The 57671-nt window shown below is 41.1% G+C and carries 60 protein-coding genes, 3 tRNA genes and 1 other RNA gene (2 of these 64 running past the window's edge); 62 read left to right on the top strand and 2 right to left on the bottom strand.

The window, feature by feature from the left end; genetic code table 11:
• From P9L93_07250 to P9L93_07465, 44 genes are all read left to right on the top strand, one after another.
• A protein-coding gene (locus P9L93_07250; GenBank protein ID MDP8230880.1) for an argininosuccinate synthase crosses the window boundary here: on the top strand, positions 1–985 show its 3' portion. Its footprint begins 194 nt before the window's first position; only the last 985 of its 1179 coding nucleotides appear in the window; its start codon lies beyond the left edge, outside the window; its stop codon occupies positions 983–985.
• Positions 986–1062: 77 nt separating this feature from the next.
• The gene (gene argH, locus P9L93_07255) at positions 1063–2370 is read left to right on the top strand and encodes an argininosuccinate lyase (protein MDP8230881.1); all 1308 of its coding nucleotides are present in this window, start codon (positions 1063–1065) and stop codon (positions 2368–2370) included.
• Between the two features lie 3 nt (positions 2371–2373).
• Complete coding sequence (lysA, locus tag P9L93_07260; GenBank protein MDP8230882.1) at positions 2374–3606, top strand: diaminopimelate decarboxylase; 1233 nt, start codon at positions 2374–2376, stop codon at positions 3604–3606.
• Positions 3603–4394, top strand: coding sequence for a diaminopimelate epimerase (gene dapF / locus P9L93_07265; GenBank protein MDP8230883.1), 792 nt, complete (start codon positions 3603–3605; stop codon positions 4392–4394). The genes lysA and dapF overlap by 4 nt, the downstream gene beginning before the upstream one ends.
• Entirely contained in the window at positions 4387–5262 is an 876-nt protein-coding gene (gene dapA, locus P9L93_07270; protein ID MDP8230884.1) for a 4-hydroxy-tetrahydrodipicolinate synthase, read from the top strand. The genes dapF and dapA overlap by 8 nt, the downstream gene beginning before the upstream one ends.
• An 8-nt stretch (positions 5263–5270) precedes the next feature.
• The gene (gene dapB, locus P9L93_07275; protein ID MDP8230885.1) at positions 5271–5975 is read left to right on the top strand and encodes a 4-hydroxy-tetrahydrodipicolinate reductase; all 705 of its coding nucleotides are present in this window, start codon (positions 5271–5273) and stop codon (positions 5973–5975) included.
• A gap of 12 nt (positions 5976–5987) precedes the next feature.
• Positions 5988–7139, top strand: coding sequence for an LL-diaminopimelate aminotransferase (locus P9L93_07280; GenBank protein ID MDP8230886.1), 1152 nt, complete (start codon positions 5988–5990; stop codon positions 7137–7139).
• An 80-nt stretch (positions 7140–7219) separates the two neighbouring features.
• On the top strand, positions 7220–7663 hold the full coding sequence (gene folK / locus P9L93_07285) for a 2-amino-4-hydroxy-6-hydroxymethyldihydropteridine diphosphokinase (protein ID MDP8230887.1): 444 nt from the start codon (positions 7220–7222) through the stop codon (positions 7661–7663).
• 34 nt (positions 7664–7697) lie between these two features.
• A complete protein-coding gene (gene panC, locus P9L93_07290; protein MDP8230888.1) occupies positions 7698–8528 on the top strand; it encodes a pantoate--beta-alanine ligase in 831 nt (276 codons plus the stop codon).
• Between the two features lie 14 nt (positions 8529–8542).
• Entirely contained in the window at positions 8543–8899 is a 357-nt protein-coding gene (locus P9L93_07295; GenBank protein MDP8230889.1) for an aspartate 1-decarboxylase, read from the top strand.
• Positions 8896–9858: a quinolinate synthase NadA gene (nadA, locus tag P9L93_07300; GenBank protein ID MDP8230890.1), complete on the top strand. Its 963-nt coding sequence runs from the start codon at positions 8896–8898 to the stop codon at positions 9856–9858. The genes P9L93_07295 and nadA overlap by 4 nt, the downstream gene beginning before the upstream one ends.
• Position 9859: 1 nt before the next feature.
• Entirely contained in the window at positions 9860–10624 is a 765-nt protein-coding gene (locus P9L93_07305) for an aspartate dehydrogenase (protein MDP8230891.1), read from the top strand.
• The gene (locus P9L93_07310) at positions 10621–10764 is read left to right on the top strand and encodes a hypothetical protein (GenBank protein MDP8230892.1); all 144 of its coding nucleotides are present in this window, start codon (positions 10621–10623) and stop codon (positions 10762–10764) included. The genes P9L93_07305 and P9L93_07310 overlap by 4 nt, the downstream gene beginning before the upstream one ends.
• Before the next feature lie 31 nt (positions 10765–10795).
• Positions 10796–10924, top strand: a complete 129-nt coding sequence (locus P9L93_07315) for a hypothetical protein (GenBank protein ID MDP8230893.1) — start codon at positions 10796–10798, stop codon at positions 10922–10924.
• 215 nt (positions 10925–11139) lie between these two features.
• The gene (uvrA, locus tag P9L93_07320) at positions 11140–13926 is read left to right on the top strand and encodes an excinuclease ABC subunit UvrA (protein ID MDP8230894.1); all 2787 of its coding nucleotides are present in this window, start codon (positions 11140–11142) and stop codon (positions 13924–13926) included.
• Between the two features lie 493 nt (positions 13927–14419).
• The gene (locus P9L93_07325; protein MDP8230895.1) at positions 14420–15187 is read left to right on the top strand and encodes a hypothetical protein; all 768 of its coding nucleotides are present in this window, start codon (positions 14420–14422) and stop codon (positions 15185–15187) included.
• A gap of 305 nt (positions 15188–15492) precedes the next feature.
• Positions 15493–17961, top strand: a complete 2469-nt coding sequence (locus P9L93_07330) for a tetratricopeptide repeat protein (protein MDP8230896.1) — start codon at positions 15493–15495, stop codon at positions 17959–17961.
• 16 nt (positions 17962–17977) lie between these two features.
• Positions 17978–18595: a MotA/TolQ/ExbB proton channel family protein gene (locus P9L93_07335; protein ID MDP8230897.1), complete on the top strand. Its 618-nt coding sequence runs from the start codon at positions 17978–17980 to the stop codon at positions 18593–18595.
• Positions 18596–18610: 15 nt separating this feature from the next.
• The gene (locus P9L93_07340; GenBank protein MDP8230898.1) at positions 18611–19012 is read left to right on the top strand and encodes a biopolymer transporter ExbD; all 402 of its coding nucleotides are present in this window, start codon (positions 18611–18613) and stop codon (positions 19010–19012) included.
• A gap of 138 nt (positions 19013–19150) precedes the next feature.
• Positions 19151–19807, top strand: coding sequence for an energy transducer TonB (locus tag P9L93_07345; protein ID MDP8230899.1), 657 nt, complete (start codon positions 19151–19153; stop codon positions 19805–19807).
• 6 nt (positions 19808–19813) lie between these two features.
• Entirely contained in the window at positions 19814–20047 is a 234-nt protein-coding gene (locus P9L93_07350) for a hypothetical protein (protein MDP8230900.1), read from the top strand.
• A 34-nt stretch (positions 20048–20081) separates the two neighbouring features.
• Positions 20082–20348 (top strand): hypothetical protein, encoded by a 267-nt coding sequence (locus P9L93_07355; GenBank protein MDP8230901.1) that lies wholly within the window; start codon positions 20082–20084, stop codon positions 20346–20348.
• 27 nt (positions 20349–20375) lie between these two features.
• Positions 20376–20783 (top strand): hypothetical protein, encoded by a 408-nt coding sequence (locus tag P9L93_07360; protein MDP8230902.1) that lies wholly within the window; start codon positions 20376–20378, stop codon positions 20781–20783.
• 134 nt (positions 20784–20917) lie between these two features.
• The gene (locus P9L93_07365) at positions 20918–21106 is read left to right on the top strand and encodes a helix-turn-helix domain-containing protein (GenBank protein ID MDP8230903.1); all 189 of its coding nucleotides are present in this window, start codon (positions 20918–20920) and stop codon (positions 21104–21106) included.
• A gap of 13 nt (positions 21107–21119) precedes the next feature.
• Positions 21120–22733, top strand: coding sequence for a pilus assembly protein PilM (gene pilM / locus P9L93_07370; protein ID MDP8230904.1), 1614 nt, complete (start codon positions 21120–21122; stop codon positions 22731–22733).
• A gap of 4 nt (positions 22734–22737) precedes the next feature.
• A complete protein-coding gene (gene pilO / locus P9L93_07375) occupies positions 22738–23286 on the top strand; it encodes a type 4a pilus biogenesis protein PilO (protein ID MDP8230905.1) in 549 nt (182 codons plus the stop codon).
• Position 23287: 1 nt separating this feature from the next.
• A complete protein-coding gene (locus P9L93_07380; protein ID MDP8230906.1) occupies positions 23288–23773 on the top strand; it encodes a hypothetical protein in 486 nt (161 codons plus the stop codon).
• A 14-nt stretch (positions 23774–23787) separates the two neighbouring features.
• The gene (locus P9L93_07385; GenBank protein MDP8230907.1) at positions 23788–25176 is read left to right on the top strand and encodes a secretin N-terminal domain-containing protein; all 1389 of its coding nucleotides are present in this window, start codon (positions 23788–23790) and stop codon (positions 25174–25176) included.
• A gap of 1 nt (position 25177) precedes the next feature.
• Positions 25178–26893: a type II secretion system ATPase GspE gene (gspE, locus tag P9L93_07390; protein MDP8230908.1), complete on the top strand. Its 1716-nt coding sequence runs from the start codon at positions 25178–25180 to the stop codon at positions 26891–26893.
• Positions 26894–26905: 12 nt separating this feature from the next.
• Positions 26906–28129, top strand: a complete 1224-nt coding sequence (locus tag P9L93_07395; protein MDP8230909.1) for a type II secretion system F family protein — start codon at positions 26906–26908, stop codon at positions 28127–28129.
• Between the two features lie 75 nt (positions 28130–28204).
• Positions 28205–28627 carry a type IV pilin protein gene (locus P9L93_07400; protein ID MDP8230910.1) on the top strand — a complete coding sequence of 141 codons (423 nt, stop codon included), beginning with the start codon at positions 28205–28207 and terminating at the stop codon, positions 28625–28627.
• Between the two features lie 64 nt (positions 28628–28691).
• Positions 28692–29105 carry a prepilin-type N-terminal cleavage/methylation domain-containing protein gene (locus P9L93_07405; protein MDP8230911.1) on the top strand — a complete coding sequence of 138 codons (414 nt, stop codon included), beginning with the start codon at positions 28692–28694 and terminating at the stop codon, positions 29103–29105.
• A gap of 18 nt (positions 29106–29123) precedes the next feature.
• Positions 29124–29531 (top strand): type II secretion system protein, encoded by a 408-nt coding sequence (locus tag P9L93_07410; GenBank protein ID MDP8230912.1) that lies wholly within the window; start codon positions 29124–29126, stop codon positions 29529–29531.
• Between the two features lie 10 nt (positions 29532–29541).
• Entirely contained in the window at positions 29542–29910 is a 369-nt protein-coding gene (locus P9L93_07415) for a prepilin-type N-terminal cleavage/methylation domain-containing protein (GenBank protein ID MDP8230913.1), read from the top strand.
• A complete protein-coding gene (locus tag P9L93_07420; GenBank protein ID MDP8230914.1) occupies positions 29903–30463 on the top strand; it encodes a prepilin-type N-terminal cleavage/methylation domain-containing protein in 561 nt (186 codons plus the stop codon). The genes P9L93_07415 and P9L93_07420 overlap by 8 nt, the downstream gene beginning before the upstream one ends.
• A gap of 254 nt (positions 30464–30717) precedes the next feature.
• Positions 30718–30793 (top strand) — tRNA-Ala (locus P9L93_07425).
• A 19-nt stretch (positions 30794–30812) separates the two neighbouring features.
• Positions 30813–31535 carry an RsmE family RNA methyltransferase gene (locus P9L93_07430; GenBank protein MDP8230915.1) on the top strand — a complete coding sequence of 241 codons (723 nt, stop codon included), beginning with the start codon at positions 30813–30815 and terminating at the stop codon, positions 31533–31535.
• A 10-nt stretch (positions 31536–31545) separates the two neighbouring features.
• Complete coding sequence (locus P9L93_07435) at positions 31546–31923, top strand: hypothetical protein (GenBank protein ID MDP8230916.1); 378 nt, start codon at positions 31546–31548, stop codon at positions 31921–31923.
• Between the two features lie 169 nt (positions 31924–32092).
• Complete coding sequence (gene mtaB / locus P9L93_07440) at positions 32093–33328, top strand: tRNA (N(6)-L-threonylcarbamoyladenosine(37)-C(2))-methylthiotransferase MtaB (protein ID MDP8230917.1); 1236 nt, start codon at positions 32093–32095, stop codon at positions 33326–33328.
• Positions 33329–33903: 575 nt separating this feature from the next.
• Entirely contained in the window at positions 33904–34446 is a 543-nt protein-coding gene (locus P9L93_07445; GenBank protein ID MDP8230918.1) for a CvpA family protein, read from the top strand.
• Positions 34447–34459: 13 nt separating this feature from the next.
• On the top strand, positions 34460–35419 hold the full coding sequence (locus tag P9L93_07450) for an NGG1p interacting factor NIF3 (GenBank protein MDP8230919.1): 960 nt from the start codon (positions 34460–34462) through the stop codon (positions 35417–35419).
• Positions 35420–35422: 3 nt separating this feature from the next.
• Complete coding sequence (dnaG, locus tag P9L93_07455) at positions 35423–37204, top strand: DNA primase (protein ID MDP8230920.1); 1782 nt, start codon at positions 35423–35425, stop codon at positions 37202–37204.
• A 4-nt stretch (positions 37205–37208) separates the two neighbouring features.
• Positions 37209–38801, top strand: a complete 1593-nt coding sequence (rpoD, locus tag P9L93_07460) for an RNA polymerase sigma factor RpoD (GenBank protein MDP8230921.1) — start codon at positions 37209–37211, stop codon at positions 38799–38801.
• Positions 38802–38814: 13 nt separating this feature from the next.
• Entirely contained in the window at positions 38815–39636 is an 822-nt protein-coding gene (locus P9L93_07465; GenBank protein MDP8230922.1) for a metallophosphoesterase, read from the top strand.
• 8 nt (positions 39637–39644) lie between these two features.
• Here the strand turns inward: P9L93_07465 and P9L93_07470 are convergent, their stop codons facing one another.
• Positions 39645–40835, bottom strand: a complete 1191-nt coding sequence (locus tag P9L93_07470; GenBank protein MDP8230923.1) for an SGNH/GDSL hydrolase family protein — start codon at positions 40833–40835, stop codon at positions 39645–39647.
• Positions 40836–41212: 377 nt separating this feature from the next.
• On the opposite strand from P9L93_07470, the gene P9L93_07475 reads away from it, so the two are divergent.
• The 16 genes from P9L93_07475 (at position 41213) to P9L93_07550 (ending at position 55127) form a co-directional block, all read left to right on the top strand.
• A tRNA-Ile gene (locus tag P9L93_07475) sits at positions 41213–41286 on the top strand.
• A 179-nt stretch (positions 41287–41465) separates the two neighbouring features.
• On the top strand, positions 41466–41705 hold the full coding sequence (locus tag P9L93_07480; GenBank protein MDP8230924.1) for a GIY-YIG nuclease family protein: 240 nt from the start codon (positions 41466–41468) through the stop codon (positions 41703–41705).
• Positions 41706–41799: 94 nt separating this feature from the next.
• Positions 41800–41876 (top strand) — tRNA-Val (locus P9L93_07485).
• Positions 41877–42054: 178 nt separating this feature from the next.
• Entirely contained in the window at positions 42055–42795 is a 741-nt protein-coding gene (locus tag P9L93_07490; protein MDP8230925.1) for a C4-type zinc ribbon domain-containing protein, read from the top strand.
• Positions 42779–43207 carry a ribonuclease HI family protein gene (locus P9L93_07495; GenBank protein ID MDP8230926.1) on the top strand — a complete coding sequence of 143 codons (429 nt, stop codon included), beginning with the start codon at positions 42779–42781 and terminating at the stop codon, positions 43205–43207. Before P9L93_07490 ends, P9L93_07495 begins: the two co-directional genes overlap by 17 nt.
• Positions 43208–43555, top strand: an RNA gene (rnpB, locus tag P9L93_07500) — RNase P RNA component class A. It abuts the gene before it with no gap.
• Positions 43556–43713: 158 nt separating this feature from the next.
• Positions 43714–44679, top strand: a complete 966-nt coding sequence (locus P9L93_07505) for a hypothetical protein (protein MDP8230927.1) — start codon at positions 43714–43716, stop codon at positions 44677–44679.
• Between the two features lie 186 nt (positions 44680–44865).
• A complete protein-coding gene (locus P9L93_07510) occupies positions 44866–45462 on the top strand; it encodes a methyl-accepting chemotaxis protein (protein ID MDP8230928.1) in 597 nt (198 codons plus the stop codon).
• A 310-nt stretch (positions 45463–45772) separates the two neighbouring features.
• On the top strand, positions 45773–46906 hold the full coding sequence (locus tag P9L93_07515; GenBank protein MDP8230929.1) for a glycosyltransferase family 4 protein: 1134 nt from the start codon (positions 45773–45775) through the stop codon (positions 46904–46906).
• Complete coding sequence (locus P9L93_07520; GenBank protein ID MDP8230930.1) at positions 46903–47865, top strand: MraY family glycosyltransferase; 963 nt, start codon at positions 46903–46905, stop codon at positions 47863–47865. Before P9L93_07515 ends, P9L93_07520 begins: the two co-directional genes overlap by 4 nt.
• 3 nt (positions 47866–47868) lie before the next feature.
• The gene (locus tag P9L93_07525; protein MDP8230931.1) at positions 47869–49233 is read left to right on the top strand and encodes an FAD-dependent oxidoreductase; all 1365 of its coding nucleotides are present in this window, start codon (positions 47869–47871) and stop codon (positions 49231–49233) included.
• A gap of 6 nt (positions 49234–49239) precedes the next feature.
• On the top strand, positions 49240–51045 hold the full coding sequence (locus P9L93_07530) for a carbamoyltransferase (protein MDP8230932.1): 1806 nt from the start codon (positions 49240–49242) through the stop codon (positions 51043–51045).
• Between the two features lie 2 nt (positions 51046–51047).
• On the top strand, positions 51048–52130 hold the full coding sequence (locus tag P9L93_07535) for an SxtJ family membrane protein (protein MDP8230933.1): 1083 nt from the start codon (positions 51048–51050) through the stop codon (positions 52128–52130).
• A 292-nt stretch (positions 52131–52422) separates the two neighbouring features.
• Positions 52423–52605 carry a hypothetical protein gene (locus P9L93_07540; protein MDP8230934.1) on the top strand — a complete coding sequence of 61 codons (183 nt, stop codon included), beginning with the start codon at positions 52423–52425 and terminating at the stop codon, positions 52603–52605.
• Between the two features lie 28 nt (positions 52606–52633).
• On the top strand, positions 52634–53416 hold the full coding sequence (locus P9L93_07545; GenBank protein MDP8230935.1) for a glycerophosphodiester phosphodiesterase family protein: 783 nt from the start codon (positions 52634–52636) through the stop codon (positions 53414–53416).
• Between the two features lie 10 nt (positions 53417–53426).
• Complete coding sequence (locus P9L93_07550) at positions 53427–55127, top strand: LTA synthase family protein (GenBank protein MDP8230936.1); 1701 nt, start codon at positions 53427–53429, stop codon at positions 55125–55127.
• 220 nt (positions 55128–55347) lie between these two features.
• On the opposite strand, the gene P9L93_07555 is transcribed toward P9L93_07550, so the two are convergent.
• Entirely contained in the window at positions 55348–55593 is a 246-nt protein-coding gene (locus P9L93_07555) for a hypothetical protein (protein MDP8230937.1), read from the bottom strand.
• 342 nt (positions 55594–55935) lie between these two features.
• Here P9L93_07555 and P9L93_07560 point away from each other — a divergent pair, with 342 nt between their 5' ends.
• Positions 55936–57651, top strand: a complete 1716-nt coding sequence (locus tag P9L93_07560) for an ABC transporter ATP-binding protein (GenBank protein ID MDP8230938.1) — start codon at positions 55936–55938, stop codon at positions 57649–57651.
• Between the two features lies 1 nt (position 57652).
• Positions 57653–57671, top strand: part of the annotated coding region (locus P9L93_07565) for a glycosyltransferase (protein ID MDP8230939.1) (this coding region is incomplete at its 3' end). Its footprint extends 1367 nt past the window's final position; 19 of its 1386 annotated nt are in view.

Consider the following 57671-nt stretch of genomic DNA (forward strand, 5'->3'; position numbering starts at 1 on the left):
CGAATTTGCAAAAGACTTTGCCTTTCAGTCGTTAAAGGCAGGCGCAGTCTATGAATCAAAGTATCTATTGGCAACCGCGCTTTCAAGGCCGATCATCGCAAAGGGCCTGGTGCAGACCGCGAAAAAGGAAAAGGCTAGTTTTATCGCGCATGGCTGTACAGGAAAAGGCAATGACCAGGTAAGGTTCGAGGTCACTGCAATGGCGCTTGCGCCTGAGCTCGGCATACTGGCGCCGCTCAGGGAATGGAATATGTATTCCAGAGACGAAGAAATAGAGTATGCAAAGGAAAAAGGCATAGACATAGATGTTACGAAAAAAAGCCCTTATAGTTTAGATCAGAATATTTGGGGAATAAGCATTGAGTGTGGCGTGCTAGAAGATCCATGGAATGAGCCGCCAGAAGACGCGTATAAAATGAGTATTGATCCAAAAATGGCGCCAAATAAATCAACATATGTAGAGATCGAGTTTAAAAATGGCATACCAGTAAAGATCAATGGAAAAAAATACGCGGCAGTGGATCTGGTAATGAAGCTCAATAAGATCGGCGGCAAAAATGGCATAGGCAGGACTGATCTTGTTGAGAATAGACTCGTTGGCATTAAATCAAGGGAGATATATGAGGCGCCAGGGGCGTGGATCTTACATAAGGCGCATAAGGATTTAGAGGCGCTTGTGCTCGACAGGGAGCTGTTGCATTTTAAGGAAGTTATTTCCTTAAAATACGCGGAGCTTATATATTACGGCTTATGGTTTACACCTTTAAAAAAGGCGCTGGACGGATTTATAAACCAGACGCAGAAGAATGTAACAGGCAGTGTGAAGATGAAGCTGTTAAAGGGTCTTGCGAGTGTAGTAGGGAGAAAATCAGCGCACTCACTTTATAAAAAAGAAATGGCAACATATGACCCAGGCGATAAGTTCGACAGGACCATTGCGGAAGGATTTATTAAAGTGTGGGGAATGCCGTATAAAAAGGTGTAAGGTGTCAAGTGTCAGGTGTCAGGGAAGGTGCCTTGACACCTGACACCTTTAACCTGACACTAACAAGGAGTCCAAATATGTCAAAGATGTGGGGTGGGAGATTTAACAAGAAAACAGATCCTTTGGTCGAGGAATTTACAAAGTCGATTCAGTTTGATAAAAAATTGGCTGAATATGATTGTGTGGGATCCCTTGCGCATATTGGAGTGCTTAAAAATGCGAAGCTCTTGACTGGTAAGGAGCATAAAGAATTGCAGACGGGCCTGAATGCTATTTTGTCATCGATCAAAAAAGGCACCCTTAAGGTAGATGAGTCTTTCGAAGACATTCATAGCTATATGCAGCATCTTCTGGAGAAAAAACTCGGCAAGGTAGCTTTGAAGCTGCATACCTGTAGATCCAGAAATGACCAGGTAGCGCTAGACACAAAACTTTATTGTTTAAAAAATATTTCGATTGCACTGGAGCTTGTTTCGCAGACAATAAAGAAATTGGCAAAGCTATCCAAGGACAATGCAAAGCAGATCATACCTGCTTATACGCACCTGCAGCATGCTATGCCAGTGAGCTTATCTCATTATCTTGATGCATATATTCAGATGTTTTCAAGGGACGCCAAGAGATTAGGCGCTATCTTTGATGATATGGAGCCGACCATGGGCGCTGGTGCTGTTGCTGGAACATGTATTGATTCATCAAAGTATAAGATTGATTCAAAACCTTGCAGTCCTGTTAATTCCATAGACAGCGTGAGTGACAGGGATTTTGTTGTAGAGATATTGAGTGCCCTGGCAATATCAGGGATGCATCTATCAAGACTGGCAGAGGATCTGATCCTGTGGTCGACAAAGGAGTTTGATTTTATTGACATAGATGACGCGTTTTGCACTGGAAGTTCTCTTATGCCGCAGAAGAAAAATCCTGATGTACTGGAGCTCATAAGAGGCAATGCAGGAAAATTGTATGGCAATTTGATGAGCGTATTAGTAATGATGAAGGGACTACCTTTATCATACAATAGAGACATGCAGCTTGATAAAGAGCCGCTTTTTAGTTCATTTGAGATCATTCAGGATGAGTTTAGTATTTTGGCAAAACTTTTGCCAAAAATAAAATTCAAGAAAGAAAATATCGCAGAGCAGCTCAAGGATGAAAGCCTGTACGCTACTGACATGGCTGATTATCTGGTGCAAAAAGGAGTTGCTTTTAAGGACGCGCATACTGTCATCGGCAAACTTGTTAAAAATGGCAAAGAGATAAAAGAGATGAAAAACGAGGAACTTCAGAAATTTCATCCTTTGCTGACTCATAAGGCAGTAAAAAAGATCATAGATCCAAAGAGATCAGTAGCATCTAAAAAATCTATCAGAAGAAAGAAAAGGTAAGCTATGCATGACTTCAAATACAAACGTAATGAACTTTATTGTGAATCTGTGAGCATAGAAAAGCTTGCCAGAAGGTATGGCACGCCTCTATATGTTTACAGCAAAAAGACATTTCTGGATCATTACAGAAAATTACGGGATGCGTTTAGGAGAGTAAAACCACTTATCTGTTATTCAGTAAAGGCGAATTCGAATCATTCAATATTAAAGACGCTTATTGCTTCAGGCGCGGGCCTGGATATAGTATCTGGCGGCGAGCTTTACAGGGCGCTTAAGGCAGGGGCTTCGCCAAGGAAGATCGTGTATGCAGGTGTTGGCAAAACAGAAAAAGAGATAGAGTTTGCCATCAAGAGCAATATCCTGCTTTTTAATGTTGAGTCTTTGCCTGAACTCGAGATGATCAATAAAGTTGCTGGTAGGTTGCGCAAGAAGCAAGCTGTTGCGATCCGCGTAAATCCGGATGTAAAGGCGCGTACGCATAAATATATCACCACAGGACACAAACAGAATAAATTTGGCATTGATATTGAGGCTGCGAGAGGTATTTTCCTGTGTCATCGAGAATTTAGAAATCTGGATATTACGGGCGTGCATCTACATATTGGTTCGCAGATAGTTGACGCAAGGCCGTTTGTGAAAGCCATTGAGAAACTGGTAAGTTTTGTCCGGAACCTTGAAAAAGCTGGTATAAGGATAAAATGGTTTAATGTCGGCGGGGGCCTTGGAATAATCTATTCCGGCGAGAGGCCGCAGACTGCCCAGGAATACGCAAAGGCAGTTTTGCCGCTGCTCAAAAAGCTAAATGCCAGGATAATACTTGAGCCAGGCAGGTTTATCGCAGGGAACGCAGGCATACTCGCTGCAAAGACCATATATATAAAGGAGACACCCAGCAAAAATTTTGCCATAGTGGACAGCGCCATGAATGATCTGGTGAGGCCGAGCCTTTACCATGCCTATCATGAGATATTGCCTGTTAGATCCAAATCCTACAAAGGTGATATACGCAGATACGATGTTGTAGGCCCTATTTGTGAAAGCGGAGACTTTCTGGGCAAAGACAGGAAATTTATTGACTTAAAACAAGGGGATTTGCTGGCTATCATGAGCGCAGGCGCATATGGCTACAGCATGGCCAGCACCTATAATTCCAGGCCAAGGCCAGCAGAGGTCCTGGTAGACAGAACTCGCGCCAAACTAGTAACACAGCGCGAAACCTACAAAGATTTAAGATGAATAAGCTAAAATTTACGAAAATGGTTGGGGCTGGGAATGATTTTGTCTTGATTGATATTAGGGACAAGAGACAAGGAACAAGGGACAAGGGCTGGTCTAGGGTTGCGCAGGATTTATGTCAGAGGAAGACTGGGGTTGGTGCGGATGGGTTGCTTGTACTGGAGAAGTCTAAAAGAGCAGATTTTAGGATGCGCATATTCAATGCTGATGGCAGTGAAGCAGAGATGTGTGGCAATGGCCTAAGGTGCGCTGCACTATACGTAGGCAAAAAAGGCAAGGCAAAGGTTGAGACAAAAGCAGGTCTTTATGAAGCGACCATTACAGGTAAAAATAGAGTTAAGATAAAGATGGAAGAACCCAAGGATTTGAAATCAGGTTTTCCGATCAGAGTAAATGATAGGCGCATAAGAGTGAGTTATGTTGATACTGGTGTGCCGCATACAGTGGTTTTTGTGCAGGGCATTGAAAAGATAGACGTTGATTCTATTGGCAGAAGTATAAGATATCATAAAGAATTCAAGCCGCGTGGCACAAATGTTGATTTTGTCGAAATTATAGACGATAAAAATATAAAGATGCGGACGTATGAGCGCGGAGTAGAAGGGGAGACGCTTGCCTGTGGCACGGGAGCAGTGGCGGCGGCGATTATAAGTAGTGTCAGGTGTCAGGTGTCAGGTGTCAATGTGCACACAAAAGGTGGGATTTTAAAGGTTTATATTGGTCATAAAGGAGTATATTTAGAAGGAGAAGCGCGAAAGGTTTACCAGGGAGAGGTGAATTATGTTTGAAGGTTCAATGACGGCATTGATAACACCGTTTAAAAAAGGTAAAGTGGATGAAAAAAAGCTCGCGGAGCTTGTGGAATTCCAGATAAAGAATGGCACGAGCGCTATAGTACCGTGCGGTACAACAGGCGAATCAACAACGCTTTCTTATGAAGAGCACGAGCATGTTATAGAAGTCGTGGTAGAGGCCGCGAATAAAAAAGTACCTGTTATTGCTGGTACTGGCGCTAACAATACTAGCGAGGCCCTTGTGCTGACCAAATACGCGAAAGAGGTCGGTGCTGAGGCGTCGCTGCAGATCACGCCTTATTACAACAAGCCCACGCAGGAAGGCATCTACCGGCATTTCAAGAAAATCGCTGAAGAGTGCAAGATACCTCTTATTGTCTATAACATCATGTCTCGTACGGGCGTGAATATAACTCCAGAGACAATGCAGCGCTTGAGCAAAGTAAAGAATATAGTGGGCGTAAAAGAGGCAAGCGGGAACCTGGAGCAGATGGCGCAGATACATGCTTTATGCGGAGATGAGTTTGATCTGATTTCAGGAGATGATGTCCTGACTCTGCCTCTTTTAGCAATAGGCGGCACAGGTGTTATTTCAGTGGTAAGCAATATTGCGCCAAAAGATGTATCAGATATGGTCTCTAAGTTTAGAAAAGGAGACATTGCTGGAGCAAGAAAGCTGCACTACAAGCTTTTACCTTTAGTAAAGGCAATGTTTATAGAGACAAATCCGATCCCAGTAAAAACTGCTATGGCCCTTATGGGCATGATAGATGAGCCAGGTTTGCGTCTTCCGATGTGTGACATCTCTGAAGAGAATCTGGTAAAACTTAAAAAGGCATTAAAGGATTACGGGCTTTTGTAAGGAGTAACATGGTAAAACTTGTTATAAGCGGAATTGCAGGAAGAATGGGAAAGCGTATTGCTTTCTTGGCTTCAAAGGATAAGGAAATTGAAATTACAGGCGGCATAGAATCAGCTGATAATCCTGCTGTTGGACAGGGCGGAGTCGCGTCTGACTTTGCAAAGATAGCCAGCGCGTGCAGCGTATTGATTGAATTTACTTTTCCAGACGTGACAATGAAACATCTGGAGATCGCTCGCAAGAATAAAGTCGGGATGGTAATAGGTACAACAGCTTTATCTAAGGAGCAGATAAGCCAGATAAAAAAGGCGTCCAAGGAAATCCCGATTGTATTTTCTCCTAATATGAGCGTTGGCGCAAATCTATTGTTCAAGCTTACAGAGATCGCATCAAAGGCGCTTGATGCGAGTTATAAAATTGAAATAGTAGAGGCGCACCATGCCAAGAAAAAGGACGCGCCAAGCGGTACTGCCGCTAATATTTCTCTGGTAGTCTCAAAGGTTCGTGGCGAAACACCGCCCATAGAGTCTATAAGAGAAGGCGACATAGTAGGCGATCATAGCGTTATGTTCACAGGACAAAACGAAAAAATAGAACTTAAACACAGCGCTTTTTCCAGAGACGTATTTGCTCAGGGCGCGCTTGACGCAGCAAAGTTTATCGCAGCTAAAAAATCAGGACTTTACACCATGCAGGATGTAATCACGACTTAGAAAGGGTAGGATATGGGATTTGAATTAAGTGAGAGAGTAAAAAGGCTTCCGCCTTATTTGTTTGTGGAGATCGATAAGGCGAAACGAAAAGCCAGGGCTGAAGGAAGAGACATAATAGATCTTGGGATCGGGGATCCTGATGAGGCCTCGCCAAAAGAGGTGGTGGATGTTTTCTGTAAAGCAGCAGGAGATCCAAAAAATCAACGCTATCCTTTGGATGAAGGGATACCAGCCCTAAGGAATAAAATAGCAGAGTGGTACAAGACCAGATTCAGCGTTACGCTGGATCCTGATAAAGAGGTGCTTGTTCTTATAGGCTCAAAAGAGGGAATAGCACATATGCCTTTGGCATTTATTAATCCAGGAGATGTCTCGCTTGTGCCTGATCCTTGCTACCCTCCGTATAAAAGCGGGACTATTCTTGCCGGAGGAAAAGTGCATACAATGCCTCTTTTAGAGGAGAATAATTTTTTACCGGATTTAAAGCCTGTAAAAAAAGCAAAACTGCTCTATATAAATTATCCGAATAATCCTACGAGTGCTGTGTGTGACAAAAGATTTTTTGAAGACGCAGTGCTTTTCGCAAGAAAAAACAATGTTATTGTTGCGCATGACGCGGCATATTCTGAAATAGCATTTGATGGATATAGACCTGAGAGCTTCTTAAAAGTAGCTGGCGCAAAAGAACTGGGCGTTGAATTTCATTCTCTGTCCAAGACCTGTAATATGACTGGATGGCGCATTGGCTTTGTGTGCGGTAATGAGAAAATTATATCAGCCATAGCCAAAGTAAAATCCAACATCGACTCGGGCGCGTTCAATGCTATTCAAGTCGCTGGTATAACTGCTCTGGATATAGCAGAGAAACATACGCAGAGGATGAATAAGATCTATCAAGAGCGGCGTGACGTGCTTGTAGACGGCCTGAATAAAATTGGCTGGGCAACAAGAAAGCCAAAAGCAACTTTTTATGTCTGGACTCGGATCCCAAAGCAGTATAAATCATCTATTGAATTTGCCGAAATGGTACTTGAAAAAGCAAATATAGTTATTACTCCAGGCATAGGCATGGGAGAAAGCGGCGAAGGATACGTGCGTATGGCGCTCACTGTTTCAAAGGAGCGGATGTTGGAGGCGGTGGAGAGGCTGAGGAAGATACTTTAAAGTGACAAGGGACAAGAGACAAGAGACAAGGGAGTTAGATACTCCTTGTCCCATGTCCCTTGTTGCTTGTCCCTGATATTATGCATTGCTACATAGGCATTGGCTCAAATCTAGGCAATAGACGCAAGAACATTGATGCTGCGATAGAGAGATTGCAGCAGGCAAAAGAGATCGAGGTCAAAAAAATCTCGAGTGTATACGAGACAGAGCCAGTGGGCGGGCCAAAACAGTCTGATTATCTGAACGCTGCCATAGAAATCAACACAACATTTGGACCAAGAGAGCTTCTTGCAGCTTTACGCGAGATAGAAGATCATCTTGACAGAGAAAGATCAGTCAAGGATGGACCGCGTACCATTGATCTAGACATATTGACTTACGGTGATGAAAAAATAGATGAACCAGATCTAAAGATCCCACATCCAAGAATGAATGAACGAGAGTTTGTGCAGAAGCCTTTGAGGGATATCCAGGGAGGGACAAGAAGTGACAAGGGACAAGAGACAAGGGACAAGGGGGTTTAGATGCTCCTTGTCCCATGTCCCTTGTTGCTAAAGTATGAAAATATACAGAAGCATCAAGCCATTGATTAATCTGAAAGGGAAAAAGGGAACCATTGGCCTTGTTCCTACCATGGGTTTTCTGCACGGGGGCCATTTGAGCCTGATAAGAAGGGCGAGAAAAGATACAGATCGTGTTGTCGTGAGTATTTTTGTAAATCCTACTCAATTCGGTCCAAAAGAGGACCTTAAGAAGTACCCAAGAGACTTGAATCGTGATCTAAGACTTTGCAGAAAAGAAGGCGTTGACATTGTATTTATCCCTACAGCCAGGACCATTTATGCAAATGGATTTTCAACATATGTAAATGTCGGAAATATTGCAGGAACTCTTTGTGGCGCCTCAAGACCAGGCCATTTTAAGGGCGTTGCAACAGTTGTGGCTAAACTTTTTAATATTGTACAGCCAGACATAGCATACTTTGGCCAAAAAGACGCGCAGCAGGCCATTGTGATAAAGAAAATGGTAGAAGATCTAAATATACCGATAAAGATAAAGGTCATGCCTATAGTGCGAGAGAAAGACGGCCTTGCAATGAGCTCGCGAAATCTCTATTTATCTCCCCAGGAACGCCGAGAAGCCCTCTCATTATATAAATCCTTAAAATTAGCAAAGACTCTTTACAGAAAAGGCGAAAGGGATTCGAGAAACATAATCAAAATGATACAGAAGGAAATCCTTAAAGAGTCTAATGCGAAGATAGACTATGTCTCTATAGTAGATACAAAGAATCTTAAACCATTGGATAGAATTTCTAATAAGGCCTTAGTTGCTGTTGCAGCTAAAATTGGCAAGACAAGACTGATCGACAATGCCATTTTAAATTAAAGGGGGCAGGGATAATGTTTCGTACAATATTAAAATCAAAGATACATGGCGCAAGGGTCACAGAGGCAAATGTTGACTATGCGGGCAGCATTACGATAGACACAGGGCTTTTAGAGGCCGTTGATGTTATAGCCAATGAAAAGGTACAGATCGTCAATCTAAACAACGGCATGAGAATGGAGACCTATGTCATACCAGGAGAAAAAGGTTCGGGTATAATCGGGATGAATGGCGGAGTTGCCATGCACGCCAAAATAGGAGACAAGCTTCTTATAATGTCATATATACAGATCGAGACAAAGGACGCGATTTCCTATAGACCAAAGATCATTTTCACCGATGATAAAAACAAAATAACAGGTAAAAAATGATGGACGAGATCAAATACAAGGAAAATCTAAAGAAAAAGATACGTAAGCTTAAGAAAGAGAAGCATGCTGTAATAATCGTGCATAATTACCAGCGGGACGAGATCCAGGATATCGCAGACATAAGCGGTGATTCGCTTGGCTTGAGCCAGGCAGCAGTACGGGCAGATGCCAAGGTGATCGTATTTTGCGGCGTGGATTTTATGGCAGAAAGCGCATCAATACTGAATCCTGACAAGATCGTACTTTTGCCAGTAAAAGAGGCAGGCTGTCCAATGGCAGATATGGTCACTGTAGAGAGGCTCAGGGAAAAGAAAAAGGAATATCCTAACGCTGCTACTGTATGCTATGTAAATACCTCTGCGGAAATCAAGGCAGAGAGTGATATATGCTGTACATCCTCAAATGCCATTCAAGTCGTAAATTCCCTTAAAGATCATAAAGAGATCATATTTATCCCTGATAAGAATTTAGGCAGATATGTTCAGGCCAATGTGCCTGATAAAAAGATCATTCTGTGGGAGGGTTTTTGCCCTACTCATATACGCGTTTCAAAGGAAGAGGTCTTAAGGTCAAAGAAAGAGCATCCAGAGGCAGTGGTGCTGGCCCATCCAGAATGCAATCCAGATGTACTTTCTGTCAGCGACCATATCTGCTCGACAGGCGGTATGTTTAAATTTGTGGAAAAGTCCAAGGATAAATCTTTTATTATAGTTACAGAGACAGGTATGCTCTATGGACTAAATAAGAAAAACCCTGACAAGAATTTTTACGTGCCTACAGAGAGGCTCGTATGCCCGACAATGAAACTTACGACATTGGGATGGGTTGCGCATTCTCTCGAGACAATGGAACACCAGATCAAGATCACAGGAGAGATAAGAGAAAAGTCATACAAATCTTTGATGCGCATGCTTAAAGTCTCTGGCGAGAAATCAGGGGCAGCAATATCAGGTGTCTAGTATGAAAAAAATAGGAATAATCGGCTGTGGCGCAATAGGAACAGGCATTGCAGAGTTTATCCAGCAAAACCTTAGAAAAAAGGCAAAGATCGTGGCGCTTTGCGATCTAGACATCAAGAAAGCGCGATCCCTCTCCAAAAAGATAAAACCTTGTCCACAAGTCATCAATATCGATCGTCTAATAAAAAAATGTGATCTGATAATAGAAGCAGCCAGCCCCAAGATATCAGGAAAGATAGCGCAAAAGGCAGTCTTACACAAAAAAGAGGTCCTTATAATGAGTACAGGGGGGCTTTTGAAATTCAAAGACATAAAGTCAGTGCATATCCCCAGTGGCGCTGTTTGTGGCATAGATGGAATCCGGGCTGCAGCTATTGGAAAGATCAAAAGAGTAACATTGACCACTAGAAAACCTCCAAGAGGACTAAGAGGCGCGCCGTATTTGGAAAAAAGAAAGATAGATATAGATAAGATCAAGAAAGAGACTGTAATATATGATGGGACTGCAACAGATGCTGTAAAACATTTCCCAAAGAACATCAATGTGGCAGCGACGCTGAGCCTTTCAGGAATAGGGCCTGATCGCACAAAGGTACGAATAGTTACATCCCCAAAATATAAGACAAATTCGCACGAGGTCGAAGTCGAGGGTGAGTTTGGGAGACTTTTTACAAAGACCGAGAATGTGCCCTCTAAACAAAACCCAAAAACGAGTCAACTTGCCATATTTTCAGCGCTTGCGAAGTTAAAAGAGGTAATATCATGAAGGATAAGTGCAAGAATTTCGATAAAAACATGAAGGATTGTCCGTGTACGTATGAGCCGTGCTCGAGAAAAGGTTTTTGCTGCGAATGCCTGCAGTATCATCTGAAGAACGGCGGGCTACCGGCATGCATTAATAAATAACAAAAATAAAATAGAGGGGAGGTGAGACAGAATGGCAGAAAAAGTCCTGAAATGCGGCGTAAAGAAGGCAAAGGGATATCTTTATTTCATCGATAAGAAGGGAGATATTTCCAGAGCAAAGATGGCACGCGGTGGAAAGAAAAAGAAGAAGAGAAGATAAGAAAGCAACAATCCCCTCGGGGGAGGGGACAGCGACCATTTTTTCTAGATAAAAAATGGTCGCTGTCCCCCTTTCCCCGAGGGGCATCTTTAATATGCGAGCAATAGTAATAATCCTGGCATTTGTACTCCTTTTTATATTCCAGATAAATACTGTAGTAAGCGTAGATTTATGGCGGATCCTAAGGTCTTGCTTTAAATGTAAAGTTAAGGGTTATGGGCGAGAAGTGTATTCGGATAGTTGGGGCAAAGGAACATAATCTTAAGAATATTAGTCTGGATATTCCGCGGAACAGGCTTACTGTGATTACTGGCTTGAGCGGTTCAGGTAAGTCCTCGCTTGCATTTGATACGATATATGCAGAAGGTCAGCGCAGGTATGTGGAGAGTCTTTCTGCTTACGCGCGTCAGTTTTTAGAGCAGCTCGAGAAGCCTGATGTAGAGCATATCGAGGGCATGTCTCCTGCGATCTCGATCGAGCAGCGCAGCGCTGGCAGCAATCCCCGCTCTACAGTAGGCACCACGACTGAGCTTTATGATTATCTGCGCCTGCTTTTCAGCCGCATTGGCACGCCTTACTGTTATAAATGTGGTAAAAAAATAATCCAGCAGAGTCAGGACGAGATAATAGACAGGATATTGAAATATCCTAAAGGTACGGCGCTTTTGATATTGGCGCCTGTAATAAGAGGCAGAAAAGGTGAATATTATAATCTCTTTAAGGAATTAAAAAAGCAGGGGTTTGTCAGAGTGAGGGTAGATGGAGATATAAAATCCCTGGATGATAAAATAAAATTAGATAAGAAGAAAAAACATAATATAGAGGTCGTGATCGATAGGCTCGTGATGGATAAGGATATCAGAAACAGACTTTCTGATTCTGTAGAGATCGCATTAAAGGCTGGTAAGGGGCTTTTATTGGTCTCAAAGGTCGAGACTAAAGAAGAAATTTTATTCAGCGCGCTGTACTCCTGTCCTAATTGTGGTATAAGCTATGAGGAGATCGAACCAAGGATATTTTCTTTTAATAGTCCTTATGGCGCGTGCAAGGCATGCGCTGGGCTTGGCACAAAGATGGAGATAGACGCGGATTTAGTAATACCTGATAAGTCAAAGTCATTAAGAGAGGCAATAAAACCATGGCGCGTGGGCGGTAAAAGAATAGTCCTTCACTATAGAAGGTTATTAAGAAGAATGGGCGCTGAGTATGGTTTTGATATAGACACGCCTTTTAACAAGATCCCCGGAGAAGTCAGGGATATTATCCTCCATGGTACAAAAGGAAGTAACTGGGGGAGATTCGAGGGTGTGATACCAAATCTCTTGAGGCGTCTCAAGGTGACAGACAGTGAATTCATGCGGCAGGAGATCAATAAGTATACCAATGAAAGCGAATGCCCGGACTGCAAAGGAAAACGGCTAAGACATGAGAGTCTCTCAATAAAGATAAATGAAAAATCCATAAGCGATATAACAAAACTTTCAATAAAAGACGCGAAAGAATTTTTCTTAGAATTAAGGCTTTCAACAAAACAAGAAAAGATAGCGCATCAGATCTTAAAAGAGATAAGGGAGCGCCTGGGGTTTATGGCCAATGTAGGCCTGGAGTACCTTACAGTAGACAGGCGTAGCTCTACGCTTTCAGGTGGAGAGGCGCAGAGGATAAGGCTTGCCACGCAGATAGGCGCAGGCCTTGTTGGTGTGGTCTATATCCTGGATGAACCAAGCATTGGACTACATCAGAAGGACAATTCGAAATTACTTGATACCTTAAAGGCGTTAAGGGATTTAGGAAATACTTTAATAGTTGTTGAGCATGATGAGGCTACGATAAGGAATGCCGATCATATTATTGATCTTGGGCCAGGCGCAGGAAGGCATGGGGGCCATATTGTAGCGCAGGGCAAGATCGAAGATATTTTAAACTCTAAAGAATCTCTTACAGGAAAGTATCTGCGCGGTAAATTAAAGATAAAGGCGCCAAAGAAAAGAAGAAAAGAGAATAAAGATAAGCAGCTTATCATACGAGGCGCAAGAGAGCATAATCTGAAAAACATAGATGTAAAGATTCCGCTTGGCCTTTTTGTCTGTGTCACAGGTGTTTCAGGTTCAGGTAAGAGTACGCTCGTTGACGATATACTTTACAGGGCCTTGGCAAAACATGTTTATGGATCCAGACAGAAACCTGGTTTGCATGAAAAGATAGAGGGCTTGAAGAATATAGACAAGGTCGTGGTTGTGGATCAGAGTCCTATCGGCAGAACTCCACGTTCTAATCCTGCTACGTACACAGGTGTTTTTTCTTTTATCAGGAATCTTTATTCAAGGCTGCCAGAGTCTCGCATGAGAGGCTATGGTCCTGGTAGATTTAGTTTTAATGTAAAAGGCGGTCGCTGCGAGGCGTGCCAGGGCGATGGCATTAAGAAGATAGAGATGCATTTTTTGCCAGATGTCTATGTCAAGTGTGAGATCTGTGATGGCAGACGGTATAATCACGAGACACTGCAGGTTTTATATAAGGGAAAATCCATAGCAGATGTTTTAGAGATGACAGTAGAGGAGGCACTTGAACTTTTTAAGAATATCCCCCATGTCTACCAGAAGTTGAAAATACTCAATGAAGTCGGACTTGGCTACATTGAACTCGGCCAATTCGCAACTACGCTTTCAGGTGGCGAGGCGCAGCGCGTGAAACTCACAACAGAGCTTTCAAAGATCGGCACAGGCAAGACACTCTATATTCTTGACGAACCTACAACAGGCCTTCACTTTGCTGACATTGACAAGCTCCTAAATGTCCTCCATGCATTAGTAGAAGCAAAGAACACCGTCCTTGTCATAGAACACAACTTAGACGTAATAAAATCCGCAGACCACATAATAGATCTAGGCCCAGGCGGCGGCGACTCCGGCGGCCAAATAGTAGCCACTGGCCCCCCAGAAAAAATAGCCAAAACCCCATCCTCATACACAGGCGAATACTTAAAAACCCGTCTCTCGTAAAAATGTAACCCAAAAGCAGGCCTGCCTGCCCCGTACCAAATCGACCTGCCCCGTATCTTGCCGAAGGCAATGGTATGGGGAGATTTTGGTATGGGGGTCGCTCAGGGGAAAATTTCCCCATCCAGTATTGTGTGGCACGGGGTGTCCTGTGAGTGGGCCCCTCCGCCCGGTGTGGATCCTCCCACTCACAGGACACCCCGCGCCACACTTATCCCATAAAAGGCTAAATTTTCAATTCGCCTGCCCCGTTCCAAATTCTTAAATATCAGCAAACAATCTATTAGAATTGTACGCGATTAGTTACAAATAATAAATAGCTTATCTATCAGAATTTGGAACGGGGCTCCCAGGCCTCCTTTTGGGTTACACTGTCATAGAAATATCTTCAAATATCAGCTCTTTTATGGTATAATAAAAACAAATTGAGGAGAGGTTGTTTCTGCGAAGCCAAGCATGAAAATAGCTTGGCGAAGCAGAATTTTTTGGGTGGATTATGAGGAAGATTGGAAAAGGGTATAAACTCATTCTAATATCTATACTAATGGGGGGGGCGTTTTTATCGTCGACTCTTGCCTACCCAGTGTATGGCTTTAACCTAAGACCAGCACTTAAGTTTCAAGGTCAAAACTCTCTTGGTGAAAATTTACAAAAACTTCGTGATACAGCGGGAAAAATTGACGATGAAATTAGTAAAATTTTTATCTGCGCAGAAACGCTTTCCGAGGGCATTTCTGCGCCAAATTACTTTCATGATAAATGCATTAAAAACGAGATGTTAATCCTTGAGAAAGGTAAAAAACGTATTTATTTAACGCGACAATTAGCTCATCTACTAGGACATTTGTTAAATGAAGTTTCTTTGTTAATTAATCATACAGTGACCAAAGATATAGCAATGCGTTATACAATCAGTATATGCAGAAAATTAGATGTTCTTGCAAGACTAAAAGAAAAAGATTTAATGTTAAGGTTGTTGCAAGGTAACGAAGTATTCAATATATTAGGTTATCCACCAAATAAAGGACGTATACCAAAAATAGAAAATCGTGATGCCGTTATTTCAAAAGCTCGTGAGTTAATAACTGTGTTTAAAAATGAAGTCATAAAGGACGAGCTGTTTGAGCTAGTAAGACTCTGTGACAGAGATCCAAATTTAGTTTTGAAGAAATGGTACGGAAACGAAAATGAGGTAGCTTCAAATTCCAATATTTCTTATAAGGTAAACTTTGGTTCGGATGAAATTCATAGAACAGGATTGTGATTGGTAAGTTAGTATGGTGGAATCGAATGCCTGTCTTCTGCACCACTCAGACCAAGGGGGCATGGGGCTTCTTTTACGCGAGCGGGCACGGTGCTAAAGTAGACAAAACAGTCACTGACTGTTTTGTCTACTTTAGTGAGCGAGCGTAAAAAAAGAGCAAAATTTTCACGCTGGGAAAATTTTGCGTCCCCAGGACCCCTTGGTCTGGGTGGTGCAAGAGGTGTTATGCGATATTTAGAGTATTGCATGTCTACAGCTTTTTTCTCTTGCCTTAATTTCTGCTCAGTGGTATATTCATAGACAAGATGAAGACTATAGCTGCTATATATATTATTATAGGTGCTATACTTGTTGCGCCTTTGACACCTTTATTGGCGCAGGCAGTTGATAGCAATGACTTTATCCTTGCCAAGAAATCCTTCCAGGATGGGTTCTATGAGATCGCTGCGCGGTCGTTCGAGAAATTCATATCAAATAATCCAAGCAATGAAGGTATCATAGAGGCGCGGCTTCTCTTGGGCGAGTCGCTTGTGCACCTTGAACGATTTAATGACGCGATAAAAGAACTCGAAGTGGTTTTGGATTCCGGGGTATCGGGTCTCATCAAGGCCGAGGCGATTTACTGGAAGGCTGAGATATATTTCAGGACCCGGGACTTTGAAAAGGCAAGAGAGCTTTACGCTAAGCTACTAAATGATCACCCTTCATCCAAATACACGCCTCACGCAGAATATTCCACAGCCTGGTCCTTATATGAAGAGAAAAAATATGACCAGGCCCTTGATAAATTTTCCGCATTTCTGTCAAACTATCCTTCAGACAAACTAAAGGACGAGGTAGAGCTGAAGATAGCAGAGACACTTCACAAGCTCAAAGAGTATAAAAAGTCCAAAGAAAAACTTACAGCCTTTATTTCAAGGCAGGATGATCCTGAAAAATTATCAAGGGCGTATTTCTTGATGGCAGAAAACTCCTACTATTTAGGCCATTACAAAGACGCGCTCCAGTCTTACGAAAAATCCTTAAGCTCAAGCTCTGATCTGGACAGAGACGTACATGCGATATATGGAAGGGCGTGGAGCTACATCAAGATGCGCAAATACGAAGACGGTCTAATGGAATTTGAAAGATTGCGGGCCTTAAATAGAGAAGTCCCTATCATGGATTCTGTCTTGTTTGGGGAAGCAGAATCATTCATAAAGATGCAGAGATTTGAAGAAGCCATAAAGGGCTTTAATGGTATTATAGAGAATTTTCCCAGAAGCAGGTGGGCGGCTAATGCCTATCTTGGCAAGGGCGAGGCATTGCACAGGTTAGGACTGTACGAAGATGCCGTCAAGGTCTTGCAGCAGGGGCTAAAGCTCTTCCCTTCGAGTGAATATTCAGATGATATGCGACATAATCTGGCATGGACATATTTTAAAATGGATAGGTTTGATGATGTAGTTAGAGAGTTTACCAGGGTAATAAAGGAGTCGGACAGTGATTTCTACCGCATATCCGCGTATTGCAGATTGGGTGATGTCTACGTCCAGAGAGACGAACCCAAAAAGGCCTTAGATGTGTATGACATGGTCATTAAAGAGGCCAATGTCAATCCTGACGCAGTATTTGGTTATGTGGATTACGCGCAGTATCAAATAGGACGCATCCTTTTTAAATTAGAAAGATTTGAAGGCGCTATCCTGACATTTCAGAGCCTATTAAAGAATTATCCTGATTCAAGCAACACAGAAGATGCTATGTTTGGTCTGGCTGTAGCGCATTTTAAAAAAGGGGCTTTTGAATCTTCGATCCGCGAGATAGAAAATTTATTGGACAAGTTTAAAAGCAGTAAATACGAACGAGAGGCCAATTTTTATCTGGCAAAAGCGCATTATAATATTGCGAACTACAGAGAGGCGTTACGTATATTTAAGGCTATATCATCGACAGGGACTGCTTCAGAATCTTCGACCAGGGCATTTTATGAGATGGGGTGGTGCTATTATAAGACAGGGGATACCCATAAGGCCTTGGCGCACTTTGAGAATTTTATTAATATCTACCCTGAAGATGCCTTGTCTGAGGACGCGCGTTTCTGGCTCGCAGAGCAATATGCAAATAAAAAGGCAATTGAGAAGGCTGAAAAATACTTCCGTGATGTGATCAAGAACTATCCTGGAGGGGTATTGGCTGACGATGCAGAATACAGGCTTGCTATCATGGCTTATGAGAATGGAGACAAAAATAAAAGCATCAGGATGTTAAATCGATTAAAGGAAAATTATCCGGAAAGCGAACTCCTTCCTGTGGCTGAGCTTAAGGTAATCGAGATATCGATCAAGAAAAAGAATTTTGTAAGGGCAAAGGAGCTCCTGGAGAAATTCATGAAGGATTATAAAGAGACATCATATATAAAGGTTGCCTCCAGGTATTTCGCAGACATATTAAGGACAGAGGGAGATATGGAAAAGGCTATAGATTATTACAAGAAGGCCCTGGATAATAGACGCGGAGATTTTAACGCGAATATACAATATCTGGTAGCAGAGCTTTACGAGGGCTTAGGCGGTCTTGATGATGCAGTCGCAGAATATATGAAGGTCGGGTATATATATCCTGATTCTACACAGACCGTTGTTAAATCTCAGCTGGCCTGCGCTAAGATATTCGAGAAACAAAAAAAATGGCAAGACGCAGAGAAGCTTTATAAAAAGGTCTCTGTGATGGAGGTCAATGAGTCGATGTATGCGAGAGAGAGATTGGAGTGGATAAGGAGAAATAAACGCTAAGAAGGAGGGAAGGAATATGTTCGAACTAATCCAAAAAGGTGGACCAGTGATGTACCCTATTGCATTGTGTTCAGTATTGGCTTTTGCCATAGTGATAGAGAGATTTTATTATCTTTACAAGGCAAAGATAGATACAAGAGATTTCATGAGCAACATAGAGATCACCATAAAGCGCAATAGGATAGCAGAGGCGATAAAGATCTGTGAAAAGACATCAGGCCCTATCGCCCATATAATCAAGGCAGGGATCTTAAAGCATGATAGGTCCAGGCAGGAGATAAGAGAATCTATTGAAGATGCTGGACATCAGGAAGTCCCGAGACTTGAAAGACACATAAGCCTTCTAGCAACAATAGCGCATATTGCGCCGCTTTTGGGACTATTGGGTACTGTTACAGGGATGGTCAGGGCATTTCAGATAATCCAGGAGAAATCTGTTTCATTTAATCCTGTGAGCCCTGGAGATTTAGCAGGCGGCATATGGGAGGCGCTTTTGACTACAGTAGCTGGTCTTATCGTTGCTATTCCTACAGTCGTGGCGTACAACTACATGGTTAGCAGAATCGAGGAGTTTGTACTTGAGATGGAACGCAGCGCAACAGAAGTGACAGATATGCTGTCACAGAGAGCGTAAACAAGGAGTTCTACTATGAGATTTAAACGTCATGTCCAATTCAAAAAAGGTCATCTAGATATTGCGCCGCTTATTGATTGTATCTTTCTGCTTCTGATATTCTTTCTTCTGACATCAAATTTTATATTTCAGCCAGGAATAAAGATAGATCTTCCAAAGGCAGTAACAAGCGAAGTCGTGCAGGAGAATACACTGGTGATCACAGTAACATCGGATAACAGGTTTTATCTGAACGAGGCGCCCATAACCTTTGCTGAGTTAAAGAGTAAATTAAAGCGTATAGCTGGCAAGGACAAACCTATTTTAATAAAATCAGATAGGGATGTCGCATTAGGCAAGGTAGTGGGTATCTGGGATTTTTGCAGGGATATAGGTGTTACGCAGGTAAATATAGCAACGAACCAGGAAGTTAGATAGAGATGCATAAATCCCAAATCCCAATAATACCAATACTACCAAATAAATCCCAATCTCCAAATCCCAAACATGGTTTTGGATTTGGGATTTTGGATTTATTTGGGATTTGGTAGTATTGGGATTTGGGATTTTTTAAATATGTTACTAAAAGACCGAAATCTAAACATTGCGATAATAGTATCCGCATCGTGGCATCTTGTCTGCATGTTCTCAGTAAGCCCTGTGCTTATATCGCCAGACATAAGAAAGGACTATGCAGCTGTTTCGTTCCTGGGCTCTATTTTAGAGAAGGTCAAACCTCTCCCGGAAAAATCAATAGATCTCGATAAGAGTTCTTTTGTAGAAAAACTAGAAGAGAGAAAGACAGTTCACTTAGATGATTTTGAGCTTGGTTTACCAGAGGTATTTTCAAGGTCTGCGCAGGCCAAGTCAGATAAAGAAGAAATTGATCTTTCAGTAAAGAAAGATGTTGGCTTTATTTCGGAACTGTATTCTAGTGATAGAGGAAAGAGGAGGCTTCGTTTTAAGGATGCCTTGGTTGGCGGCGATGCTAAAAATAGAACCCTGTTATATAAACCGGATTTACCAAAGTTACCATATTTACTCTCTGGTTTTTATGAGGCGACTATCAGGTTTATAGTGTCAAAAGATGGCATCCTCAGAGATCCAGAGTGTATTGTCTCCAGTGGTTCTTCTGAGATAGATCAGCTTGCTATAAGATACATAAGAAGGTGGCAATTCGCGCCGCATGATGAGGATCAAGAGGGCATTGTGAGGATTAAATTTGGTGACTAGTGACCTATGGTAAGAATAGAATTCTCATTAGCTATTTCGCTATATCTTATTATAACAATATGCGTGATCTTGGCGGCGTGGATAATATGCGAAAAGAAAAAGACACTAGAATTATTTTCTTCCGAAAAGAATTTTTTCTGGCAATGCGATATATGCACTTATGTATATGTTGACAGTAGGCATGCTGCTATTTCAACATGTCCCAGGTGCGGGAGTTATAACAAGAAAGCTGACAGCTGATAGCTGAAAGCTGATAGCTAGCAAGGAGGTATATATGGCAGAAGCAAAAGCAAGGGCAGAAGAGAAGCTGCCTATTGGTCCACCTTTAAAGGTGCTGGACTACAGGACCATAAGCAAGGGTTTTGGCTGGTGGTCAGCAGTGGTTCTGATCGAGTCATGGGGCAATAAGAGATTATGTCTTTACCTATGGCAAAAATCAGACACTGGCTGGAAAAGAAAACAGAAGTATACCATACACAGTCAGGAACGCTGGCGCTTGATCCTAGGGTCGATAGAAGAATTGATAGGCGATTTACAATAATCGCGGAATCTACGCGCAAGGTATTATATGTTGAATATAAATAACAATAAGGGTGTAGCCTTGTTTATAAGCTTAGCTTTACTGTTGCTGCTGTCTACAGGCGCAATAGTATTTCTTTTGACAGCATATAACTCTGTAAATATCAATGAGGCTATTGCAAGAAAAAAGCGAGCTATCATTGTAGCAGAAGCAGGCATTAACTATGCCTATTGGAAGATCCGGATTAACGAAGATGATGCTGGAGACCCCATGAGCGACTATTTCCCTTCCCCTGGCACTTGTACATTCACAACAGAAGATACCCCTCCAGATATTCCTATTTCCCTGTTGCCAGGTTGGACTTTACAGGTCGATGTAGTTGATTTAGTAGGCACTGGCCGCAAGACAATAAACTCAACTGTTACCTATCCCAAGTCATCCGTTTTTAGCCCATAAAAATCTAATTACATAACTCATTTATTTATATATAGTTATGTATCCTTTCCAGCTCCCTACCTTGACAAAGTAAGTTCCTTATGGTATATTTTATTTCACCTAACTCTAGGTAAGTGCATTAGGGGGTGTTATAGATGACTAGACTCATGGATACTGATGAATTGGCCAGATATCTTAAGTTGGAAAAGCAGACTATTTATAATTGGCTTCATCAAAAGAAGATTTCAGGCATAAAGGTTGGACATGTCTGGAGATTTGATAAGCGGTCAATTGATAAATGGTTGTCTTCCAATCTGATCGAGGCCAAAGCAAAGGTAAAATAAACAGGGATCTGCTATGAATAAGAATCTCCTGGCTATTACAAAACAGGTAGTAGGTCTATATGTAAGTAATGATACTGTAGATCTCGTTGTGCTTAAGGGGACCTTAAAAGGTCCAAAACTTGTTAAGTTTGGCCAGACAGCTATATATCCAAAGAAACAAGAAGCTCAGGCAGCAGTGGTCGAGTCTCAGGATGATGCTGCGCCTTTGGCAAGCAAGCTCTCCCAGCAAAAGACGGAAGAAAAAACCAGGGATGACTATGTAGTCGAGGCTATACAAAGAGTTTTCAGGGACAACAATGTCAAGCCAGGTAATGTAGTCACTGCTATTTCGAGCGAAGAAACAATGGTGCGCTATTTTCAAATGCCGAAGATACCAAAACAGGAATGGTCATCAGCAATAAATTTTGAGGCAAAGCGCTATATCCCTTTCCGCATGGAGGATGTGGCTTCAGATTTTCAGGTGATAAAAGGGTCGTCTTCCGATAGCAGTATGGATGTTGTATTTGCCGCAGTGAAGCAAAAGGCAATAGCAGACTTTGTAAGCCTGATCGAACGCGCAGGCGTGAAACCTGTTATTGTAGAACCATCGCCTTTTAGTCTTATAAGGGCCTTTAATGCAGCTGAACAGATAAGCAATAAGGTAAATACCGCAATCGTCAATATAACTACGAATTCAGCAAATATAACCATACTTAGAAACGGAGTCCCATATATAATTAGAGATATTCCTCTTGACGAGAGCGCCCCGGGCGATGGCTCGCTTGATCCTGTATTTGAAAAGCTCCTTTCTGAGATAAGGTTGTCATTTGATTTTTATGAGAAGCAATTTCCATCAGAGGTGATCGACAAGATAATCATCTATAGCCAATTACCCATTGAGAACTGGCATGAATTAGTAGGCAAGGAACTGCAGATACCTGTAGAGGTTGGTGATCCGCTGAGGGGGGTAAGGGTTAAAAAAGATATAGTGCCTCCTAAACTCGCTATTGCCTTTGGCCTTGCGCTCAGAGGTCTTTCAGAAACTTTTATAGGAGTGAATCTATGTAAAGAAAGGCTGCTTGTTTATAAGCATAAAGAGATATTCTTAAGGACCGCATTTCTCGAGGCGTCTGCTGCAATATTGTTGCTGATAATATTAAGGGTGATATGCATGAAGATGATAGCCCCGCTTCCAAAGGAGCTCGATCGTACTTTATCTGAAAGGCCAAAGGTCGAGGTCAATATAAAGGATAGTTCTATAGATACTTTAGAGAGAATGAAGAATGAGATGGAGGCAAAGAGGCATTTGATGGAGAATATCATCTTGAGCAGGACATATTTTACGGATAGATTAGTAGAATTAGCAGAGTTGATACCCAAGGACGTATGGCTTACTGAGATAGATTTTGAAGAGAAGATAGATAAAAAGAATGTGTCTAAGATTTCCAGAAGGCTCAGTCTCAGAGGCTACTGCATAATCGGCGAGAATAAAAATGAGGCAGATACTGTCAATAATTTTTTGATAGATTTAAAACAGAGTACTGCCATACAGAATGGTATGACGAGGGCGGATATCGTGTCTGTTGAGAAGACAGAGATACGAGGAGAAGGGGCAGCGAGTTTCGAGATATTATTCATTGGCCCGTGATATTATGAAAAAACCTGCGACCAAAAAAATAAGCAAGACCCTTATACTGACTGCAGTAGTAGTTGTCGTCACGCTGTTTATCGGTATAGTATTTATTTTTATACCGTTTTTAAGTAAAAGCAGGTCCTTTAGGGCTGATATATTGCAGGAAAGGGACAGAAATATTCTTATTGGCACAGTGAGGGCGCTTGACAAGCACCTGAAGGTTTACGAAAAAAGGCTGCCAGAAGGAAGGGGTGTTTCATGGCTTTTGAGCCAGATCTCTGATATGGCGGCAGAAGAAGGCATAGATATGGCTTCTATAAAACCAGGTACGCCAGAGAAAAGAGGCCTATACACTAAATTATATGTAGAAATGGATATTACCTCTACGTATCATCAGCTTGGCAGGTTTATATCTAAGGTTGAATCGTCAGAGAAATTCTTAAGAGTCGAACGTATCAATACAAAGAGGCTTGACGAGAATGCGGATTTTGAGGCAGGCGATTCAAAGGTCAAGGCCTTTGACACGAAGTCACACATTGTGATCAGCATGGTAGTTTTAAAGGAATAAAATGGCTGAGATGAATCTGAAAAAACAACAGATAGAATATATAGGCGTAGGCGCTCTTGTGCTTGTGGCGCTTTTAATCGGCCTTACAAGGTTTAAGAAGGGCGACAACAATGACGAGGTTTTTTCCAGAAAGGAATTTAATGAGAAGTGGGCCGAGGTAGAGGTATTAGAGGCAAAGGTTCCGGAAGAGGAAAGCGGCGTGGCTTATTTAGCTGGAACAGGAAGGGTGCCGTTCAAGAGTCCATTGGAGGAAGAGGCAGTAAGCGTGGAAGATGAAAGCGCGATTCTTCCTGAGATGAAGTTTCAGGGCATGGTGTGGAGCAGCATAAGGCCGCAGGCTATAATAGATGATAAACTTTATGATGTGGATGATGTAATAGAGGTAGGTCTGGGAGAGACCAAATCTCAAGTTAAAATTAAAGATATTACCAGGACTGGAATACGTTTAAGGTTTAAGGGTAAAGATTTTATTGTTAGGCCCAAATAACAAAGGAGGTCATTATGAAGATAGTAAGACTTATCATCGCCATTATATTTAGTATTTTTATGTCATCATCTTCGATTGCTGCGAAAGTAGGGGCAAGTCCTGGAAACCTGATTTCCATGGATTTTCAGGATGCAAATCTAAAGACTGTCCTTAAGTTATTTTCACAACAATCAGGACTTAATTTTGTCGCAGGCCAGAATATAAAGGCCAGGACAGTCACGATTTATTTTGATGGTGTCACAGTGGAAGATGCCTTGAATCATATTATGAGCGCAAATAACCTTGTCTATGAACAAGAGCCTGGCAGTAATATATTTATAGTCAAGGAATCCGTGAAACCAAAGGTCGAGACATTGACTAAGATATACGAGTTAAAGTATGCGCAGTTAGCACCTCCTCCGACAGAAGCAGGGGAATCAAAACAGGACGCGGAGATAGTTAAAGTTATAGAGGACATTCTGAGTAAAGATGGCAAGGTTATAGCTGATAAAAGATCCAACAGCCTTATTATAAAGGAGATGCCGAGCCAGTTTGCTATTATTGAGGATGTGCTGGCAAGGCTTGATGTAAGGACATCTCAGGTCATGATAGAGGTGGAGATAATAGAGACTACAACAACTGTTGCTGATAGATTGGGCATACAATGGTCAGGTACGTTTGGTGCATACGCAGGTCCTGCGTTGACTACCAGGTGGCCTTTAAAGGGAGCGCTTGTAGATAAGGATCTTATCACAGGAACTGGCGGCACCATGACTTTCGCTAGTACTACTGCTACGATGAGGGCTATATTGAGCGATACAGATTCCAGAGTTTTGGCAAGACCCAAAATACTTACATTGAATAATGAAACAGCATTGATAGAACTTACTGCTCAGACAGCTGTTGCCAGTATGACGAGTACTACAGATACTGGCTCTACGTCAACCACATCCACTCAGGCAGAGAGGATAGATACAGGCATAACATTAGAGGTCACACCACAGATAAATAAAGGTGGTTATATCACTATGCATATAGAGCCCACTGTTATAGTGCCAGTATTGTCAACGTATTTCACGACAGAAGGCAGCAAATTTGTAGATCCACAGAAAAGAAGCGCGAAGACTACGGTTATGGTCAGGGATGGCGAGACCATTATTATAGGAGGCTTGATATCCAGGGAAGATAGCTATGGAAAGACCAAGATCCCGTTTCTTGGGGATCTACCTTTAATAGGAGCTGCATTTCGTTATAAATCCAAGGATGAATTAGATAAAGAACTCTTGATATTTATCACACCTCATGTAGCGGATGACAGCGCATATAAGCTGGCAAATATCTCTGAGCGCGAACAGGAAAAACCAAAGGCTGTGAGAGAAAAAGAGATAAAGACGATATTAGATCTATTAGGGGAAGAAAAATAGAATGAGAAAGTCCAAGGATAAGTTGGGGCAAATATTACTTAACGAGAAGATCGTAACCGAGGAGCAGCTTAGAAAGGCCGTCGAGGTACAAAGGAAGGAAGGCGCAAAACTCGGTGACGTTCTGGTAAATCTTGGGCTTGTATCTGAAAAAGATATTGTGGTTGCGCTGGCAAAACAGTTAGCTATACCTTACGCGTCTTACTCTAAGGGACTCCTCAAGCCTACGGAAGGCCAGGATCTTGAAAAAGTAATACCTGAAGAATATGCCCGCAGGCACATGCTTCTGCCTATTTCAAAACACCTGGATTCTCTTACCATTGCTTTTGTTGATCCTTTGGATTTAATTGCAATAGACAATCTCAGACACATGACAGGATGCGAAATAAATCCTATTATAGCGACAAAATCCGATCTTCAGAGGGCCATCGACGAATTTTACGGAAGAGAGGACTTGCTTAAGGACGCAATAAGCGGTTCGTATGACCTCGAGGAATTTAAGACAGAAAAAATAAAAGAAGAAGATAATCTCAGCCTTGATGATTTGATCGCGCGCGCAGAAGAGGCGCCAGTGGTCAAGCTGGTCGATCTATTGCTTATGCAGGCCATAAAAGACAGGGTGAGTGATATACATATAGAGCCGTTTATGAACAAGATAAATATAAGATACAGGATCGACGGCGTGCTTTATGAAATACCGCCTCCGGCAAAACATCTTATTTCTGCCATTGTTTCAAGGGTAAAGATACTGGCTAATCTTGATATAGCAGAGAGGCGGCTTCCTCAGGACGGGGCGTTTTTAGTAAAGGTAGAGAACAAGGGCATTGATATACGTGTTTCAACAGTACCTGCTATCTACGGCGAAAAGGTCGTTATGAGGATACTGGATAAGTCAGCGACTCCTTTGGATTTAAATCGCCTTGGCTTTGAGCCAAAGGCGCTTGAGAATTTTAAAAAGGCTATAAAGAGTCCGCATGGTTTGATCCTGGTGACAGGTCCGACAGGAAGCGGAAAGACCACCACACTTTATGCTGCCTTAAATGAGATCAAGAGTCCGCGTCAGAATATTTCTACGGTCGAGGATCCTGTGGAATATAAGATCGAGGGTATAAATCAGGTCCAGATAAAACCTTCTATAGGTCTGACATTCGCTGCTGCGCTCAGGGCATTTTTAAGGCAGGACCCTGATGTTATAATGGTAGGAGAGGTGAGAGATCTTGAGACTGCTCAGATATGCATACGGGCATCACTTACAGGACATCTTGTTTTAAGCACGCTCCATACCAATGATGCGCCTAGCGCTATATCAAGGCTAATAGATATAGGTATCGAACCTTACTTGATAAGCTCTTCTTTGCTTGTTGTAGGCGCGCAAAGACTAGTGAGAAAATTGTGCCCTGAATGCAAGGAGGCGTATGAAACTCCGCCCAATCTAATAAGAGACTTTAAGCTAAAACAGGAACTTTTATATAAGCCAAAGGGTTGTGCTGCGTGTAGTCACACAGGTTACAGGGGAAGGATAGCTATTTATGAGGTAATATTACTCAATGATAGACTAAAGGAATTAGTTTCAAAGGGCGCAGGCCTGGGCGAACTTAAGAAGGTAGTCAGGGAGATGGGCATAAGATCTCTTGTAGATAGCGGTATTGAAAAAGTAGAAGCCGGAGTTACCAGTATAGAGGAAGTATTGAGTATAGCAATGGTGGCAGGGGGAGAATAAGGAGCGCAAGATATGCCGTTTTTCAAGTATGTAGCGCGGGATAAAACTGGGAAGTTGACAGAGGAGACTATAGAGGCTGCTTCTGAAGCAGCACTCTTGAATTCATTACAGGCAAGAGGGCTTTTTGTTGTTTCTATTGGCTCAGCTGCACAAGTAAAGCATGTAAAAAAGATGAAAAGGCGTTATCATCGCGGGGTCAAGACAGCTGATCTCATAATGTTCTCTAAGGAGCTGGCCACGCTTTTAAGTGCAGGAGTGACTCTTATAAAGAGCCTGGATATATTATGCAAGCAGATAGAGTCGCAGCTTTTGCTGAGGGCCGTGGAAACTATAAAAAAGGATGTTGAAGGAGGTTATACATTTCAGAATGCATTAAGGAAGCACAACAAGATCTTTTCTGAGTTTTGGATCCATCTTGTTGAGACAGGAGAGGCCAGCGGTCATTTGCCTGTCAGCCTTGAACAGCTCGCAGGATACCTGGAAGAGAGCGCGTCGCTAAAAAGAAAGATCACATCGGCCATGATCTATCCAATAATACTTATTTGTGTTGCAGTTGGCGCTATAGCGATATTTTTACTCAAGATCATCCCTATATTTTCTGAGATATTCAAGGGGTTTAACGTTGAGTTACCTTTACTTACTCAAATGGTGATCATGGCGAGCAATATTGCGAGAAAGTATTTTTTAATCGTCGCTGGGATGGTGGTGGCACTATTTTTTATTCTCAAGAAATATGTATCTACAAAAGCAGGGAGATGGCAGTTTGACAGTATTAAGCTAAAATTGCCTTTGATAGGACCGTTAATACAAGAGATAGCAACGGAGAGATTTGCAAGCGGCCTGGCAACTCTTCTTAAGAGCGGGGTTCCTATATTGCATGCCCTTGAGATCGCTGAAAAGACAGCAGGTAATAAATTAATGGAACAAGCGCTTAGAGACGTAAAGACATCTGTAAGGGATGGTAAGGGCATGGCGCAGACCATGCAGGAGAGTGCCTTATTTTCTCCGCTTGTGGTTCAGATGATAGGTGTGGGGGAGGAGATAGGGGAGCTAGGCAAGATGCTGGACAGGATATCCGCATTCTATAAAGAACGGGTCAATACCTTTATTACGAGACTTACAACGATGTTTGAACCACTGGTCCTGGTTTTTATGGGTATAGTGGTAGGTGTTCTTGTCGTGGCAATGTTTCTGCCCATATTCGGCATATCCAGCGCTATAAAAAGCTCTGGTTGACATAAAAAGAAAAAAGATTTGACTTAATACTGTTTTAATGTATACTTTATTTATAAAAACGAAAGGGGGAGTAACATGAGAAGTAAAGGTTTTACGCTGGTAGAAGTATTGATAGTCGTTATCATCATAGGTATCCTCGCTGCCATAGGCATACCGCAGTTTTCAGCTGCTATGGAAAAAGCAAAAGGCGGTGAGGCAAGGGCAGGCCTGGGGCATATACAGACCGCAGAAAAGATTTATTTTGCAGAAAACGACGCATATATTGGTGAACTTGGGGATACTAGTCTAGATTCATTACCGATCAGTGCCTTAGATTTGACTTTGACTCAGAAATACTGGACCTTTACAATTGACGTACCAGGCGAGAATGAAGATGGCGGTGCAACTGGCTACACGGCAACTGCGACAAGGAAAGGTGGATCCACAGCCTATCAAAATGACACTATTATGATGGACAACACCGGAGAGATAGGCGGAACTTGGGATTTTATTAATTAGGGTATGTTAAATAGGGCATGATCCGTTCTCAAACAACGGGGCATGTTATGCAAGGAGAAAGATTATGACAAAAAGAGGTTTTACCCTTTTAGAGGTTCTTATTGTCGTTATCATCATAGGTATACTTGCTGCGATTGCCTTGCCACAGTATACAAGCACCCTTGAGAAGGCAAAATCAGCCGAAGCCTTAACTGGATTAGGGTCTCTTAGGAGCTCTATGGATCGATATTGGTATGATCAGATGGCTACATCTGCATATACGCAGTTAAGCGGCGCTGCCGGGGTAGATAGTTTAGATGTGGAGGTTGATGTTACAACGTGGACTTATACTATAGATGATGCCGGCGATACAGACGGCAGAGATTATGTTATACAGGCAACTAAAGGTGATTTTTGGATAGATATAGATGAAGACGGGAATACTGCCAAGTCTACGAATTTGGGAGGGGATGGTACTGGGTTAAGTACAGGCAGCTAAAAAAGAGCCAATTGATATATGAAGATTAAGTGGCGCAGGATAGGTTTTACGCTTACGGAATTATTGATCGTAGTGATAATAATCGGAGTGCTGGCGACCCTGGCACTTCCGATGCTTGTCAAGACACTTGAAAAGGCAAAGGTCGGAGAGGCGATAAGCAATTTAAATCTCATAAGGACAGGACAAAAAGTCTATTATCTGGAATATGGGCAATTTTCCGATACTGTAGGCCGTTTGAATATAGAAAATCCAAATAGTGCAGCAACTAGCTATTTTGATTATACCGTTGAAGACTCGGATAGTTCTGATTTTACTGCAAGGGCTCAAAGAAAGAGTGACGCCCCATCTCCCTACAGCACGTATTATTATGAAATAGGTAAGAACGGTACAGTTAGTTCCGAACCAACCCCTGGCAACCCCTTTTAAGTAATCAATAATGAACAATAAAGGTTTTACCCTTACAGAGATCATAGTAGCGGTGCTCATTATAGTCATCGCGTCAACTGGTCTATTGGGAGCGTTTTTTGGAGGGCAACAGATAATGGAGCGTTCATGGCACAGGATGCAGGCGTTGAATTTTGCAATAGAGGCACATGAGAAGTTAAGGGCCGGTTATAATTACAATGATTCTGAAATGTCTGTGGGTGCCCATACAGAGGCAGACATAGGGACTGTTCTAAAAGGAGATCTCGCGGACTCAGATCTGAGCGCAGTTCTTACCTATGATGTAATAGCAGAACCAGAACCAGCAAGCTATAAGGAAGTGGCTATAAATGTCAGCTGGGACGAGAGGAGTTTTGAATAAAAAGGGGCTTACCTTAATAGAAGTCATACTGTCAATGGCCCTTTTGAGTATTATATTTCTGGCAGTGTCTTCTTTGTATGTTGCCAATCACAGGTTCTACCTTACTGCAAATGATAAGGTAAACATAAACTATGAATTGCAATACGCCTTTCAGCATATTTATGAGAATGTGATCACTGGGATAGGAGATAAGAATAACCTTGCCGTAGACATACAGGCAGGAAACCTCGAATTTAGTGTTCGGCAGATAGATGATATCGACCCGGACGCGCCGCCCACGTATAACGACTATGATGATGATTTAGATGTAGGCTATAAGATCGACAGCGCTGCCAAGACTCTTTTATTTGACAGTGATGACGATGGCGTTTATGAAGAGTCTCTTGTTCCTACCATTGATATCCTTGGTACTGGCGGGCTGTCCAGTTTTACCTTAGAGGATAATGTGCTCATAATCAAGCTGACAGGCGAATCCAAGACATCAGTGGGAGACACAAAACAGCGCCTGACCATGTACTCTGCCTGCTACCCCCGTCTCAACGCATTCCAATAATTTACCAAATATAGTTTTTATGGTATAATATTAGTTGTTAGCAAGAGGTCCCTCGACGCGCCAAATAATGCTTTGCATTATTTGGCTTGCTCGGGATCAAATTTGCTTTGCTGTGTATTTTAGGTCCTTCAGCGCCTACAATGCTCCTGTTCGTTGCATTGCTTAACGGCGCTTCAGGATCAATTTTGCATTCGCAAAATTGGGGCTCGCCCCGTTCCAAATTGCTCGATTTTAAGAATCGAGCAATTTGGAATGGGGCAGTAGTTCAGTTGGGAGAACGCGTCGTTCGCAACGACGAGGTCGCGGGTCCGAGTCCCGCCTGCTCCACCAAGTTAAGAGAGGTAAGTTCATGCGGTTTTATGTTTCTCCTGAATTTATATTTTCTGAAAGAGGCTTGATCGAAATACGGGATAAGGCTGAGATCCATCATATACGCGATGTGATGCGGCTGGGTAAGGGTATCAGTGTGGTTATTTTTGATGGTCAGGGTAAAGAGTATATAGGTGGCATAAAGGATATAGAGAGAGACAGGATAATTATAGAGATCAAAAAGACCAGAGACCTTAGTGCGGACGCTCAGATTGATATTACGCTTTATCAGGCGATTCCAAAGAAAAACATGGATTTTATAATAGAAAAGGCTGTTGAATTAGGCGTTACTACGATTGTACCTGTCGTTACTGACAGGACAATTCCTCAAATAAAGAATAAAAAAATAGAGCGATGGAGGCGGATCGCTATGGCAGCGTCTAAACAGTGCGGTAGAGTAAGATTGCCAGGCATATTGGATGTCATGCGGTTTAGCGATGCCTTAACAGCGTCGAAGAAAACAGATTTAGTGCTTTTTGCTGCACTGGAAGAAGACGCAGCGCCATTAAACGCAATATTAAAAGGATCAAGGCCAAATAGCATATCTGTGTTTATCGGACCAGAAGGCGATTTCAGCGAACAGGAGATTCGTATGGCAAAGCAGGAGAATTGCAGGATCTGTTCTCTTGGGTCATTGGTCTTAAGGGTTGAAACAGCAGCTATCTATATACTCTCATGCTTGAGGTATGAAGATATCCTTTAAGCCTAAAATAATGAAGATTCTGATTGTAAAATTTTCAGCCGCAGGTGATGTCTTAAGGACCACTGCGCTCTTGCATGGAATTAAAAGGAAATGGCCTGAGTCTGAGGTATGGTGGATTACTTCTCAGGATGCAGTGGATCTATTAAAGCACAATGATTTTATCAATACATTGCTGGTCTATGGTAGCAAGGATGCAGTGTGTTTAGATGGGTCTACTTTTGATCTCTTGATATGCCTGGATAAAGAGAGGGAGTCTACAGCGCTTGCCAGCAGACTGAAAGCAGGCAAGAAGATAGGATTTGGAGGGAATAGCAGTGGAGATCTACGCATTTTTAATAAAGAGAGCGAATACGCATATTTGTTGGGCGGAGTCGGGAGGCACAGTTAAATCAAGACTTAAAAAAGGCCTTTGGAGATAATGTCTATGATAGCGGTACTGATAATAATCTGAGGGAGCTTGCTTCTATATTGAAATATTGTAATGCTGTAATTGCTGGTGATACGCTTGCCATGCACATAGCCATAGCTTTAGATTCCTGCATTGCGTTTACAAAAAAATGACAAAAAAGGCTTTTTACATAAAGACATTGGGTTGCAAGGTCAATCAATATGAGTCGCAAGTGATACGCGAGAATTTTTTGAAGCAGGGCTATATCGAGGCAGAAAATATTGATGAGGCTGATATATGCGTGATTAATAGCTGTACTGTTACTTCTACGAGCGATTCTAAGTCACTCAGGCTGATTCGCAATGCTATTAAGCAGGGTAAATGCGTTGTTGCGACAGGGTGTATGGTGGAGGGCGCTGAGTTAGATTTATCTAAGTTTGGCGGAGTGAGATTTATTGTTAGGAACAAGAATAAGTATAAGATCCCAGAGCTTATAGGGGGACCCCGCACCAGTCGCTTCGCTCCGGTACGGGGCAAGCAAGGGGTGGGGATTTCGGGGTTAAAGGGTCATACCAGGGTTTTTGTGAAGGTTCAGGATGGGTGCGATAATGTTTGTTCGTATTGTAAGGTGAGAGTCGTCAGGGGTTATTCAAGAAGCAGGCCTTTAAAAGAGGTGCTGGATGAATGTACCACTATAATTAAGAATGGCACAAAAGAGATAGTGCTTACAGGGATTTGCCTCGGGGCATATGGAAGAGATATCTCGACAAGTCTATCGACTTTGATAAATGATCTATGCAGAATAAAAGGGGATTGGCGATTGAGATTAAGTTCAATAGAACCAAAGGACGTAGATAAAGATTTATTAAAGCAATTCCAGGCTCAAAAAAAGATCTGCAGGCACTTGCATCTGCCGTTTCAAAGTGGCGATGATCATGTTTTAAAGAGGATGCGCAGGCCGTACAAGGGAAGCGATTATCTCAATATTGTGCAAAGAATAAAAGATGCGGTGCCTGACATTGCAATAAGCACTGATATTATGGTGGGTTTTCCAGGAGAGACTGAAAAGAGATTCAAGAACACAATGGATTTTCTAAACATTGTCAGGCCTATGCGCATGCACATATTTCCATTTTCAAAAAGATCTGGCACAGGGGCGTATGACTTTAAGGACCAAGTAAATAGCGTTACAAAGAAAAAAAGAGAAGATAAGCTAGTACAATTGGCGCAGGTATTTACAAATGAATTTACAAATAATTTGCGGGATAAAGATGTTGAGGTGCTTGTGGAAGACAAGAGATCAAGAGACGGTCATCTGCAAGGCTATACAGGCACCTATATAAAGGTATACCTACCCGGCCCAGACACCCTCAAAGGCCAATTCGTAAAAAGGAAACGCTTGTAACGCTTCTGCACCACCCAGACCAAGGGGTCCTGGGGACGCAAAATTTACCCAGCGTGAAAATTTTGCTCTTTTTTTACGCTCGCTCGCTAAAGTAGACAAAACAGTCAGTGACTGTTTTGTCTACTTTAGCACCGTGCCCGCTCGCGTAAAAGAAGCCCCATGCCTCCTTGGTCTGGGCGGTGCAGAAGGCATATAAGCTAAAAGGAAGGCCTGAAGAGCGAATTTGAAAATTTAGTCTTTTATGTAGCATTTTGGTGGTTTATTCTGTCACATTATATGAGACAAAAAGGCCGAAAACTGTTCGACACCCACACCTATGGTGTGGGTGAAGTTTTTTCGGTCCCGCCAAAATGCGGAATAAAAGATGACCTGTTTCCGAGCGGAGCCCCGCCCTTTCGTAGAAAGAGCGGGGCGAAGCGAGGAGGGAAATTTTCATCTGAGCGAACAGGCCTTCCTTTTAGCTTAAGCTTGCAGTGTGACTATTCAAATAGTAATAAAAAGAAAGCGCTTACCTTGACAAATGAGAAACATGTGCTATACTTAAATTACTTATAGTTTCACCCCCGTTTTAATATATGCCTCATACAAGGGTTAATTGGGTCGACATTCTTTTTGTAATTCTTTTAATCAGAACAGGTTACGTAGGCTTGAAAAGTGGCTTTTTGCCCGAGTTTTTCAGGCTTTTAGGCCTATTCGTAGCGTTTTTATTCTCTTTCAATAATTATACCTCTTTGAGTCGTTTTATATCTATTTATACCAGGTGGGGCGGCGTAGGCCTAGATGTAGTTTCGTTTTTATTCGTATTTTTAGCTACACTCTTCATATTTAAGATAATAGGTATTTTCGTAAGAGTCTTTTTCAGCGGTGAAAATCTTTCAAGGCCAAATGCATTGGTTGGAGTTACACTGGGTCTTGGAAGGGGTATCTTGATAGCAGGGCTTATCTACACCTTATTTGTCAATAGCCCTTTTAAGTATCTGGCCAGCAGCGCACGCGACAAGTCATTTTCAGGACAGTACATTGTAGATGTGGCGCCTTTTGTGTACGAGCAGGGCATAAAGTTATGCCCTTTGAAGAAAAACAATACACCATTAGTTAGGATGCTGGAGCATCAATAATCGGAGGTCTTAAGTGAAACTCGGAGATATCTATAAGAATGTAATCAATGTTGGGATCAGCAATGATCCAAGAGGCAAGCAGAATGTAAAGAAAGAACTTTTAAGGGCCAAGAAAGAATACGACAGTCTGAGCAAAGATAAAAAGGAGTTTTACGATAAAGATAGACTTCTTCATCCATATAGTGATACGCGTATACTTTTTGGAAAGAAAGAAGCTGAGATCAAGACAATACTTGTGGGCATAGACATGGAGGTAGGAGAAGTTGTTCTTGCCGATAGATTGCGCCAAAAAGGAGAAAAGGTGGATTTATTGATGGGGCATCATCCTGAAGGCATAGCACTCGCAGGATTTTATAATGTCATGTACATGCAGATCGATATATTAAACAGGATCGGCGTACCCATAAATATCGCAGAGAGTTTAATGACAGAAAGAATAAAAGAAGTCGAAAGAAGGGTCATGCCTGCAAATCACTCGCGGCCCGTAGATGCTGCGAGGCTTCTTGACATTGCGTTTATGACATGCCATACGCCGGCAGATAATTGCGTGGCTTCGTATCTGCAGGGGCTAATGGATAAGAAGAAACCAGATACGCTTGGCGATATAATGGATATCCTTATAGGGATCCCTGAGTACAAAGAATCAGCAAAGCTTAATTGCCCGCCTAAGATCATAAGGGGTTCGTCGTCGAGCAAAGCAGGCAAGGTTTTCGTGGATATGACAGGCGGCACAGAGGGCTCTAAGAATATCTTTAGCAGGCTTTCGCAATCAGGCGTGTCAACGCTGATCTGCATGCACTTGAGTGAAGAGCATTTCAAGAAGGCCAGAGAAGAACATATGAATGTAATTATAGCCGGGCATATTGCCAGCGACAATGTCGGCCTTAATATCATGCTCGACGAATTAGAGAAGAAGGACAAGTTTAAAATACTCCCTTGTTCAGGGTTTCGAAGATTTTCTAGGAGAAAATAGATAATGCCAAAGATCCCAGAACACATATTAAATGAGATACAGGATAGATGCGATATAGTGGAGGTGATCTCCAGTTATATCCCTTTAAAGCCTGCAGGCAGGAACTTTAAGACAACTTGCCCTTTTCACCATGAAAAGACCCCGTCTTTTGTAGTGAGCCCTGATAAGCAGATATACCACTGTTTTGGATGTAATTCAGGCGGGAATGTATTTAATTTTATAAAGGAATACGAAAAAACAGATTTTATAGACGTTGTAAAGATGCTGGCCACAAAGACAGGGGTGAAACTACCTGAGTATAAAAAATATAACCAGGCTGATGATTCAGTGGTGAGCAATATTTACAGCGTAAATGATATTGCAGCGAGTTACTACAGTACTCTGCTGGAGAAGTCCAACGGCTCTTCAGAAGTGAAGCGTTACATAGAAAGAAGAGGGCTTGAGAAAGATACAATCAAAAGATTCAGAATAGGCTATGCGGATCCTGCATGGAGGTCTTTACTGGAGTATGTCTCAAAGAGAGGTATAAAGCCAGAGATGGCAGTGAAGGCAGGCCTGATTCAAAGAGGAAAAGAAAATTCCTTTTATGACCTTTTCAGGAACAGGGTCATATTTCCAATATGTGATGTAAGAGGAAGGGTCCTGGGTTTTGGCGCAAGGGTATTAGATCAAACTCTTCCTAAATATATAAATTCACCAGAGACCTTTGTATATAAGAAAGGGCATCATCTTTACGCGCTTAATTTTGCAAAATTATCTATAAGAGAAAAAGGTTTTGCAGTAATAACAGAAGGCTACCTGGATGTAATTACAAGTCATCAATATGGCATAAACAATGCCATATCCTCTTTAGGTACTGCTATTACCATAGAGCAGATAAGACTTCTAAGGAGATATACGCATAACGTTGTTATGGTCTATGATGCTGATCAGGCAGGTGAAATGGCAACATTGAGGGGATTAGATCTGCTTTTGGAAGAAGGCATGAGCGTAAAGGTCGCTACCTTGGAGAAGGGGCATGACCCTGATAGCTTTATACGCAAATTCGGACCGCGCGGTTTTCATGAAGCAATAAAAAAGGCAAAGAGCCTTTTTAGATATAAATTAGACCTATTGACAGAGAGATTCGATAAAGAGGATGTAGATGCAAAGGCAGAGATCGTTAGAGAGATGCTCTTGACTATACACAAGGTAAGAAATTCTGTTGTAAAGGCAGAGTATATCAAAAATTTGTCGCAGGAGCTTGCTGTAAAGGAAGATGCAGTATGGGACGAGCTGAAGAGGATGAAGAGAGGTGCTACTAAGGGACCCCGTACCAGTCGTTTCGCTCCGGTACAGGGCAGGCAAGAGATAAGAAAAGACATCAAAATTCCGCTGGCAGAGAAGATATTGGTGAAGTTGATGATCGAGGATTCAAATGTCGTAGATGCGGTCAAGGATAACCTGCACCCGTTTGATTTTAAGAATTCCGACGTAAGGCATTTAGTCGAGGCACTTTTTACATTAAATACCGACGGTAATTCTATAGATGCAACAAGGCTGATAAATTTCCTGGAAGATAAGGTTTCGCCTCATGTCATATCGTTTATTGTAAATGAAGATATCGAGATACGGGATAAAGAGCGGAATGTCGCGGATTGCATAAAGACGATCAAGAGGGAACAGAAAGAAGATAGGCTAAAGGATATCCAAAATAGGCTTGTCGTAGCGCAGAAAAAAGGATATGAAGACGAGGCAAGGGATTTGTTAAAGGAATTCAACAGATTGATAAAAGGAGGGATATAACCCCATGGAGAAGGCATTGAAAACCAAGAGCAGAAAAAAGGATGTGAATGGCCAGCTCGATAAGTTATTGACGCTTGGGAGAAAAAAGGGTTACCTGACTTACGAAGAAATAAACGATTGTTTGCCAGAGGATATTATTTCTGCTGGACAAATAGAAAAGGTTTTCTCGGCGCTGGATAACGAAAAGATAGGCGTGGTGGATTCTGAAGAAGAGGCAAAGGCGTTAAAGAAACGTTCAAGCGCTAATGGCGATAATGGGAAAGAACGCGCCAGTGATAAGAAAAAGTCAGCAGCTCCGGTCAGAAGCACAGGCGCGGAAGATCCTGTAAAGATGTATCTCAGGCAGATGGGCCAGATACCGCTTCTTTCAAGGGAAGACGAGCTGAGGCTTGCCAAGGATATAGAAAAGGCAGAGGAGGAATATAAGAAGGCAGTTTTGAGCTGCCCTTTTATTAAGGATTCTGTGCTCTCCCTGATAAACAATGTCCTGGTGAAAGAATTCAATATCGAAGAAGTCATGAAAGCTGCGCCAGTTGCCAGGAAAGAAGACGATGTCCTGAAAAGACTTGAGATGTTGGCCAGAAAAGTAAGGGCCGCTAAGAAGGGGCAGGGCATAATGGAGTTGTGTCTGGAATTCAGCTTCTGCACATCTGTAATAGAGGATTTTGCAAACAGGATCAGAACAGCTATCTCTGAAATAGACTCTATTGACAGAGAGATCCTGAGAATGAGAAGGCGCAGGATAAGAGGAAGTATAACATCTTTTGAGAAGAGAAAGAGAAGCATAGAAGAGAGATTTGGCAAGAAACAGGACGATATAAAGAAGGAGTTTTCCTTTATCAGAAAACAGGCCTTGAAGTTCAACAGGGTCAAAAAGGCAATGGTAGAGGCAAACCTGAGGCTCGTGGTCAGCATTGCTAAGAAATATACCAACAGGGGTCTTTCTTTTCTTGATCTGATTCAGGAAGGGAATATAGGCTTGATGAAGGCAGTGGAAAAGTTTGAATATAGACGTGGATATAAATTCTCTACATATGCGACATGGTGGATCAGGCAGGCTGTAACACGTTCTATAGCTGACCAGGCCAGGACCATAAGGATCCCTGTGCACATGACAGAGACCATAAATAAGCTCATAAGGGTTTCAAGGATCCTTGTGCAGGAGAATGGCAGGGAGCCAGCAGCAGAAGAGATCGCATCTGAGATGAGGATGAGCGTTGAGAAAGTGAGAAGCATCCTGAAGATCGCGCAGGAGCCGATTTCCCTGCAGACACCTATAGGAGATGAAGGAGACACTAGCTTTGGTGATTTTATCGAAGATAAGAAAGCTGTCTCTCCTGCAAATGCCAGTGCTTATACAATGCTCAAGGAAGAGATGGATAAGATCCTTAATACCCTCACAGAAAGAGAAAAGAGGGTGTTGAGGTTGAGGTTTGGAATAGGTGATGGCTATCCAAGGACACTTGAGGAAGTAGGAAGCATCTTTAATGTCACAAGGGAAAGGGTTCGTCAGATAGAGGCAAAGGCATTGAGGAAACTGAGACATCCTATCAGGAGCAGGAGACTCAAGAATTTCCTAGAGATGGCCTTTGGCTAGGAGATCTAACCACATGATTCGTGTGTTAAGGGCCGGACTATTAAGTTCGGTCCTTTTTTTGTTTATAGTTTTCATAGCGACACCATGTCTTGCGGATTTTAGATTTGCCGTGATGGGGGATAGCCGCGGAAATGATGACGGGATAAATACAAAAATACTGCCCAGGCTTTTAGAGCAGTTAAAGTCTGATAAACCAGAGTTCATCGTGTTTGTCGGAGATTTAATCACAGGTTCAAAATATAGCGATGAGCACAGAAAGAGACTCTTAAAGTGGAAGGCTATTATAGAAGACTATGGCATACCTGTCTATATTGTCGTCGGAAATCACGAGATAACTTCGGAAAGATCAGAGACTATATTAAAATCCATCTTTGGAGACCTGACATACTCCTTTAACCATGAAAACGCGCATTTTGTAATATTGGACACTGCGGTATACAAAAATTTCAACAGGATCGATGAAACGCAACTTGAATGGTTGAAAAACGATCTCGAGAAAAATGACAAAGACATTGTCTATATTTTCGGTCATAGCCCAGCGTATCCTGTCAGTCATCATATAGGAAGTTCATTAGATAAATATCCTGCTGAAAGAGACAGATTGTGGGGTATTTTTAAGAAATACGGAGTGGACGTCTATTTTTGCGGCCACGAACACCTATATGATAAGACCCTCCACGACGATATCCTCCAAGTAATAACAGGCGGCGCCGGAGCCAATCTCCGCGCACGACCAGAAAACGGCGGGTTTTACCATTATGTAATTGTGGATGTGAGCGATGACGGAACCTGGACCACAATCCCTAAAAAGCTAGAAACGCCTACCGAGCCATAACCCTTCTTTTATTTTAAATCTGACATCTCTGGTGAGAATGTTTCGTAGTGATATCTTGCGATTGCATTTTCTGGATTATGCAGGAGTATCTCTTCGCAAATCTTAAGGGCATTTTGTTTTCGCCCTTTTCTTAGATACCAGTTTATTATCGGAGAGACTATGGTGTTATTATCTGTATAATTTGAAGATACAAGGCCCATCAGATAGAATTTTTTGGCAGATTTGTATTTGCCGATTTCCATATAGATATGGCCTAAATGGATAAGGTCGTAAGGATTATCCCTATTTTCTTTTATCTTAGCCTTCCCAAATTCTATTGCCATTTTTATCTCATCGTTGGTTCTATAGAAATTTCCGTCGTGGATTTTTCTTAAAAGAGGGCTTATTGCAAAATCAAGATAGCGTTGATTTAAAAAAAGATATCCATAAAGTTGTTCAGCGAAGAATTTATTGCCGCGATGGTTCATGTGAGAGATGTCTGGAGATATATATTTTGTTTTGTCATCTGATTCAAATATCATCTTGAAATTTTCAGTAAATTTGAAATAAGGAATATCATATCTTTCAGCAAACTTTTCAACTATTTCATAGGATCTATTATAGTAAGAGAGCAGCAGCAGGTCAGAGCCTTTATCTAGACATAGCATTCTTATCTTGTTAAGGTAGTGATTCATGTAATCATTATACACCTCTTTTTTTACTGTAGTTTTCCTAATGTCAGGCGATAGCGGATTTTTTTCGATCATGTAGCTAAATATTTCTTTTAAAAATCTAATACTTCTTAAGTTTGCTACATTGTATGTTTCAAGCTCTGGTCCGGAATTTTCCCCTGTAAGCAGCATTACGAACTCAGCAGTATTTTTATCCAAAAAGTTTTTTAATCCTTCAAACTGGAGCCTTGCGGAAGAACCAGGTATGCCGAGATTGATGACTGAGAATTTTTGAGAAGGGTTGTTATCATTCAGAAGTTTTTCGAGTTGCTTAGGATAGCTATATTGCATTGAAGTCCCTACACCAAAAGTATGAGAGTCTCCTGCGCAAGCTATCTGTACAGAATTAACCCCGCTATACTGAACTTTCCTTCTTGACCAGAGAAGACATTGCCCTGACAGAAAAAGCACAAGTTCCAGCAGAAGAAGGGTAGATATGATGCCAAGTAGAATTAAAGGAATATATTTAAAGCGATGGATTGTTCTCATAGGGTATCTAATTAGAGTATATAATACTTGCTCTTTGATTTTCAATAACTAATTTTAATTTCTAGTTCGCTGCCTTATTTTTCTACCTTTAATTTATTGACAGTAGCAGTAGGGCACCCTTAAGGGTGCCCTACATTGTGGATAACTCATAAGTATGTTAACTCAATAATTCAAGAATCTGCCTTTGTTGAAAAATCCCCTTGTCACAATCTAATCCAGATGGTATAATTCTTAATCTACGGCAAAGTATGCCCTTGTTAGTTTTAAGCAGAAGGGCGTGCCCCGTTCCAAATTCTTAAAGATCATCGAATTATATATTAGAATTGTACGCAGTTAGTTACAAATAATAAATCGAGTATCAGTTAGAATTTGGAACGGGGCCCATAGCTCAGTTGGTTAGAGCACCTGACTCATAATCAGGGTGTCCAAGGTTCAAGTCCTTGTGGGCCCACCGTCCTTCGCTCAAATTGGGCGAAGCTTCGTAGCATGCTTCGGACGGCAAGCCACCTTTAGTCTCCGAAGCATGCTGCAGAGAATAGCAGCACATGAGCGCAGGAGACCTACGCTCAAATAGGGCGATTCTTCGAAGCATGCTACGGGTGGCAAACCATCTGTGTTTATTAGGTATCTATGTGGTATGTGTATCTAATTAAAAGTATTAAGTTTAAATATAGGTATATTGGATCTAGTAACGATGTATATAAGAGATTAGAAGAGCACAACAAAGGCATATGCAAAGCGAGTAATCCTTATAAGCCTTTTAAGTTAATTTCGTACATAGCTGTTGAAGACAAGAATAAAGCAATAGAGTTGGAGAGATATTTAAAAACTGGTTCTGGATCAGCGTTTCTAAAGAAGAGAATTCTTTAGTCAGCGGAGCATATATTGCGGTGGTAAATTGTATGCGATGGCGGGCTTGCCCGCCGAAGCATGCTACAGAGATTAGCTCTATATGAGCGCAGGCGGGCGATTGGCTCAGTTGGTTAGAGCGCTGCCTTCACATGGCAGAGATCACTGGTTCGAGTCCAGTATCGCCCACCACCCTACGTTCACATGGGGTTAATCTTCGAAGCATACTTCAGGTGGCAAGCCACCATCTTTAGTCTCCGAAGCATGCTGCAAAGATTAGCAGCACATGAGCGCAGGAGACCTTCGCTCACATTGGGCGGATCTTCGTAGCATGCTACGGATGGTAAACCATTTTTTAGGGAGGAGACAATTGACTCAGCAGCAGAAGTCGATTAGGGAGCAGATCGGATTATTGATAGAACTTCAGGTTATGGACGGGGAGATCTATGTCTTGGAGGCAGAGAAGAAAAGTGCGCCAGAGAAGATTAAGACGACAGAAAGTAATCTCCAGACAAAGAAAACAGGTATTAAACAGGCAGAGGAAAACCTAAAGAGTTTGCAGGTAAAATTAAAAGAAAAAGAAATAACCCTGCAGCAGAAGGAAGAACAGATTAAAAAACTGCAAGGCCAGCTTTACCAGATAAAGACGAATAAAGAATATACTACCATGCTTACAGAGATAGGTGGAATAAAGGCAGACAACTCTATCATAGAGGAAGAGATAATAAAACTGATGGACGAGACAGATGCTGGAAAAAAGAAGATTGCAGAGGAAAAAGAGTTATTTAAGAAAGAAGAGGCAAGTGCCCAGAAGGAAAAAGATGTAATCAGCAACAGAGTCAAGGAGATCGATACCAGGCTTTCAGAGCTTTTCGCAAAAAGAAAAGATATGATACTTGGCATAGAAAAGCAAATTCTTGCCAGGTATGAAAGAGTGCTTAAAAACAAAGAAGGTCTTGGCCTTGTAAGCATAGTGGATGGCACGTGCGGAGGATGCCACATGAACCTGCCCCCGCAAGTCATAAGCGATACAAAACTCAGAGAGAGCATTATTGTTTGTGGAAGTTGCTCCAGGATCTTATATATAGATGACAATGCAGAAATCAATTGAGATATTTGTAGACGGTGCCTCAAGAGGGAATCCTGGTCTATCAGGGATAGGCATTGCCTTTTTCGACGACAAGAAAAATCTTGTTAAGAAAATATTCAAGTTCATAGGTAATGCAACCAATAATGTGGCAGAATATACTGCGCTTATCTATGGCGTTCAGGAGGCACTGATAGATAGATATACTGATGTGACGATAAAGTCTGACAGTGAATTAATGACAAAGCAGCTCCGAGGGGAATATAGAGTAAAGAATGAAAACCTTAAACCATATTATGATCAGTTTTTGCACCTCTCCCGGGGCTTTGAAAAAATTAAGATAATTTCGATAGGTAGAAAAGACAATAGTGTTGCAGATAAACTTGCGAATAAGGCAATAGATTCAAGATTCAATACCTCATTGACAATTGAATAGGGTGCAGGCTGGATGGTCGTCCGCCAAGATTTTTGGTGGAAGGAAAGTCCGGGCTCCACAGGGTAAGCGTAGCGGGTAACGCCCGTCATCCTGTATCTTCTGATGCAGGGTCGGACCAGAGCCACAGAGACGAGTCTGAGAAGCGATAGCATGCTGCTTCTCAGGGTGAAACGCGGTAATCTCTACGCGGAGCAAAACCAAATAGGTCTCGCTAATAAGAGCGGCCCGTTCGTAAGGGCGAGACGGGTAGGTTGCATGATCCTGGCAGCAATGCCAGGGCTAGATAGATGATCATCGTCTCCGCCTCAGGCGGAGAAACAGAACCCGGCTTACAGGCCTGCATCTTTTTCTTTTCTTAAATACGACGTTTGTGTAAGGTGTAATGTTTAATGTGTAATGTAACTAAGCTGCTTCATCTACATTACACCTTACACATTACACAAGCGTTGCATTCTCACTTGGGCTGCCTCTTGTATTTCTCCTAAACATATGATATATTTAACCATATGCGCTATATAGTAGGTATTTTATTAATCATTGTGTTTATTCTTACAACCACACTCTTTGCCGATACTGTGGTTATGAATACCGGCAAAAAGATCAAGGGCCTGGTTGTGGATGAATATTCGGACAGGATTAGGCTAAGCACCTCTGATGGCGAAGAGAATATTCTGCGCCAGGACATAGAAAGAATCGAATATGATGCGCCTGAACAAAACTTCATGCAACTCGGACGCTCATATGATGAAAAGGGATGGTATGATAAAGCTGCGTTTTATTACAAAAAGGCAATGGAGGTGAATCCGAATTACAAAGAGGCCAGGGAGGCATATCTTGCCTCTCATTCTAAGATGTGGCGCCAGGAAGAAAAGATGACAAAGAAAGAACTGGAACGCCAGAACATGGCAATGGACTGGTGGAAGAATAGGAATAAAGAAAGTGTCTCGCAGGCCAGGGATAAGCAACTTTTACTAAAAAAAATATTAGGCCTTTCTTTGTTAGAGAAAAATGGAGTTTTTACAATAGATGAGGTAGAACCTTATTCGAGCGCGGCCAAGACAGGCCTAAAAAAAGGCGATCTTTTGGTAGGTATATGGGGAAAGCTTATCCGTTACAACGGCATGAAAGAAGTGTTGGATGAGCTATTGGGCCCCAAATATTCAGAGGTCAGGGTATTGATAGAAAAGGATATTTCTCTAGAACTCGAAGGCAATGTTTCGCAGTTATATAAAGATTTAGAGATTTCGCTGAGTTTTGAATACGAAGGCCTTGTGGTAAAAGATGTTACGGCTGAGGGTAAAGGCGCTTCAGCAGGCTTTAAAAAAGGCGATTATGTGACAGCAATAGACAAGAATATTACCCGATACCTGCCTCTCGATAGCATCATCGCGCTTATAAACAGCGCCAAGAATAACAAAAATATAGTCTTTACTGTCAGGAGAAATGTTAATTTAAGGAGAGGGGCTAAGTGAGCCGCAAGTTTGACCCCATTCCAAATTCTGAGCGATACGTAATTTATTTTTTGGAACTACTTGCGTACAATTCCGATGGATTGTTCGAGGATCTTTAAGAATTTGAAATGGGGTTCAATTCGCACAGTAAGTTACGAAAATCAAAGATTTTCGTAACTTACGTGCTCATTGAAGGAGTGGAGAATAATGGAGACAAAACAGATTTTCAGGAGAAGACAGTATCTAATAAAGAGAGGATTACAGTTTCGTTATATAGGTCTTGTATTTGCGCTGGTCATTATGTGTTCCCTGGTCACAGGTTATACGGTATTTACAACTGGATGGGTGCTCTTGGGGGAAAAGCTCTCCAGTGTCTATCCTCAGGGCAGGCTCGTCTATGTTTTTAGGGCTACAAATCTAGCCTTAATAAGAAATCTTTTCCTGGTTTCGCCGCTTGTTTTTATAATCGCACTGTTCTCTTCACATAAAATAGCAGGGCCTGTTTACAGGATAGAAAAGACCCTGGAAGAGATCAATAATGGAAATCTCGCCTTAAAGATAAAGTTCAGGCGTGGTGATGAACTCTGGGATCTTGCTGATTTAATAAATACTATGATAGAGAATTTTAACAAGACCATTGCCTCCAGTAAGGATGCAGGCAAGGATACCCGAGCCAGCTTAGAAGCTATGAAAAAAGAAATTTCCGGCGGCTCATGCGACTGTGCAAAGATAAAGACCTCCCTAAGCGAACTGCAAGCAAAGATAGACCAAGTAAATTCCTCCCTGGACCAATGGACTACCTAGTTACGTGACCATCCTGTACCACCCAGACCACTGGCTCTCGGGGCATACGCCGTGCCGAGCGGGCCCCGTTCCAAATTCTTAAATATTATCAAATTATTTATAAGAATTGTACGCGATTAGTTACATATAATAAATTGAGTATCAATTAGAATTTGGAACGGGGCACGCTGGGGGAATTTCGCGTCCCAGAGAGCCAGTGGTCTGGGTGGTGCAGAAGACCTGAAACTGTAACGTAACTCTTCAAATAGTATAAGTTTGTAAATTTTAGCATAGACAAGGTTAAGGTTCTTTGTTATACTGGCGGACAGATATGCGTGTCTGTCATGTTATAACAAAGCCTGAACTTGGTGGTGCACAGCTTAGCACCTTAAATATTCTCACCAATCTTCCTACAGATAAGTACGACCTATCTATTGTTACATCCCCAAAAGGCATTCTTGCTTCTGAAATCAGAGATATAAAAGGCGTAAAATCCCATTTTATCCCTTCTTTAGTCAGAAATATAAACCCAATAGCTGATATAATTGCTTTTATATCAATATACTTTATATATAGCATCAATAAATATGCCATAGTTCATACACATAGCTCAAAGGCAGGTATTATTGGCCGCTGGGCAGCCAGATTTGCAAAGGTATCTCATATTGTTCACACCGTGCATGGCTGGCCTTTTAATGATTATCAAAACCCTATCCTGAAGAATTTTTATATATCCCTTGAAAGACTGACAGCGAAATTTACAACAAGGATCATCTGTGTTTCAGAGAAGGATCTGGAAACTGGATTAAAGCACAGGATAGCGCCAAGACATAAGTTTGTAGTTATAAAATACGGTATACCGCTCGCTGAAGTCAGAAGATCTTCAGGTAATGGCGCAGAAAAAAGGAAAGAGCTGGGAATACACAATAGCGATCCTATTGTAGGGATGATATCCTGCCTAAAGCCGCAAAAATCACCCCTGGACTACGTAAAGGCATGCATAGAGATATATAAAGAAACGCCAAACATTAATTTTTTATTGATCGGTGATGGTGTGCTGAAAAAAAGATGCAAGGAAATATTGTCTTCTACGCCTTTAAACGGAAGGTTTATCTTTGCTGGCTGGAGAAGGGATATCCCTGAGATCCTGGACATATTAGATGTAGCAGTACTTACGAGTAAATGGGAAGGTATGTCTATCTCTATCATAGAGGCCCTTTGTAAGGGCAAACCTGCTGTTATTACTGATGTAGGAGGGGCAAGAGAACTTGTTAGGGAAGAGGTAAATGGTTTTCTTACGCGTCCTGGATCCCCTAAAGACATAGCTAGAAAAGCATTAACATTATTGAAGAATAAAGAGCAGCTCAGGGAGATGTCAAAAAGGGCGGCTCTTTCCATAGATGATAGTTTTGATCTAAAGAACATGCTTGACGCAGTTGATAGACTTTACAGGAGCTTGGGGTGATAGTTTTTTATATCTTTCTGTGTTCTTTTGTGACCAGCCTTTTATTCATCACTTTATTTATCAAGATAAAGGGGCGAACCAAAAAAATTTCCTGTATAGGCGGAATTGCTATTTATGCATCATTTTTAATAGCAATACTGGCAGCTATATTTTTAAAAGAGCTTGGAGGCTTGAAGGCCTTAGGCCTGATTGTTTCATCTGGCATCATAATGGTGTTAGGCATGATAGATGATTCAAATGAATTAAGGCCTTCTCTAAAGATAATAGGAGAGCTTTTAGGAATAGGCGTATTAGTGGCATTTGGATTTACTACCAGAATAGCCTTTCTGCCAATATGGGCCAATATTTTAATAACAGTCTTCTGGGTATTGTTTATAACCAATGCCTTAAATCTCCTGGACATAATGGATGGCTTGGCCTCTGGCCTTATTGTCATTATTTCTTTGACGTTTCTAAGCGTCGCAGCTATCAACAGGGATCTTTTTTCCACGTTTATTTTAATTGCTTTAATTGGCGCACATTTAGGATTTTTGAAGTACAATTATCCGCCTGCAAAGGTCTATATGGGAGATGCAGGCAGTTTATTTTCAGGATTCTTATTGGCAGCTATAGCTATAAATATAAATTATGCGCCCATGGAAAGGCCAGTGGCACTCTTTGCGCCTATCCTGGCATTGAGTCTCCCGATCTATGATACGATCTTTTTAACAATCATGCGTATTAGAAAAAAAATCCCCATCTTCAGCAAAAGCAATGACCATATTGCCTTAAGATTATTGACTGTGGGATGCAGTGTGCGCAAAAGTTTATGGGTAATGTACTTTTTCGGAATTTTTCTGGCAATATCAGCATTGATAGTAACATTTGGTTCTGCCTCAGCAGGCCTTGTGATGACAATAGTCGTACTTTTAATATTTATATTAGTAAGCACAAGAATAGCTGCGCTAAAAAAGGAGTAGAAAATGAGCCTAGAAAACAAAAAAGATGAAAATGTAATTCTGGGAGCAGGTTTATCAGGGTTGAGTACAGCCTATCACTTGAAGAATGGATATTCTTTATTTGAGAAAGAATCCGAGCCAGGCGGCACAGCAAGGTCTGTGCATAAAGATGGCTATACATTTGATTATGATGGCCATCTCTTGCATTTTAGAAACGAATACACCTTTAGATTGATCTTGGGACTTTTGGACGATAATCTCGCTATGCATAAACGTGACTCATGGGTCTATTCTAAAGGCTGTTATACACGATATCCGTTTCAGGCAAATTTTCATGGGCTACCAGATTCCATAATAAAGGATTGCCTGACTGGACTTATAAATGCGAGGATTAATTCAAGGCATGCAAATGCAGACCTAACAGGAGATTTTGAGACCTGGATAATAAAGACCTTTGGACCCGGCATAGCAGAACATTTTATGCTGCCTTACAATAGAAAATTTTGGACAAAGGACTGTCGCGAGCTGACTTGCGAATGGCTAAATGGTTTTGTGCCTGTGCCAACGCTCGAGGATGCAATATCAGGAGCCTTATCATCCAATCCAAAGGAATATGGCTATAATACAAGGTTCTGGTATCCAGTAAAAGGCGGGATATCTCAACTGGTCAATGCTTTTTTACAAGGCATAAAGGATATATCTCTTGATAAAAAGGCAATTGCCATAGATCAGTATAAGCGCGAGGTTATTTTTAAAGATGGCAGCATAAAAAGATTCAATAGACTGGTTTCTACGATGCCTCTGCCTGAACTTTTAAAGCTTTTCGTAGACCTTCCAGCAGAAGTCAAGCATGCCCTTTCTTTGCTTAAGTGGACTTCTATATTCGTAGTAAATCTAGGCTTTAAGGGCAGCAGTATAACTGACAGGCATTGGGTCTACTATCCTGAAGAAGATTTTATTTTTTATAGGACCGGTTTTCCAACAAATTTTTCTAAGGATGTGGCTCCTCCTAACAGGACATCTGTTTATGCAGAGATATCGCATTCAGACACCAAGAAGATAGACAAGGAAAAGGCGATTACAAGGACCATAATGGGCTTAAGGAGATTAGGGATTATTCGTAATGAGAAGGATATTGAGATCTGCCTGCCAATTGATATGAAATATGGTTATGTGATTTATGATACGAATAGAGACTGGGCGGTCAATATTATAAAAAAATATCTCGAAGGTTTCGGTATACACACCATTGGTCGCTATGGCGGATGGAAATACATGACAATGGAGGACGTGATTCTGGAAGGGAAAGACCTGGCTGATAAGTTGTCTCGAGAACTAGTTGAGACCCAAAGAAATATGCCTACCTTAACAGAGTTAGTAAAGGTCTAAAGATCTATGTCAATATACATTCTAGGCATCTCATGTTTTTATCATGATTCAGCCGCGGCTTTGATCAGGGACGGGGAGATCATTGCTGCTGCTCAAGAGGAGCGCTTTACCCGAAAAAAGCATGATTTTAGCTTTCCTGTGAATGCTGTAGAGTATTGCCTGAGAGAGGCTAAGATCAGATCTAAGGATCTATCTTTTGTTGCATTTTACGATAAGCCGCTTCTGAAATTAGAGAGAATACTTCTTACATATCTTTCCTATGCGCCTACAGGTTTTAAATCCTTTAGTAAGGCCATACCTTTGTGGCTTAAAGAGAGATTATGGATGGGGCCTTTAATAGGAGAAAAACTGGATTACAAGGGCAAGATCTTATTTACAGAACACCATGAATCCCATGCAGCCTCTGCATTTTACCCCTCACCATTTAAAGAAGCCGCAATTCTGACAATGGATGGTGTTGGCGAGTGGGCTACTGCGAGTTTTGGCGTAGGAAAGGGTAATGACCTTGATCTACAGTATGAGGTAAAATTTCCGCATTCTTTAGGGCTTTTATATTCGGCCTTTACTTATTATATGGGATTCAAGGTGAATTCAGCCGAGTATAAGGTAATGGGCCTTGCACCTTATGGTAATCCTAAGTATGTAGATTTGATCTTGAAGGAGCTTATTGACCTGAAAGAAGATGGATCTTTTAAATTAAATATGAAATATTTCAATTACTGCGCTGGTCTTACAATGACGAATAAGAGATTTGATGGATTGTTCGGAGGCCCGCCAAGAAAGCCAGAAACAAAGATCACACAGAGGGAGATGGATCTAGCAAAGTCTATTCAGGTGGCTACTGAAGAGGTGATGCTGAGGGTTGCCAGGCATGTACATAAGGTCACAGGCCAGAAGAATCTTTGTCTTGCAGGCGGAGTTGCCTTGAATTGTGTAGGCAATGGTAGGATTTTAAAACAAGGGCCATTTGAAAGGATCTGGATACAGCCTGCAGCAGGGGATGCAGGAAGCGCGCTTGGCGCGGCATTAAGGATCTGGCATAAGTATCTTGGCAATAGCCGAATCGTCAAAGAGGATAAAGGCGCGCAAAAAGGCTCTTATCTGGGCCCGGAATATAGCGATAGCTATGTCGAAGAATACCTAAAAAAGAACAATATTCCTTACAAGAGGTATACTAAGGAGGATGTGCTCAAGAAGACAGTAGAGGCTATTACAGACGAAAAGGTAATAGGCTGGTTCCAGGGCAGAATGGAATTCGGGCCAAGGGCATTGGGCGCAAGGAGCATAATAGGTGATGCCCGTTCTCTCGAGATGCAGTCTCGCATTAATCTTAAGATAAAATTCAGAGAATCATTCAGGCCATTCGCGCCCACTGTGTTAGCTGAAAAGGCACAAGACTATTTTGATATTAACTGCGAAAGTCCTTACATGCTTTTAGTGGCGCCTGTTAAGCATATTCGGCGACCCAGTAAAGAGCCAGAGGGGTTTGAGAAGCTAAAAATAGTGCGCTCTGAGATTCCTGCTGTTACGCACGTGGATAATTCTGCAAGGGTCCAGACTGTATCAGAAGACAGCGAGAATAAGATGTATTATCAATTATTAAAAGAACTTTATAAGAAAACAGGCTGTCCAGTAATAATAAACACCTCTTTTAATGTAAGGGGAGAACCCATAGTCTGTACGCCAGAAGACGCGTACAGATGCTTTATGCATACTGACATGGACTATCTCGTTATTGGTAATTTTATTCTGGACAAGAAAGAACAGCCAAAAGAAAAACACGAAACGAAACAGTATTTTGAATTAGACTAAATATGCCAAGCACTTTAATTATAATCCCAACCTATAATGAAAAAGAGAACATAGAGGCCCTTATCAATGAAATATTCAAACATGCAAATGAAGTTGATATCCTTATAGTTGATGATAATTCCCCTGATGGCACTGGTCTTATTGCAGACAAAATAGCTAAGCAAGATAATCGCGTATCTGTGCTTCACAGGACATCCTGTAAAGGCAGGGGCTATGCCGGGATAGATGGCTTCAAGGAGGCAATTAAAAGGAAAGACACGCTATATATCATAGAGATGGATGGAGATTTTTCGCATGACCCAAAGTATATCCCGGCATTTTTAAAAGAGATGAGGGATTCCGATGTTGTTATTGGTTCAAGATATGTTAGCGGAGGAAGGGATTGTGATCGTGGGCCAATAAGGGTTTTTCTCTCAAAGTCAGTAAATCTATTCATAAGAAAATACCTTAAACTAAACATAAAAGATTGTACGTCAGGTTACCGGTGCTTCAGAAAGAGTATTTTGGCCTCCTTGGATTTAGACAGACTAATTTCCAAAGAACCATCTATAATAGAAGAGGTTTTATATAAATGCAAATTAAGGAATTGCAGAATTAGGGAAATCCCAATCGCATTTAAAAAGAGGTTATCAGGAAGATCTAAATTGGGAATTTGTAAGTTGATCAAGGTATTTAGGGATATATTGAGGTTTAAAAAGGAGGAAGAAGGCGTGAGTAGAGAGCTAAAGAAATTCGGCTTTAATCTTGGCCTGGGCCTTAACATACTCGGCTGCATCATGTTTTATCGCCACAAGCCGCATTTTATCTGGTTTTCCACTATTGGCTCTCTCGCTCTAATATCAGCTCTTCTTTGCCCCAGGGTATTGACTTTGCTGAAAAAGATCTTAGACGCGATAATTTTTTCATTAGGATGGATAACAGCCAAGCTTACCCTATCCATAGCTTTTTATCTCATATTCACACCCACAGCACTTTTATTAAAACTTTTTGGTAAGGATCTCTTGCATCAAAAAATAAATAGATCTGCTGGCTCATACTGGACAAAGCATAAAAAATCTTTTTTTTCATACGAACGAATGGGGTAAACGGCCCTTTAAATTCACAAGACATGATGAAAGATCATACTAAAAGTAAATCAACGTGGATTAGATTATTAGAATTTTCTATTGTTGCAACAGTTATTCTATTGTTTCTGTCGAAGTTGTTGTTTTGGCTAACCCATGCAATAAATTCAAAGCCCGAATGGCTTGATTACTGGCTTATGTGTTCTATGCTTGAACAACAGGTTACAAGGATACTTGGTTTAAATCCAGGCGGGATATGGGAAAAAAAAAGGGGGGGGGTCTATTATCCTTTCCATACAGTTAGCATGTTGTTTTGCGAAAATTCGGAGCAAGGTACTGGGTTTTGCATATAGAAGACTGGTCTTTAGAAGAGGTTCAATTGTTCAAGAATGCCATCGGTGAGCTAAAGCAAATTGCAGAACTCGACAATGGAAAGACCTTGATTTATGAAGATCCAGACCCAAAAGTATCTGTAACAGAGTACGACGTAAAGTAACGAGATATGTCGAAGGAGCGATAGGCCAATGAAAATATTGAAGATTTTGTTTTTACTTCATGCTCATCTTTATTTTTGTTTTATCTCACAAGTAGCATTTGCAAATGATTCTATCGACACGGCTCTTGAGTTTCCAGAATTTGTTGCTCATGGAGGCGGCATTGTTTATGGTATAGCAGGAAGTAATTCGCTGGAGGCCCTGAATCATAATTACAAAAAAGGGTTTATGTTTTTCGAACTTGATTTTGAATGGACAACTGATGAAGAAATGGTTTTAATCCATGATTGGGATTTTTTTGTAAATGAACTATTTTCTGTAGAGGAAAAACGATATAGTTTGGAAGAGTTTAGAAAATTTAAAATGGTAAAAGATTTAACTCAATTACCCATAGATGATTTGATAATCTGGATGACAAGCCATTCAGATGCTTATGTAGTAACAGATATAAAAAAGGACAATATAAGAGGACTGGAAGAAATTTTTTCCGATTATCCTGCAGTAAGGGATAATTTCATACCGCAAATATACAGTTTTGAGGAATACCAAAAAGTTAAGGATATAGGATTTAAGCATATTATATTGACACTATACGCTTCTGATTATAGCAATGAAGAGGTTATTGATTTTTTGACTAGCAATAAAGTATCTGCGCTTACAATGCGGGATAATAAGGCCACAAAGAGATTTATTAAAGAACTCGACGAGCTTGACATTTTTACTTTTGTTCATACGGTAAATGATATTGATTTAAAAAATGAATTGGCAGAATTAGGCGTGGATGGTTTTTACACAGATTCACTTTCTCCTTAAATCGTATAATATGCGAAATAATCTTAAAAAAGACATATTTTTAGAAAAGATAAGACTTATTTTTTATTCTGCAATTTTTATAACCGTAGTCTTTTTAAATTCCCTAAAAATAGACCTTGTAACCAGTTATATCACTGACAGGGTTTTTTCTATTTCTGCGTCAGGGCTGTATTCTCATAGATTTATACTTTCCTTCATGTTGATATTAGTTGTATTTACGCTATTACTCCGCTTAAAGAGCAGAATCTTTTTGATAATTTTTTATTTGATCCAAAATATATATTTACTGACACATTTTATCTATAATCTTTACTCAGGAAGCTTCTTTCATTTTCGACAGTTTTTTTTACAATTCTCGGAAGGGCTAAATCTTATTTATCATCTCGCGGTCCCATTTAATTTAAAGTGTTTGATTGTATTTATTGACTTACCGATTATTCTTCTTATTTTATTAAAATTTACAAAGTTTTCAGAATTATCGCATAAAAAACACAAACTTTCTGGTTTATTTGTTCTATTAATTTTCGTATTATTGATAGTCAATATAGCCAATCAAATGATCTGTGATATAAAAAGCCCCTATGATGGAGAATACAGGATAATCAAAAAATATGGTTTGCTTTGCAATGATGTAATAGACCTGTCTTTTTATAGAAACGAAGAGGCGCTTATTAAAAAATTTGATTATGGCAAAAGAATGGCTATTCACTCTGAGGAGAAACTTAAAGGTCAACCTCAAAATATAATATGCATTCAGGTTGAGACGTTAGATCCTAATATTATCCATCGGGAATATAAAGATAAATACATTACTCCTTTTCTCCATACACTGTCCAAGCAATGCATTTATTATCCTTACATGGTGAACCTTAATTTTGCAGGTGGTAGTTCAGATGTAGAATTCGCAGTTTTTAATAACGTCGTTCCTTTAGAAAATTTCCCTTCCTTGAAATTGAAGTCCTATAGATATCCTAACTCCATTATCAAACAACTTAATAATCATGGTTTTAATACAAAGGCATTTCATGGGAGTGACGGATGGTTCTACAATAGAGACGTAACTTACCATAAAATGGGCTTTCAGGCATTTTATGACATTGACATAATGGAAGAAGAAAAAAAAGAACATGGATGGGGACTGAGGGACGGAGATCTATTTTCTTTTGTTGAAGGACAAATGCAAAATGAAGATACCCCATTTTTTTACTACATAATTACTATAAACAGCCACCAGCCCTATAGTGATGTTGAGGCGTGGTATTTAAATGAGCATTATAGCGATATTAAGAATAAATGGACAAGAGATTATTTTAATTCTATCTCATACGTAGATAAGGAGTTGGAAGATTTCGTATCATTTATAAAAAGCAGGGTTAAAAATTGCTATATCTTCATTTATGGAGATCATGGGGCATTCATGGCTGAAGAAGACACTACTTTATTTAAGCGGTCTTACGACACAGTCTCTCTTTTCATCATTACACCTGACAATGCTGCTTACGTAGAAAAAAAATCAGTTGCTTCTTTACTTGATATGGGTTTGACTATTTTAAATGCTTCTGGTATAGACTTCGACATATATACATATGGTGATAATTTGTTAGATTACCCCATTAAAGAAAGTACTGTTTTTACAAAAGGTGGTCTGGAAAAAAGAACATCGCAATTCGACGAATTTGAAAAAGAATATAAAAATCTGGACTTACTATGAAAAGCTGGGACAGGAAAATATATTTAATAAGGGAATTGGTGCTTAAGGATTTAAAGATTCGCTATTCAAGGCCATCATTAGGCTTTTTTTGGGCATTTTTATCTCCTGTTTTCATGGTGATGATTTTATACCTTGTTTTTGGTGTAATCTTGAGGGTAAAAATCGAAGGCGTGCCATTTGTCTTGTATTTGATGAGCGGGGTCTTCCCATGGTTATTTTTTCAGGAGTCTATTACCAGATCAGTAACCAGCTTAATGGATAACAGAAATCTTATCAAGGAATCAACTTTTCCGCATTGGCTGATACCGGTTTCTATTGTGGGCGCAAATGCCATAAATTTTTTACCTTCCTTACTTATCTTTATTGCTGCTTCTTTTATTATGATTAAAGACATTTCTGGTTTTATAGCCCTGTTACCTTTTATTTTACTCATCCATGTTGCCTTTACCGCGGGATTGTCAGTCATTGTTTCTCTCGTATACGTAAAGTGGAGAGATTTTAAATATATTTTAGACCCGCTGCTGCTTTTAATGTTCTATTTGACACCAGTATGTTATTCTTTAAGTGTAGTAAAAAATTCTTTCCCCACTTTCTTATTCAAACTGTATATTTATAATCCATTGGTCGGTATTTTAACATTATACAGGATTGTGCTATTAAAAGGATTTGTTAATGCGACGGGATATGCAAAATTATCGTCAGTAGTTATAATCCAGTTTGTTTTTATTATCCTAGTTTTAATAGCAAGTTTGTACCTATACAGGAGAGACAGGAAACATATTAACGATTATTTGTCTTATTGAATAAAATGAATCAAAAAGCAGTTACCTTAAAATCTATTCGGAAAAAATACCCCCTTGTGAAACCATCGCATAAGGGAAGGGATTTTCATGATTTTTGGGCATTAAAAGACATTGATCTTGAAATTGAGAGAGGTCAGACAATAGGTATTATTGGAAGAAACGGCGCAGGGAAAAGCACGCTTTTATATATTATAGCAGGCGTTCTTTCGCCTAGCAAAGGAGATATCCTGGTCAATGGCAGGGCAATGGGATTGTTTAATCTGGGGGTTGGTTTTCAGGATGAACTTAGCGGCAGAGAAAATATCTTTTTAAATGCTACAATCCTGGGGGCTGCGCGCGGAGAAATAGAGAATAAATTAGATTCTATAATAAAATTTTCAGAATTAGGCGAATTTATAAATATGCCTTTGGGGAGCTATTCTCAGGGCATGAGGCTGAGGTTAGGATTTAGTATTATTGCTAATCTGGATTTTGATATACTGGTAGTAGATGAGGTGTTGGCTGTTGGCGATACGCTTTTTCAGAATAAATGCTTCGAGCGATTGATAGATTTTAAGCGTCAAGGAAAGACCCTGATAATTACCACTCAGGGAATGGGGCTTATTGAGCGTTTATGTGATAGAGTAATGCTTTTGGATCACGGACAAACACTATTTACAGGCGGTCCAGCTGAAGCAATCAAGAAATACAATTCTTTATTGAACAGCGAAAGGTTTTTCGTAGGGCCTAACCAGGATGTAAATTTGGTCAAGAATACTAAAAGGTGGGCAGATAATGTATCAGACTGGGGACAGAAATTTGGCGGCAAGGAAGTCATTGTAGAATCAGTAGAATTTATAAGCAGGAACCGCGCTGCCCAAGGCAGAGTTAACACGCTAGAGTCCTTAGCTATAAGAGTATATTATACTGCAAGGGAAAGAGTGAAAGATCTGCATTTTGGCATAGCTATATTTAGAAAGGACGGCGTATATTGTTATGGTCCGAATACTGAATTTGATGGGTACGAGATATCAGAATTGAAGAAGGGTAAGGGTCATTTTGCGTTGTTTTATCACAGTATATTTCTTGCGCCTGGAACATACAGGGTATCTGTAGCTATTTGGGACAAAAAAGAGGTCCTGCCATTCGATCACCATTATGGCTGTTATGAATTGATAGTTACGGGGCGCAATGATCAAGGGTGCGGACTTTTAAATATACCTTTTAAAATCGAAAATTTTAATATCGGCCAAAATCTTGCATCATTTTTTACACGTAGAAAAAATGGACTTAGTGTGAATTTTGATTTACTGAAAGATAGATTTGGGCATCGAGATGAGCACGAAGATGTCAAAATAGATGCAGTAAATTTTTTAGATGCCCAGGGCGACAGGAAAGATATTTTTATAACCAATGAAAGTATCAGGTTTCAAATTTGTTTTAATCGGCAAAGGCTAATTAATAAACGCGGAAGATACTTATGGTTTGGGATCTACAGGGATGACGGGATATATTGTCAAGGTACAACAATGCCTTTTGGAGATCAAAGGATTTTTCAGATCCTTTTTCCGAAATTGGCATTATTGCCAGGGCAATACAGTGTTTCAATAGGCGTATGGGATTCCTTGGAGAAGAGATTTTTGATGCATCATCACGGTGTTTATCCTTTTCAAATGGTATTTGATAAACAAGATCACGGGACAGTATATCTGGAGCACGAATGGATATTAAAGGAGGACTAATATGAAAAAGACATGGCCTT

It is taken from the genome of Candidatus Gorgyraea atricola (assembly GCA_030765235.1).
Lineage (GTDB): Bacteria > Omnitrophota > Gorgyraeia > Gorgyraeales > Gorgyraeaceae > Gorgyraea > Gorgyraea atricola.

Excerpts from the sequence above, each read along its gene's own strand:
- argH (MDP8230881.1), top strand. The coding sequence starts at position 1,063 with ATGTCAAAGATGTGGGGTGGGAGATTTAACAAGAAAACAGATCCTTTG.
- lysA (MDP8230882.1), top strand. The coding sequence starts at position 2,374 with ATGCATGACTTCAAATACAAACGTAATGAACTTTATTGTGAATCTGTG.
- dapF (MDP8230883.1), top strand. The coding sequence starts at position 3,603 with ATGAATAAGCTAAAATTTACGAAAATGGTTGGGGCTGGGAATGATTTT.
- dapA (MDP8230884.1), top strand. The coding sequence starts at position 4,387 with ATGTTTGAAGGTTCAATGACGGCATTGATAACACCGTTTAAAAAAGGT.
- dapB (MDP8230885.1), top strand. The coding sequence starts at position 5,271 with ATGGTAAAACTTGTTATAAGCGGAATTGCAGGAAGAATGGGAAAGCGT.
- P9L93_07280 (MDP8230886.1), top strand. The coding sequence starts at position 5,988 with ATGGGATTTGAATTAAGTGAGAGAGTAAAAAGGCTTCCGCCTTATTTG.
- folK (MDP8230887.1), top strand. The coding sequence starts at position 7,220 with ATGCATTGCTACATAGGCATTGGCTCAAATCTAGGCAATAGACGCAAG.
- panC (MDP8230888.1), top strand. The coding sequence starts at position 7,698 with ATGAAAATATACAGAAGCATCAAGCCATTGATTAATCTGAAAGGGAAA.
- P9L93_07295 (MDP8230889.1), top strand. The coding sequence starts at position 8,543 with ATGTTTCGTACAATATTAAAATCAAAGATACATGGCGCAAGGGTCACA.
- nadA (MDP8230890.1), top strand. The coding sequence starts at position 8,896 with ATGATGGACGAGATCAAATACAAGGAAAATCTAAAGAAAAAGATACGT.
- P9L93_07305 (MDP8230891.1), top strand. The coding sequence starts at position 9,860 with ATGAAAAAAATAGGAATAATCGGCTGTGGCGCAATAGGAACAGGCATT.
- P9L93_07310 (MDP8230892.1), top strand. The coding sequence starts at position 10,621 with ATGAAGGATAAGTGCAAGAATTTCGATAAAAACATGAAGGATTGTCCG.
- P9L93_07315 (MDP8230893.1), top strand. The coding sequence starts at position 10,796 with ATGGCAGAAAAAGTCCTGAAATGCGGCGTAAAGAAGGCAAAGGGATAT.
- uvrA (MDP8230894.1), top strand. The coding sequence starts at position 11,140 with ATGGGCGAGAAGTGTATTCGGATAGTTGGGGCAAAGGAACATAATCTT.
- P9L93_07325 (MDP8230895.1), top strand. The coding sequence starts at position 14,420 with ATGAGGAAGATTGGAAAAGGGTATAAACTCATTCTAATATCTATACTA.
- P9L93_07330 (MDP8230896.1), top strand. The coding sequence starts at position 15,493 with ATGAAGACTATAGCTGCTATATATATTATTATAGGTGCTATACTTGTT.
- P9L93_07335 (MDP8230897.1), top strand. The coding sequence starts at position 17,978 with ATGTTCGAACTAATCCAAAAAGGTGGACCAGTGATGTACCCTATTGCA.
- P9L93_07340 (MDP8230898.1), top strand. The coding sequence starts at position 18,611 with ATGAGATTTAAACGTCATGTCCAATTCAAAAAAGGTCATCTAGATATT.
- P9L93_07345 (MDP8230899.1), top strand. The coding sequence starts at position 19,151 with ATGTTACTAAAAGACCGAAATCTAAACATTGCGATAATAGTATCCGCA.
- P9L93_07350 (MDP8230900.1), top strand. The coding sequence starts at position 19,814 with ATGGTAAGAATAGAATTCTCATTAGCTATTTCGCTATATCTTATTATA.
- P9L93_07355 (MDP8230901.1), top strand. The coding sequence starts at position 20,082 with ATGGCAGAAGCAAAAGCAAGGGCAGAAGAGAAGCTGCCTATTGGTCCA.
- P9L93_07360 (MDP8230902.1), top strand. The coding sequence starts at position 20,376 with ATGTTGAATATAAATAACAATAAGGGTGTAGCCTTGTTTATAAGCTTA.
- P9L93_07365 (MDP8230903.1), top strand. The coding sequence starts at position 20,918 with ATGACTAGACTCATGGATACTGATGAATTGGCCAGATATCTTAAGTTG.
- pilM (MDP8230904.1), top strand. The coding sequence starts at position 21,120 with ATGAATAAGAATCTCCTGGCTATTACAAAACAGGTAGTAGGTCTATAT.
- pilO (MDP8230905.1), top strand. The coding sequence starts at position 22,738 with ATGAAAAAACCTGCGACCAAAAAAATAAGCAAGACCCTTATACTGACT.
- P9L93_07380 (MDP8230906.1), top strand. The coding sequence starts at position 23,288 with ATGGCTGAGATGAATCTGAAAAAACAACAGATAGAATATATAGGCGTA.
- P9L93_07385 (MDP8230907.1), top strand. The coding sequence starts at position 23,788 with ATGAAGATAGTAAGACTTATCATCGCCATTATATTTAGTATTTTTATG.
- gspE (MDP8230908.1), top strand. The coding sequence starts at position 25,178 with ATGAGAAAGTCCAAGGATAAGTTGGGGCAAATATTACTTAACGAGAAG.
- P9L93_07395 (MDP8230909.1), top strand. The coding sequence starts at position 26,906 with ATGCCGTTTTTCAAGTATGTAGCGCGGGATAAAACTGGGAAGTTGACA.
- P9L93_07400 (MDP8230910.1), top strand. The coding sequence starts at position 28,205 with ATGAGAAGTAAAGGTTTTACGCTGGTAGAAGTATTGATAGTCGTTATC.
- P9L93_07405 (MDP8230911.1), top strand. The coding sequence starts at position 28,692 with ATGACAAAAAGAGGTTTTACCCTTTTAGAGGTTCTTATTGTCGTTATC.
- P9L93_07410 (MDP8230912.1), top strand. The coding sequence starts at position 29,124 with ATGAAGATTAAGTGGCGCAGGATAGGTTTTACGCTTACGGAATTATTG.
- P9L93_07415 (MDP8230913.1), top strand. The coding sequence starts at position 29,542 with ATGAACAATAAAGGTTTTACCCTTACAGAGATCATAGTAGCGGTGCTC.
- P9L93_07430 (MDP8230915.1), top strand. The coding sequence starts at position 30,813 with ATGCGGTTTTATGTTTCTCCTGAATTTATATTTTCTGAAAGAGGCTTG.
- P9L93_07435 (MDP8230916.1), top strand. The coding sequence starts at position 31,546 with ATGAAGATTCTGATTGTAAAATTTTCAGCCGCAGGTGATGTCTTAAGG.
- mtaB (MDP8230917.1), top strand. The coding sequence starts at position 32,093 with ATGACAAAAAAGGCTTTTTACATAAAGACATTGGGTTGCAAGGTCAAT.
- P9L93_07445 (MDP8230918.1), top strand. The coding sequence starts at position 33,904 with ATGCCTCATACAAGGGTTAATTGGGTCGACATTCTTTTTGTAATTCTT.
- dnaG (MDP8230920.1), top strand. The coding sequence starts at position 35,423 with ATGCCAAAGATCCCAGAACACATATTAAATGAGATACAGGATAGATGC.
- rpoD (MDP8230921.1), top strand. The coding sequence starts at position 37,209 with ATGGAGAAGGCATTGAAAACCAAGAGCAGAAAAAAGGATGTGAATGGC.
- P9L93_07465 (MDP8230922.1), top strand. The coding sequence starts at position 38,815 with ATGATTCGTGTGTTAAGGGCCGGACTATTAAGTTCGGTCCTTTTTTTG.
- P9L93_07470 (MDP8230923.1), bottom strand. The coding sequence starts at position 40,835 with ATGAGAACAATCCATCGCTTTAAATATATTCCTTTAATTCTACTTGGC.
- P9L93_07480 (MDP8230924.1), top strand. The coding sequence starts at position 41,466 with ATGTGGTATGTGTATCTAATTAAAAGTATTAAGTTTAAATATAGGTAT.
- P9L93_07495 (MDP8230926.1), top strand. The coding sequence starts at position 42,779 with ATGCAGAAATCAATTGAGATATTTGTAGACGGTGCCTCAAGAGGGAAT.
- P9L93_07505 (MDP8230927.1), top strand. The coding sequence starts at position 43,714 with ATGCGCTATATAGTAGGTATTTTATTAATCATTGTGTTTATTCTTACA.
- P9L93_07510 (MDP8230928.1), top strand. The coding sequence starts at position 44,866 with ATGGAGACAAAACAGATTTTCAGGAGAAGACAGTATCTAATAAAGAGA.
- P9L93_07515 (MDP8230929.1), top strand. The coding sequence starts at position 45,773 with ATGCGTGTCTGTCATGTTATAACAAAGCCTGAACTTGGTGGTGCACAG.
- P9L93_07525 (MDP8230931.1), top strand. The coding sequence starts at position 47,869 with ATGAGCCTAGAAAACAAAAAAGATGAAAATGTAATTCTGGGAGCAGGT.
- P9L93_07530 (MDP8230932.1), top strand. The coding sequence starts at position 49,240 with ATGTCAATATACATTCTAGGCATCTCATGTTTTTATCATGATTCAGCC.
- P9L93_07535 (MDP8230933.1), top strand. The coding sequence starts at position 51,048 with ATGCCAAGCACTTTAATTATAATCCCAACCTATAATGAAAAAGAGAAC.
- P9L93_07545 (MDP8230935.1), top strand. The coding sequence starts at position 52,634 with ATGAAAATATTGAAGATTTTGTTTTTACTTCATGCTCATCTTTATTTT.
- P9L93_07550 (MDP8230936.1), top strand. The coding sequence starts at position 53,427 with ATGCGAAATAATCTTAAAAAAGACATATTTTTAGAAAAGATAAGACTT.
- P9L93_07555 (MDP8230937.1), bottom strand. The coding sequence starts at position 55,593 with ATGACTGACAATCCCGCGGTAAAGGCAACATGGATGAGTAAAATAAAA.
- P9L93_07560 (MDP8230938.1), top strand. The coding sequence starts at position 55,936 with ATGAATCAAAAAGCAGTTACCTTAAAATCTATTCGGAAAAAATACCCC.